Source organism: Agrobacterium tumefaciens (assembly GCF_005221385.1).
GTDB lineage: Bacteria > Pseudomonadota > Alphaproteobacteria > Rhizobiales > Rhizobiaceae > Agrobacterium > Agrobacterium tomkonis.
The window spans coordinates 974,462-1,032,132 of the sequence record NZ_CP039904.1; the positions used below are offsets into that span (position 1 = coordinate 974,462).

Annotated in this window: 49 protein-coding genes and 1 tRNA gene (2 of these 50 running past the window's edge); 15 read left to right on the top strand and 35 right to left on the bottom strand. The window is 58.5% G+C overall.

The window, feature by feature from the left end:
- The 4 genes from CFBP6623_RS19680 to cpdR form a co-directional block, all read right to left on the bottom strand.
- Positions 1–1,056: the 5' portion of a sugar ABC transporter ATP-binding protein gene (locus CFBP6623_RS19680; RefSeq protein WP_046799044.1), read on the bottom strand. It extends 465 nt beyond the left edge of the window; the window shows 1,056 of its 1,521 coding nt (coding positions 1–1,056); the start codon lies at positions 1,054–1,056; the stop codon falls past the left edge of the window.
- 69 nt (positions 1,057–1,125) lie between these two features.
- Positions 1,126–2,139 carry a substrate-binding domain-containing protein gene (locus CFBP6623_RS19685; protein ID WP_046799045.1) on the bottom strand — a complete coding sequence of 338 codons (1,014 nt, stop codon included), beginning with the start codon at positions 2,137–2,139 and terminating at the stop codon, positions 1,126–1,128.
- Between the two features lie 328 nt (positions 2,140–2,467).
- Positions 2,468–2,542 (bottom strand) — tRNA-Val (locus CFBP6623_RS19690).
- Positions 2,543–2,624: 82 nt separating this feature from the next.
- Complete coding sequence (gene cpdR / locus CFBP6623_RS19695; protein ID WP_003497910.1) at positions 2,625–2,987, bottom strand: cell cycle two-component system response regulator CpdR; 363 nt, start codon at positions 2,985–2,987, stop codon at positions 2,625–2,627.
- 182 nt (positions 2,988–3,169) lie between these two features.
- Here cpdR and CFBP6623_RS19700 point away from each other — a divergent pair, with 182 nt between their 5' ends.
- Entirely contained in the window at positions 3,170–4,054 is an 885-nt protein-coding gene (locus CFBP6623_RS19700; RefSeq protein ID WP_046799046.1) for an N-formylglutamate amidohydrolase, read from the top strand.
- A gap of 334 nt (positions 4,055–4,388) precedes the next feature.
- Positions 4,389–5,165: a histidinol-phosphatase gene (gene hisN, locus CFBP6623_RS19705; RefSeq protein ID WP_046799412.1), complete on the top strand. Its 777-nt coding sequence runs from the start codon at positions 4,389–4,391 to the stop codon at positions 5,163–5,165.
- Between the two features lie 23 nt (positions 5,166–5,188).
- On the opposite strand, the gene CFBP6623_RS19710 is transcribed toward hisN, so the two are convergent.
- Positions 5,189–6,130: an alpha/beta fold hydrolase gene (locus tag CFBP6623_RS19710; protein ID WP_046799047.1), complete on the bottom strand. Its 942-nt coding sequence runs from the start codon at positions 6,128–6,130 to the stop codon at positions 5,189–5,191.
- A 368-nt stretch (positions 6,131–6,498) separates the two neighbouring features.
- Between CFBP6623_RS19710 and hspL the strand changes: the two genes are divergently transcribed.
- A complete protein-coding gene (hspL, locus tag CFBP6623_RS19715) occupies positions 6,499–6,981 on the top strand; it encodes a heat shock protein HspL (RefSeq protein ID WP_046799048.1) in 483 nt (160 codons plus the stop codon).
- 66 nt (positions 6,982–7,047) lie between these two features.
- Here hspL and CFBP6623_RS19720 read toward each other — a convergent pair whose 3' ends face one another.
- A complete protein-coding gene (locus tag CFBP6623_RS19720) occupies positions 7,048–8,067 on the bottom strand; it encodes a bile acid:sodium symporter family protein (protein ID WP_046799049.1) in 1,020 nt (339 codons plus the stop codon).
- A gap of 99 nt (positions 8,068–8,166) precedes the next feature.
- Here CFBP6623_RS19720 and CFBP6623_RS19725 point away from each other — a divergent pair, with 99 nt between their 5' ends.
- Positions 8,167–9,027 (top strand): LysR family transcriptional regulator, encoded by an 861-nt coding sequence (locus CFBP6623_RS19725; RefSeq protein ID WP_046799050.1) that lies wholly within the window; start codon positions 8,167–8,169, stop codon positions 9,025–9,027.
- Between the two features lie 55 nt (positions 9,028–9,082).
- Here the strand turns inward: CFBP6623_RS19725 and glpK are convergent, their stop codons facing one another.
- From glpK to CFBP6623_RS19825, 19 genes are all read right to left on the bottom strand, one after another.
- Positions 9,083–10,582 (bottom strand): glycerol kinase GlpK, encoded by a 1,500-nt coding sequence (gene glpK / locus CFBP6623_RS19730; RefSeq protein ID WP_062653027.1) that lies wholly within the window; start codon positions 10,580–10,582, stop codon positions 9,083–9,085.
- A gap of 69 nt (positions 10,583–10,651) precedes the next feature.
- Complete coding sequence (locus tag CFBP6623_RS19735; RefSeq protein WP_003497935.1) at positions 10,652–12,373, bottom strand: extracellular solute-binding protein; 1,722 nt, start codon at positions 12,371–12,373, stop codon at positions 10,652–10,654.
- A 75-nt stretch (positions 12,374–12,448) separates the two neighbouring features.
- Positions 12,449–12,742 (bottom strand): DUF2160 domain-containing protein, encoded by a 294-nt coding sequence (locus tag CFBP6623_RS19740; RefSeq protein WP_046799051.1) that lies wholly within the window; start codon positions 12,740–12,742, stop codon positions 12,449–12,451.
- 2 nt (positions 12,743–12,744) lie between these two features.
- Positions 12,745–13,620 carry a carbohydrate ABC transporter permease gene (locus tag CFBP6623_RS19745; RefSeq protein WP_408606503.1) on the bottom strand — a complete coding sequence of 292 codons (876 nt, stop codon included), beginning with the start codon at positions 13,618–13,620 and terminating at the stop codon, positions 12,745–12,747.
- Positions 13,621–13,659: 39 nt separating this feature from the next.
- Positions 13,660–14,526 (bottom strand): carbohydrate ABC transporter permease, encoded by an 867-nt coding sequence (locus tag CFBP6623_RS19750; RefSeq protein WP_046799053.1) that lies wholly within the window; start codon positions 14,524–14,526, stop codon positions 13,660–13,662.
- Positions 14,527–14,528: 2 nt separating this feature from the next.
- Positions 14,529–15,599 (bottom strand): ABC transporter ATP-binding protein, encoded by a 1,071-nt coding sequence (locus CFBP6623_RS19755; RefSeq protein ID WP_046799054.1) that lies wholly within the window; start codon positions 15,597–15,599, stop codon positions 14,529–14,531.
- A gap of 12 nt (positions 15,600–15,611) precedes the next feature.
- A complete protein-coding gene (locus tag CFBP6623_RS19760; RefSeq protein WP_046799055.1) occupies positions 15,612–16,682 on the bottom strand; it encodes an ABC transporter ATP-binding protein in 1,071 nt (356 codons plus the stop codon).
- Positions 16,683–16,719: 37 nt separating this feature from the next.
- Positions 16,720–18,243, bottom strand: coding sequence for a glycerol-3-phosphate dehydrogenase (gene glpD / locus CFBP6623_RS19765; protein WP_046799056.1), 1,524 nt, complete (start codon positions 18,241–18,243; stop codon positions 16,720–16,722).
- Positions 18,244–18,350: 107 nt separating this feature from the next.
- Positions 18,351–19,124: a DeoR/GlpR family DNA-binding transcription regulator gene (locus CFBP6623_RS19770; RefSeq protein WP_046799057.1), complete on the bottom strand. Its 774-nt coding sequence runs from the start codon at positions 19,122–19,124 to the stop codon at positions 18,351–18,353.
- Between the two features lie 140 nt (positions 19,125–19,264).
- The gene (cysG, locus tag CFBP6623_RS19775) at positions 19,265–20,743 is read right to left on the bottom strand and encodes a siroheme synthase CysG (protein ID WP_062653075.1); all 1,479 of its coding nucleotides are present in this window, start codon (positions 20,741–20,743) and stop codon (positions 19,265–19,267) included.
- Complete coding sequence (locus tag CFBP6623_RS19780) at positions 20,715–23,363, bottom strand: nitrate reductase (RefSeq protein ID WP_046799059.1); 2,649 nt, start codon at positions 23,361–23,363, stop codon at positions 20,715–20,717. Before CFBP6623_RS19780 ends, cysG begins: the two co-directional genes overlap by 29 nt.
- A gap of 214 nt (positions 23,364–23,577) precedes the next feature.
- Positions 23,578–23,913: a nitrite reductase small subunit NirD gene (nirD, locus tag CFBP6623_RS19790; RefSeq protein ID WP_046799060.1), complete on the bottom strand. Its 336-nt coding sequence runs from the start codon at positions 23,911–23,913 to the stop codon at positions 23,578–23,580.
- A 5-nt stretch (positions 23,914–23,918) separates the two neighbouring features.
- Positions 23,919–26,366 (bottom strand): nitrite reductase large subunit NirB, encoded by a 2,448-nt coding sequence (nirB, locus tag CFBP6623_RS19795; protein ID WP_046799061.1) that lies wholly within the window; start codon positions 26,364–26,366, stop codon positions 23,919–23,921.
- A gap of 5 nt (positions 26,367–26,371) precedes the next feature.
- Positions 26,372–27,169, bottom strand: a complete 798-nt coding sequence (locus tag CFBP6623_RS19800) for an ABC transporter ATP-binding protein (RefSeq protein WP_046799062.1) — start codon at positions 27,167–27,169, stop codon at positions 26,372–26,374.
- 70 nt (positions 27,170–27,239) lie between these two features.
- Positions 27,240–28,133: a nitrate ABC transporter permease gene (ntrB, locus tag CFBP6623_RS19805; RefSeq protein ID WP_080842866.1), complete on the bottom strand. Its 894-nt coding sequence runs from the start codon at positions 28,131–28,133 to the stop codon at positions 27,240–27,242.
- 114 nt (positions 28,134–28,247) lie between these two features.
- Positions 28,248–29,540 (bottom strand): CmpA/NrtA family ABC transporter substrate-binding protein, encoded by a 1,293-nt coding sequence (locus tag CFBP6623_RS19810; RefSeq protein WP_046799064.1) that lies wholly within the window; start codon positions 29,538–29,540, stop codon positions 28,248–28,250.
- 378 nt (positions 29,541–29,918) lie between these two features.
- Entirely contained in the window at positions 29,919–31,205 is a 1,287-nt protein-coding gene (locus CFBP6623_RS19815; protein ID WP_046799065.1) for a CmpA/NrtA family ABC transporter substrate-binding protein, read from the bottom strand.
- 33 nt (positions 31,206–31,238) lie between these two features.
- Positions 31,239–31,826: an ANTAR domain-containing response regulator gene (locus tag CFBP6623_RS19820; RefSeq protein WP_052819344.1), complete on the bottom strand. Its 588-nt coding sequence runs from the start codon at positions 31,824–31,826 to the stop codon at positions 31,239–31,241.
- Positions 31,827–31,925: 99 nt separating this feature from the next.
- Positions 31,926–32,591 carry a GntR family transcriptional regulator gene (locus CFBP6623_RS19825; RefSeq protein WP_046799414.1) on the bottom strand — a complete coding sequence of 222 codons (666 nt, stop codon included), beginning with the start codon at positions 32,589–32,591 and terminating at the stop codon, positions 31,926–31,928.
- 264 nt (positions 32,592–32,855) lie between these two features.
- Here CFBP6623_RS19825 and CFBP6623_RS19830 point away from each other — a divergent pair, with 264 nt between their 5' ends.
- The 6 genes from CFBP6623_RS19830 to amyA all read left to right on the top strand — a co-directional run bounded on the left by CFBP6623_RS19830 (position 32,856) and on the right by amyA (position 40,658).
- The gene (locus CFBP6623_RS19830; protein ID WP_046799066.1) at positions 32,856–34,097 is read left to right on the top strand and encodes an NRAMP family divalent metal transporter; all 1,242 of its coding nucleotides are present in this window, start codon (positions 32,856–32,858) and stop codon (positions 34,095–34,097) included.
- A 19-nt stretch (positions 34,098–34,116) separates the two neighbouring features.
- Complete coding sequence (locus CFBP6623_RS19835) at positions 34,117–34,884, top strand: LamB/YcsF family protein (RefSeq protein WP_046799067.1); 768 nt, start codon at positions 34,117–34,119, stop codon at positions 34,882–34,884.
- Between the two features lie 11 nt (positions 34,885–34,895).
- Positions 34,896–35,705 carry a putative hydro-lyase gene (locus CFBP6623_RS19840; protein WP_046799068.1) on the top strand — a complete coding sequence of 270 codons (810 nt, stop codon included), beginning with the start codon at positions 34,896–34,898 and terminating at the stop codon, positions 35,703–35,705.
- Positions 35,706–35,712: 7 nt separating this feature from the next.
- Complete coding sequence (locus tag CFBP6623_RS19845; RefSeq protein WP_046799415.1) at positions 35,713–37,308, top strand: 5-oxoprolinase/urea amidolyase family protein; 1,596 nt, start codon at positions 35,713–35,715, stop codon at positions 37,306–37,308.
- Between the two features lie 17 nt (positions 37,309–37,325).
- Positions 37,326–39,059 carry an acetyl/propionyl/methylcrotonyl-CoA carboxylase subunit alpha gene (locus CFBP6623_RS19850; protein ID WP_046799069.1) on the top strand — a complete coding sequence of 578 codons (1,734 nt, stop codon included), beginning with the start codon at positions 37,326–37,328 and terminating at the stop codon, positions 39,057–39,059.
- A gap of 111 nt (positions 39,060–39,170) precedes the next feature.
- Positions 39,171–40,658, top strand: a complete 1,488-nt coding sequence (amyA, locus tag CFBP6623_RS19855) for an alpha-amylase (protein ID WP_046799070.1) — start codon at positions 39,171–39,173, stop codon at positions 40,656–40,658.
- 24 nt (positions 40,659–40,682) lie between these two features.
- Here amyA and soxR read toward each other — a convergent pair whose 3' ends face one another.
- Together soxR and CFBP6623_RS19865 are read right to left on the bottom strand one after the other, a co-directional pair.
- Positions 40,683–41,138 (bottom strand): redox-sensitive transcriptional activator SoxR, encoded by a 456-nt coding sequence (gene soxR, locus CFBP6623_RS19860; protein WP_046799071.1) that lies wholly within the window; start codon positions 41,136–41,138, stop codon positions 40,683–40,685.
- Positions 41,139–41,299: 161 nt separating this feature from the next.
- Positions 41,300–43,399 (bottom strand): TonB-dependent receptor plug domain-containing protein, encoded by a 2,100-nt coding sequence (locus tag CFBP6623_RS19865; protein ID WP_046799072.1) that lies wholly within the window; start codon positions 43,397–43,399, stop codon positions 41,300–41,302.
- Positions 43,400–43,546: 147 nt separating this feature from the next.
- Here CFBP6623_RS19865 and CFBP6623_RS19870 point away from each other — a divergent pair, with 147 nt between their 5' ends.
- Positions 43,547–45,016 (top strand): glycosyl transferase family protein, encoded by a 1,470-nt coding sequence (locus tag CFBP6623_RS19870; RefSeq protein ID WP_046799073.1) that lies wholly within the window; start codon positions 43,547–43,549, stop codon positions 45,014–45,016.
- A gap of 19 nt (positions 45,017–45,035) precedes the next feature.
- Here CFBP6623_RS19870 and CFBP6623_RS19875 read toward each other — a convergent pair whose 3' ends face one another.
- The 6 genes from CFBP6623_RS19875 to repA form a co-directional block, all read right to left on the bottom strand.
- Positions 45,036–46,235 carry a low temperature requirement protein A gene (locus CFBP6623_RS19875; protein ID WP_046799074.1) on the bottom strand — a complete coding sequence of 400 codons (1,200 nt, stop codon included), beginning with the start codon at positions 46,233–46,235 and terminating at the stop codon, positions 45,036–45,038.
- 45 nt (positions 46,236–46,280) lie between these two features.
- Entirely contained in the window at positions 46,281–46,565 is a 285-nt protein-coding gene (locus tag CFBP6623_RS19880) for a hypothetical protein (protein WP_046799075.1), read from the bottom strand.
- A gap of 66 nt (positions 46,566–46,631) precedes the next feature.
- Positions 46,632–46,844 (bottom strand): hypothetical protein, encoded by a 213-nt coding sequence (locus CFBP6623_RS19885; RefSeq protein ID WP_052821298.1) that lies wholly within the window; start codon positions 46,842–46,844, stop codon positions 46,632–46,634.
- Positions 46,845–47,320: 476 nt separating this feature from the next.
- On the bottom strand, positions 47,321–48,598 hold the full coding sequence (gene repC / locus CFBP6623_RS19890; RefSeq protein ID WP_080842867.1) for a plasmid replication protein RepC: 1,278 nt from the start codon (positions 48,596–48,598) through the stop codon (positions 47,321–47,323).
- 185 nt (positions 48,599–48,783) lie between these two features.
- Entirely contained in the window at positions 48,784–49,797 is a 1,014-nt protein-coding gene (gene repB / locus CFBP6623_RS19895; RefSeq protein ID WP_046799078.1) for a plasmid partitioning protein RepB, read from the bottom strand.
- Entirely contained in the window at positions 49,794–51,008 is a 1,215-nt protein-coding gene (gene repA / locus CFBP6623_RS19900; RefSeq protein WP_080842868.1) for a plasmid partitioning protein RepA, read from the bottom strand. The genes repB and repA overlap by 4 nt, the downstream gene beginning before the upstream one ends.
- Positions 51,009–51,426: 418 nt before the next feature.
- Here repA and CFBP6623_RS19905 point away from each other — a divergent pair, with 418 nt between their 5' ends.
- From CFBP6623_RS19905 to CFBP6623_RS19920, 4 genes are all read left to right on the top strand, one after another.
- Entirely contained in the window at positions 51,427–52,812 is a 1,386-nt protein-coding gene (locus CFBP6623_RS19905) for an FAD/NAD(P)-binding protein (protein WP_046799080.1), read from the top strand.
- Between the two features lie 399 nt (positions 52,813–53,211).
- The gene (locus CFBP6623_RS19910; RefSeq protein WP_046799081.1) at positions 53,212–53,607 is read left to right on the top strand and encodes a RidA family protein; all 396 of its coding nucleotides are present in this window, start codon (positions 53,212–53,214) and stop codon (positions 53,605–53,607) included.
- Between the two features lie 32 nt (positions 53,608–53,639).
- Positions 53,640–54,728, top strand: coding sequence for a D-TA family PLP-dependent enzyme (locus tag CFBP6623_RS19915; protein WP_080843237.1), 1,089 nt, complete (start codon positions 53,640–53,642; stop codon positions 54,726–54,728).
- A 70-nt stretch (positions 54,729–54,798) separates the two neighbouring features.
- Positions 54,799–56,277 (top strand): M81 family metallopeptidase, encoded by a 1,479-nt coding sequence (locus CFBP6623_RS19920; RefSeq protein WP_046799083.1) that lies wholly within the window; start codon positions 54,799–54,801, stop codon positions 56,275–56,277.
- 44 nt (positions 56,278–56,321) lie between these two features.
- Here the strand turns inward: CFBP6623_RS19920 and CFBP6623_RS19925 are convergent, their stop codons facing one another.
- Positions 56,322–56,891 carry a HutD/Ves family protein gene (locus CFBP6623_RS19925; protein ID WP_046799084.1) on the bottom strand — a complete coding sequence of 190 codons (570 nt, stop codon included), beginning with the start codon at positions 56,889–56,891 and terminating at the stop codon, positions 56,322–56,324.
- A 63-nt stretch (positions 56,892–56,954) separates the two neighbouring features.
- Positions 56,955–57,671: the 3' portion of a urocanate hydratase gene (gene hutU, locus CFBP6623_RS19930; protein ID WP_046799085.1), read on the bottom strand. 957 nt of this gene lie beyond the right edge of the window; 717 of the gene's 1,674 nt are visible here — the last part of the coding sequence; its start codon lies off the right edge, out of view; its stop codon occupies positions 56,955–56,957.

Below are 57,671 nucleotides of genomic sequence, written 5' to 3' on the forward strand. Positions count from 1 at the left end.
GGCAATGGACATATTGAGGAACAGCCCGTCGCCCTTGCGATCCTCGGACAGATAGACCAGTCCCTCGCGGATGCTGTCGCGATAATCCTTCAGCTTTAACGGCCGGCCGCGCAGCGCAACTTCGCCTCTGGGCTTCCCTTCCAGCCGGCAGACTGCCCGTGCGATCTCGCTTCGGCCCGCGCCGATCAGACCGGCAAGACCGAGAATTTCACCGCGACGCAGATCGAAATCGACATCGAAAACCCGCTTTCCTTCGTTCAATCCCCGAACAGAAAGAATGACATCGTTCGACTTTTCATCTTCCGAGAGTTTCGGCGGATAAAGCTTGTCGAGAACCCGCCCCACCATGCTGTTGACGACCTCTTCCGGGGAAATCTCCGCGATATTCGCCGTCTTGATGTGGCAGCCATCGCGCATCACCGTGATGCGGTCGCAATGTTCAAAAATCTCCGCCATCCGATGCGAGATATAGATGATCGCAATCCCGCGTTCCGCCAGCCGATGCATGATCCGGAAAAGCGTCTGGGCTTCAGTTTCGGTCAAGGCCGCCGTCGGCTCGTCGAGTATCAGGATACGGCAATTCAGCGTCAGCGCCTTGGCGATTTCGACTATCTGCTGTTGCGAGATCGACAGATCGCCGGCGCGGCTGGCGGGGTCGATATCGCCGATTTCCCGCAGGATGGCTGCGGCCCGCTTGCCGAGATCGCGATAATTCATGAACAAGGAACGGCTTTGGCCGGTCTCTGACATGAACATATTCTCGGCAACCGAAATTTCCGGGCAAAGGGCAATCTCCTGATGGACAAAACCGATGCCGAGCCGGTTCGCCGCATTGGGCGAAGATATCCGCACCGGTTTGCCGTCCAGCAGGATCTCGCCGCCATCCGGCTGCAGAATGCCATCGATAATATGCATGAGCGTCGACTTGCCGGCACCGTTTTCACCCGCCAGCGCGTGGATTTCACCACGCCGCAATTCGAGTGCGGCACTGCGCAACGCCCGCACGGGGCCGAACGCCTTATGAATATTCGTCATGCTGAGGATGACCTCGCCCATAACGTCCTCCCGAAGCTGCTTCCCATTTAACCGGCGAGGCTCAAACCCCGCCGGTTCAAGGGCGACGCGTCAGCGCCCCTTCATATAGTCGTTGAGATCAAAGGAAGCGGCGTTCGCCTTGGTGATCACGGCAAAACCATTGTCCATCGACGGAACCTGCATCGGGTTGAAGCCCGACACCTTATAGTCGTTGAACGGGTCGATCAGATCCGAATGGGCACCCAGAAAGGTGTTCATGAAGCCCATGAAGCCCTGAACGCCCTGATTGGGATTGATGGACATGTAGATATTGCCCTGCTTGATATGCTCGAGCGTCGCAGGCGTGATGTCCGCGTGCAGGATCAGGACCTTCTTCTTTGCCTCCAGAACAGCGGCCGTCGCGCCTTCGGCCGAACCGGCCTCGGGAATCCACAGGGCGCCCAGATTTGGGTTGGCCTGTAACAATGCACCGGTCGCCTGATAGGCGAGGTTCGAATCCTGATTGGTCGCCTGGCGGCCGACCAGTTTCATCTGCGGATAGGTGCGCCCCATATAATCGATGAGGGCGGTGACGCGCAGATCGTGGTTGCTCTGGCCCGGATTTTCCAGAACCGCATATTCGCCTTTTTCGCCGATCTTCTTGACGATTTCGTCAGCCGCAAATTTCGCCTCGGCAACATTGTCCGAGGTAATATAGGCGGTGCGCTTCGACTTCGGAGAATCGGCCGCGAAGGTCGTTACCGACACACCGGAGGCAATGGCCTTGTTGATCGGTTCGATGAAGGGATCGGCCTGCATCGGATGCAGCAAAATGCCTTTCGGCTTTTTCACCAGTTCCTGCTCGAAGGACGCGATCTGCTTGGTGATGTCATATTCGGGCGTGCCGGTGAAAACCGCCTCACAGCCAAGCGCCTTGGCCGCCTGCTTGAACCCTTCAAAGACCGGCACCCAATAGGGGTGACTGGAAACCATGACGTTCATCACATAGGTCTCACCCGGTTCGCAGGCAAATTTGCTCGCGGCGGCGGCCGGTGAAGCTACGCCAGCGGAAATCGCCACGGCAAAAACACCCGCGGCGACGGTCGATTTCAGAAAAGCCAACATATTCCCCTCCCAAGGACAATGAGCTAGTCCGCAATAAATTTTGAACGGTGTAATTTATTGCATGAGCATTGGAATATCCGGAAACCGAGTGGGCGTCAATGCGATTTGAATTTTATTTTGTACTGTGAAATTTATTGCGAACTACATGAATGTCATCGGACGAAGCTGGGGGTAAGGTCCGAACGGGCAATCGGCCGCTTGGGAATTTTAACGCTTTGAGACGTCATGAAAGCCTCTCGCGGATCAGGTGGGGGGAGATTGCCCTGAAGCGGGCCAGAAACAAAAAAAGGGTTTCTGATCACTCAGAAACCCTTTTTATGAATTCGGATGGTGGGCGTGACAGGGATTGAACCTGTGACCCCTACGATGTCAACGTAGTGCTCTCCCGCTGAGCTACACGCCCTCCGTTGGCGGCGGATAGACCACAAAACCTGTTCGTGCGTCAACTGCTTTTTTTCGGTTTTGTGAAGGTTTTTTAAGAGGCCTTACGCCACAAGGAGTTTGTTGACCTCATCCACCAGATCGCGCAAGTGGAATGGCTTGGAAAGCACCTTGGCGTCCTTCGGGGCCTTCGAATCGGCGTTCAGCGCGACCGCGGCAAAGCCGGTGATGAACATGACTTTCAGGTCCGGGTCGAGTTCGGTCGCGCGTCGCGCAAGTTCTATGCCATCCATTTCAGGCATGACGATATCGGTCAGCAGCAGCGAAAAAGGCTCTTCGCGAAGCCGGTCGTAAGCGCTTGCGCCATTGTCGAAGGAAGAAACCTTGTAACCGGCTTTTTCCAGCGCCTTGACGAGGAAGCGGCGCATATCGTTGTCGTCTTCAGCAAGAAGAATTTTTTGATTCATGGTTAAGTGACCGTAACTGCTCAATGTTTGGAATACCCTAGCCCGATTATAGGATTTTCACGGTAAATATCCTGTGAACACGTGAATCGGTATAGCGCTGCTTTGGCGATAGTATGGACTTGCCGCACGGTAACTGGCAACATGAACATCCTGATAGTTTGTGACATGGTAAATGGGTCTGAATGGACTGGGTAACGGGCGAATATGAGTTGTTTGAAGTAACGGAGCCTGCCGTTCAAACCCTGCCATTCGTCTATAATTCACCCCATAGCGGCCGCTGTTATCCCATTTCCTTCCTCGAATCGGCGCGGCTGGATTCGCATGAGATTCGTCGCTCGGAAGATCATTTCGTCGATGAGCTTTTCGCCGCCGCCCCTGAGATCGGCGCGCCGCTTCTGAAAGCGAATTTTCCCCGCGCCTATCTCGACGTCAATCGCGAGCCCTACGAGCTCGATCCACGCATGTTCGAAGGCACCCTGCCGCCTTATGCCAATATCGGCTCCATGCGGGTTGCCGGCGGTCTGGGTACGGTGCCGCGCATCGTCGCCGAAAATATGGATATCTATGCTCACCGCCTGCCGGTCGATGAGGCACTATCGCGGATCGAGACAATCTACAAACCCTATCACGCCTGCCTGCGCCGGCTGCTTTCACGCACCCATGCCAATTTCGGCATGGCGGTGCTGATTGATTGCCATTCCATGCCCGGTAATATCCGCGTCGCCGGCTCAAACCTCCGACCGGATGTGATCATCGGTGATCGCTACGGCACCAGCGCATCCCAGGAAGTCTCCCGCGCCGCCCTGCATTTCCTTGAGGAGCTGGGCTTCATCGCGGTCTGCAACAAGCCGTATGCCGGCGGCTTCATCACCGAACACTACGGGCGGCCCATTCGCTCCCTCCACGCGCTGCAGATCGAGGTCAACCGGTCGCTTTACGTCGATGAAAAGACTCTTTCGAAGAAAGCCGATTTTCCGGCCATTCAGGCATCGCTGGAAATCTTCATGCGCCAGCTCGGCGCTTTCGTTTCAGAATACGCGATCGAAACCTCGCTCGCCGCCGAATAACGCATCAAATCCCTGACATTTCAAATCTTTAGACCAGACCGCCTGGCCGTGTGCCGGGCAAAAAAAACCGCGCTTTTGGCGCGGTCAAGTCTAGGGAGGAAACACCCAAGGAGGGTATTTACAGTCAAAGACTGCAGGGTCACGCTACGCAGTATATGCACAATTGTCAATCATTTTATTTTATGCCTATTTTTTAGACTTTTGCCGAAAATATGGAAACACCGGCTCCCGCACCCATACGAGTGGACGGCGGATGTGATTCCGGTCTATGCATTTCGCCACGCAATTCACGCCAATTCATTCAGGCTCCACCATCCAGGCAATGAGGTTTCGCATGCTGCCCGACCGGGATTTCTTCTTCAAACTTGCCGATGCAGCCAGCGCTGAAACGCTTCCCCGCTTTCGCACGGGCATTGCCGTCACCAACAAGCAGGATGGTGGCTATGATCCGGTGACGGAAGGCGATCAGGCAGCAGAAACTGCCATTCGCGCCCTCATAGAAGCGCGTTTTCCGCAGCACGGCATTCTTGGCGAAGAACATGGCAATGTCGGCCTTGATCGCGACCACATCTGGGTTATCGATCCGATCGACGGCACCCGTGCCTTCATTTCCGGCGTGCCGGTCTGGGGTACGTTGATCGGCTTCCAGTCGACCGGCCGCGCCACGATGGGCATCATGGACCAGCCCTTCACGAAAGAGCGTTATTTCGCTGATGGTGAGAGCGCCTGGTATTTCGGCCCCGATGGCGAACGGAAAATCCGCACGCGTGACTGCGCTTCGCTGTCGGATGCAGTGCTGTTCACGACTACCCCCCATATTTTCACCGCGGAAGAAAAGCCCTTCTATGAAAAAGTGGAGGAGCAGGTCCGCCTATTCCGCTACGGCGTGGATTGTTACGCCTATTGTCTGCTCGCGGCCGGTCACGTCGATCTGGTGATCGAATCCGGTCTGAAGCCCTATGATGTCGGGGCATTGATCCCGGTGGTCGAACAGGCCGGTGGCATCATGACCACCTGGGATGGTGGGCGCCCGGAAAATGGCGGACGCATTCTGGCAGCCGGCTCCAGGGCCGTGCACGAACAGGCGCTCGCCATTCTCTCGAAACTATAGTTTTTTCCGCTTTGGCGGCCACATCACTCCGGCGCGAAAAAAGCGTCGATGGCCGCCAGCGCCTGTTTGCGGAAAACGTCGCGCTCATGCAGCAGTTCATGGCGCGCGCCGGTGACGGGAAGAAGCTGCGCCGCACGGAAATTGCGTGAGAGCTCTTCCTGCGCCTTATAGGGCGTAATCGTATCCAGCATCGGCGCCAGGATGAGGGTCGGAATGGTGATGTTAGTGAGATGGTCCTGGCGGGTCACCCGCGCCATGGCCTTCAAGGCTTCATAGACCCAGCGCGCCGTCGGCGCACCGATGAACAGTTCCGGAAATTGCCGGTGCAGCGACAGATTTCGCGCAAATCGCTTCGCATCCGAGGTCAGCGGATTGCCATCGAAATCCCGCTCACGCTGATCCTTGCCGAGCTGAACTCTTCCCAGGCCGATGAGACTTAAGACCGTCGAAACAAGCCGGATGACGGGCGCGGGAATGGATTGCTGGCTGTCCAGTTCGATGAATGGCGAGCAAAGCGCGAGGCGGTCTATCCGGTTAGACAGGTCGGGTGCCGCCGCAAGCGCTGCAAGCGCGCCGGTGGAATGCGCTATCATGAAGAATGGCAGCCGCGTATCCGGCAACACCACCTGCTCGAGAAACAGGCTGATATCGCGCTGATAGTCGGAAAAGCGCCGAACATGCCCGGCGCCCGGCCTTTTCAACAGCCGTTCAGAACCGCCCTGCCCGCGTGTGTCAAAGGTCGCGACCCAGAAACCCATGGCCGTCAGATCGGCAACCGTTTCGAAATATTTCTCGATACATTCGTTGCGGCCATGCAGCAGAACCACCGTTCCGCGGGCAATATGGCGGCTGGTGCGAAAGATCGCATATCGAAGCTGTTTGCCGCCATGGCCGGCAAAATATCCGACGGTATGGTTGCCGGGAACCGGGTTGTCTTCGCTGGCGCGCAATGTGGCTTCGATCATCGGTCTTTTCCGGCTTTTCAACTCTTTTCGGATAGGTCGGCGGCGACAGAAGGTCAAAGAAAAAATTGCCGGAACCGTCGGTTAAAGCAGTCGCGGTTCCGGCGAGTAAGACAGAAGAAGAAGGGACGTTATTGCTTCTGTCCACGGAGAATGTCTCCGATGACCGAAGTTTTATGGCGCTCAAACTGAATGATGCCGGAACCGGATGTTCAGCCATGGTTCATGTTGTGACCACCCCTTGACGCAGGCTCAAGCCATTCCCATCTCCTTCATGCGGTCGCCAGAACGGGGCCGCGCCCTATGTCCGGTCGTCGCCAGAACGGGACGCCGGATTTAACCGCAAACAGTCGCTTCTTAAGGAGGACACCATGCGTCACGTCGATTTTTCTCCCCTTTATCGCTCCACCGTCGGCTTCGACCGTCTTTTTTCGATGCTTGACGGCCTCGGCCAGCCCGAACAGGCCCAGTCCTATCCGCCCTACAATATCGAACGGACGGGCGAAAACACCTATCGTATCACCATGGCTGTTGCCGGTTTCGATGAGACCGAACTCAGCATTGAATCCCGCGCCAATGCGCTGACGGTGAAGGCTGAGAAGTCCGGGGACGAGAAGTCATCCGAAGGCGAGTTCCTGTATCGCGGCATCGCCACGCGCGCTTTCGAACGCCGCTTCCAGCTTGCCGACCATGTCGAAGTCCAGACCGCTTCCTTAAAGAACGGCCTGCTCCATATCGATCTCGTCCGCAATATTCCGGAAGCCATGAAGCCGCGCCGCATCGCGATCTCGTCCGACAGCGCCGATGCGCCGAAGACGATCGAAGCCCAGATCACGCCGGCTCAGGTCAACTAAACTATCCTGACATGCAACAGGAACGGCCCCTTTACGGGGCCGTTTTTGTTTGCAGAAATTTTCGTGTCAGCGGGTGGGCGCCGCCACGCCTTCTGCGGCAGCCGTTTCTGTAATCGCTGCCTTTTCCTGGGCCTTGCGGGCGTAACGCTGGGCCAGTACGGCGCAGACCATCAGCTGAATCTGATGGAAAAGCATGATTGGCAGAACGATTGCACCAATGCTCTGGCCGGCAAAGATCGCACCCGCCATGGGCACGCCACTGGCAAGGCTCTTCTTGGACCCGCAGAAGGTGATGGTGATTTCATCCGCCTTGTTGAAACCAAGCGCCCGGCTGCCGAACATCGTCACGCAGAGGACAAGCGCCAGAAGCAGAATGTTGATGACGATGACCACCCCGATGTCCCTGAGCGAAAACGTGTGCCATATGCCCTCGATGACCGCATCGGAGAAGGCGAGATAGACAACCATCAGAATGGAGCCGCGATCGACGGGAGACAGCAGTTTCTTGCGCGCCCGGATCCAGTCGCCAATCCACGGCTGCAACACCTGACCGACGATGAAAGGCAACAACAGCTGCAGGAAGATTTGCAGGAACGCGTCCAGCGAAAACCCGTTGCCATGGCCGCCGACCGTAAACAGCAGCCCAACCAGCAATGGCGTCAGGAACATGCCGAAAATATTTGATGCCGAAGCCGAACAGATCGCCGCCGGTACATTTCCGCCCGCCATCGAGGTGAAAGCGATGGAAGACTGCACGGTGGATGGCAGGACACAGAGAAACAACACGCCCATATAAAGCGGTGCCGGCAGAATGCTTTCTGGAATGAAACCGATCGCCACGCCCAGCAACGGGAAAAGGCCGAAAGTGACGAGCAGGATCGCCAAGTGCAGACGCCAGTGCAGGATGCCGGCAATCACCACATCCCGCGACAGCCGCGCACCATGCAGGAAGAACAGAAGCGCAATCGCCAGCTTCGTCGCCAGCCCGAAATATTCCGCCGGCTCACCGCTGATGGGCAGAAAGGAAGCCAAAATCACGGTGGCAACCAGCATCATGGTGAAGCGGTCAGGCAGGAAGCGGGTCATGGGAAAATCTTTCCGGCATCGGTTTTGCTTGAAATGTCAGCCACTATCGCTAATCATGAATTCGAATGCAAAGACTAACAGTTATCGTGATTTGAGATAATGCTGAACCTTCAACATCTTGCCAGCTTCGTCATGCTTCAGCAAACCGGCAGCTTCACGCTGGCCGCCGAGCGACTGGGCGTTGGCCAATCCACCGTCAGCCAGCATATTCAACGGCTGGAGGCCTCACTTGGTCGTCGGCTGATTGCACGCAGCACCCATCAGGTAAAACTGACCGGTGAGGGCGAAGCGCTGCTTGGTTATGCCCGTAATATGCTTGACATCGACAGCAAGGTATCCTCGCTCTTCAGCGAAAGCCGCCTGCGCGGACGGCTCAGACTCGGCGTATCCGAAGATTTCGTCGCCAGTCGGCTGACGGCTATTCTGGAAGAATTCATCCGTCTTTATCCTCTGGTGGATTTGGAACTGACGGTTTCGCTGAGTGGCGTGCTCTACCAGATGCAAGACAATGGCGAACTGGATGTGGTGCTGGCGAAACGCCGTCTTGGCGACAAGCTTGGACACTTCCTCTATCGCGAACCGCTGGTGTGGCTGGCGCGCGACCCGGAGCGGATGCTGAACCAGCCGGACGCCCTGCCGCTGATCGCCTTTCCACCGCCGAGCATTACCAGAAAGGCGGCGCAGGAAGCGTTGGACCGTGCCGGTCTCGCCTGGCGCATCGTCTGCACCTGCGGCAGCCTTAGTGGACTGACTGCTGCTGCAAGAGCGGGCATGGGCATTCTGGTGCAACCGCGCAGCATGGCGCCCGCCGGTCTCAAGGAGATTGCGGCGGATGTGCTGCCGGCGCTCGAAGACGTGGAATTCGTGCTACAGCCGAGCAAGGGCGCGGATGCGAAGCTGGTGCGCGCCCTTTCCGATCTGGTTTCCAGCAAGAGCATCGCACCCGGCAGCTTCGTATAGCTTGCCTGGCGCATTTCCGGATGCAAAACCGCTATGCACTTTTACTGGAAATGCTTTAGTTTTCCCGCCTCGACAGGCAACGGCCGACACTGTCGCGCCAGCCGGCAATGGCATTTTTTCGCTCCGCCTCGTCCATGTTAGGAGCGAAACGACGGTCGCGTTTCCAATGAGCTGCAAAGGCTTCACGATCCGGCCAGATACCGGCACGCGATGCTGCGAGCCATGCCGCACCCAGAATAGTCGTTTCCAGAAAGACCGGCCGGTCCACCGGTGCGGCAAGAACATCGGCCAGCCGCTGCATCGTCCAATCGGATGCGACCATACCGCCATCGACCCTCAGCACCGTCTTGCCATTGTCACCCGCCCAGTCCTTGCGCATGGCGTCCAGCAGATCGAAGGTCTGATAGGCAACGCTTTCCAGCGCCGCGCGCGCGAATTCCGCAGGTCCGGTGCCACGCGTCAGGCCGAAAATCGCGCCCCGCGCCTCCGCATCCCAATAGGGGGCACCGAGGCCGGTGAAAGCCGGCACCAGATAGACCCGCTGCTTGGGATCGGCCTTTTCGGCAAGCGCGCTAACTTCCGAGGCGACCGAAATGAAGCCCAGCTCGTCACGCAGCCATTGCACCGCCGCACCCGCAATGAAGATCGAGCCTTCAAGCGCATAGGTCGTCACACCGTCGAGACGATAGGCAATTGTCGTCAGCAGCCGATTTGTCGAAGTCACCCGGTCGGTGCCGGTGTTAAGAAGCGCAAAACAGCCGGTGCCGTAAGTCGATTTCATCATCCCCGGTTCGAAGCAGGCATTGCCGATCACAGCCGCCTGCTGATCGCCCGCCACACCGAGGATCGGGATTTCCGCACCCAGAAGCGACTTGTCGGTCACGCCGAAATCGGCGGCGCAATCCAGCACCTCCGGCAACATGGCGCGGGGAATATCGAGGATCGACAGCAATTCGTCATCCCAGGCATTGTCTTCAATATTATAGATCAGTGTTCGCGAGGCATTGGTCGCGTCGGTCACATGGCGGCGACCGCCGGTAAGGCGATAGATCAGGAAACTATCGACCGTGCCGAAGCAGATGTCTCCCTTCACGGCTTTTTCGCGAAGGCCGCTCACGCTATCCAGAAGCCATTTCAGCTTCGTGCCGGAAAAGTATGGGTCGAGCAGCAGGCCGGTCTTTTTCGAAAAGAGCGGCTCCAGTCCCCTCCGCTTCAGATCCTCGCAGACCGGCGTGGCGCGGCGATCCTGCCAGACCACGGCCCGGTGCACGGCCTCACCCGTGTTGCGGTCCCAAAGCACGGTCGTTTCCCGCTGGTTGGTGATGCCGATCGCCTCGATATCGGAAGCGGCGATACCGGCATCGGCAAGCGCCAGCCGAATGGTTTCGAGCACGCTTTTCCAGATATCCTCGGCATCATGTTCCACCCAGCCCGAGGCCGGGAAATGTTGCGGAAATTCTCGCTGTCCGACACCGATCACCCGCATGTCGCGATCAAAGACCATCGACCGTGTCGATGTCGTTCCCTGATCGATCGCCAGAATATAACCGCCCATTATGTCACTCCCTTTCAGACGCAATGACGGGGCGGCAAAGCCGCCCCGGTTTAAGATTTCATGCAGAAATTACTTCTGCCAGCTTTTGACCAGTTCGTCGTAATTGACGGTGACCGGCTTTTCCTTTTCGTTGGCAATCTTCAGCTGCGGCGCCAGATTGCCCTTCGAAACGGCGTCCTTGTTCCAGTAGTCGATATCGTGCTCTTCCGCCAGTTTCGGGCCGATATCACCCTGCACACCGGCGCGCTCGATACGGGCCATGACCTTTTCCTGCTCGGCGCAGAGAGAGTCCATTGCCGCCTGAGCGGTCTTAGCACCCGACGACGCATCGCCGATTGCCTGCCACCACAGCTGCGCCAGCTTCGGATAGTCAGGAACATTGGTGCCGGTCGGCGACCATTGCACGCGGGCCGGCGAGCGATAGAACTCGATAAGGCCCCCGAGCTTGGAGGCCCGGTCCGTGAAGCTCTGGTGATGGATCGTGCTGTCACGAATGAAGGTGAGACCCACATGGCTCTTCTTCACATCCACCGTCTTGGAGGTCACGAACTGCGCATAAAGCCAAGCGGCCTTGGCGCGGTCGTCGGGGGTGGATTTCATCAATGTCCACGAACCCACATCCTGATAACCGAGCTTCATGCCGTCCTTCCAGTAGACGCCATGCGGCGAGGGTGCGACGCGCCATTTCGGCGAACCGTCCTCGTTGACGACGGGCAGGCCGGGCTTGGCCATATCGGCGGTGAAGGCCGTGTACCAGAAGATCTGCTGGGCAATGTTGCCCTGCGCCGGCACCGGACCGGATTCGGAGAAGGTCATACCCTGGGCTTCCGGTGGCGCATATTTCTTCAGCCATTCGAGATATTTCTCGATGGAATAGACCGAAGCCGGACCGTTGGTATCACCACCGCGCGCCACGCAGGAACCGACCGGCTGCGACTTGTCGTTGACCTTGATGCCCCATTCATCGACCGGCAGGCCGTTCGGCAGGCCCTTATCGCCGTTGCCGGCCATGGAAAGCCAGGCATCGGTGAAGCGCCAGCCGAGTGACGGGTCCTTCTTGCCGTAGTCCATATGGCCGAAGACCTTCTTGCCGCCGACATCGCGACCGGTGAAGAATTCGGCGATATCCTCATAGGCCGACCAGTTGACCGGAACGCCGAGGTCGTAACCGTATTTGGCCTTGAAATCGGCCTTGTTCTTGTCGTCGTTGAACCAGTCGTAACGGAACCAGTAGAGGTTCGCGAACTGCTGGTCGGGAAGCTGGTAGAGCTTCTTGTCCGGTGCCGTTGTAAAGGCGCTGCCGATAAAGTCCTTGAGATCAAGGCCGGGATTGGTGACGTCCTTGCCCTCATTGGCCATGAAGTCGGTCAGGTTGCGCACCTGCTGGTAGCGCCAATGCGTACCGATAAGGTCGCTGTCATTGACCCAGCCATCATAAAGGTTCTGGCCAGTCTGCATCTGGGTCTGGATTTTTTCGACGACGTCACCTTCCTGGATGATGTCATGCGTGACCTTGATGCCGGTGATGGCGGTAAAGGCCGGTGCCAGAACCTTGGATTCATATTCATGCGTGGTCAGGGATTCGGAAACGACCTTGATGTCCATGCCTGCGAAAGGTTTCGCGGCATCGATAAACCATTGCAGTTCCTTTTCCTGATCGCCACGGGAAAGCGACGACATATCGCCGATTTCCTTGTCCAGAAACTGCTTTGCTTCCTCCATTCCGGCGAAAGCGGAACCCGTCATTGCCAGCAGCATGGCTGCTGTCGTCGTCATCAGATGCCGTCGCATATCAGTCCTCCCAGGGGTTGCGATTGCATGAAGTCCTCCAGTGCGGTTTTCCTCCGCCGCACCGTTCTTTCTGCTCTAGACGAAACGGAAAACGCCGATGGCGTAGACCACGGACAGAGCGAGAGCCCACCACAGGTTCGGGCCGACCAGCCCGAGCCATGCGAGATGAATGAAGGCGCTGCCAAGCAGCGAGATGAACAGCCGGTCGCCGCGCGTCGTCTCAAAGCGCAAGAGGCCGAAGCGGGGATTGCCGCCGGGCGAAAAATATTCCCAGAACCACATGCCGACCAGCAGCACGGCGATGGCGCAGAAAAACGCGGCCGTCGCCCAGGTCCATGCCATCCATGAAAAATCGGGTATCTTCATCATGGTCAAACCCTCCCCAGCGCAAAGCCCTTGGCGATGTAATTGCGCACGAACCAGATCACCAGCGCGCCCGGAATGAGCGTCAGCACACCGGCAGCGGCCAGCAGGCCCCAGTCCATGCCGGCGGCCGAAACAGTGCGCGTCATCGTCGCGGCAATCGGCTTGGCGTCCGTGGTCGTCAGCGTGCGGGCGATCAGAAGTTCAACCCACGAGAACATGAAGCTGAAGAAGCAGGCGACACCGATGCCGGACGCGATGAGCGGCATGAAAATCTTCACGAAGAATTTCGGGAAGGAGTAGCCGTCAATATAGGCGGTTTCGTCGATCTCCTTCGGCACGCCGGACATGAAGCCTTCGAGGATCCACACCGCCAGCGGCACGTTGAACAGGCAATGCGCCAGCGCCACAGCGATATGCGTGTCGATCAGCCCGAATGCCGAATAAAGCTGGAAGAAGGGCAACGCGAAGACGGCGGGCGGCGCCATGCGGTTGGTCAACAGCCAGAAGAACAGGTGCTTGTCGCCCAGAAACCGATACCGCGAGAAGGCATAGGCCGCCGGAAGTGCTGCCGCAACCGAGATCACCATGTTCATGACGACGTAGATGATCGAGTTGATATAACCCGAATACCAGGAGGAATCCGTGAAGATCGTCCGGTAGTTCTGCAGCGTTGGCTGGTGCGGATAAAGCGTCATGGACGACACAATTTCCGCATTCGTCTTGAAGCTCATATTGACGAGCCAATAGATCGGCACGAGCAGAAGAATGATGTAGATGGTCGGAACCAGCCAGGAAAAACGCGATGGCCCATGGCGGCGGCGCGACCGTGCGGCAAGGCCGGACAATCCCGCCGAGGCGGCTTTGAAAGGCGAATTTCCCATCCGTTCCACGCTTGTGGTGACATCAGAGGCGCTCATGTCTCAAGTCTCCGCGTCGTGGCTGGTCATCACGGTGTAGAACACCCAGGACAACAGCAGGATGATGAGGAAGTAGATCAGCGACATGGCGGCCGCGGGTCCGAGGTCGAACTGGCCGAGCGCCATCTTCACGAGATCGATGGACAGGAAGGTGGTGGAGTTACCCGGACCGCCGCCGGTGACGACGAAAGGCTCGGTATAGATCATGAAGCTGTCCATGAAGCGCAGCAGGAAGGCGATCAGCAGCACGCGCTTCATCTTTGGCAGCTGGATGAACCGGAACACGGCGAAACGCGATGCGCCATCGATCCTTGCCGCCTGATAATAGGCGTCCGGAATGGAAACGAGGCTGGCGTAGCACAGCAGCACGACAAGGCTCGTCCAGTGCCAGACATCCATGATAACGACCGTAATCCACGCATCGAGCGGATCATTGACGTAGTTGTAATCAAGTCCGAGCTGATTGGCATAATAACCGAGCAGCCCGATATCGCTGCGCCCGAACACCTGCCAGATCGTGCCGACTACATTCCACGGCACCAGAAGCGGCAGCGCCATCGTCACGAGGCAGACCGGCACGCCGATGCCGGATTTCGGCATTTTGAGCGCAATGAAAATGCCGAGCGGAATTTCAATCGCCAGGATGATGCCGGAGAACAGCAGGTTGCGCCCCAGCGCATCCCAGAACCGGGCCGACGCCAGGATTTCCTCGAACCATTGCGTCCCGGCCCAGAAGAACTGGTTGTTGCCGAACGTATCCTGCACCGAATAATTCACAACGGTCATCAGCGGAATAACGGCGGAAAAGGCGACCAGCACCAGAACCGGCAGCACCATGAACCATGCTTTGTTGTTCCAGCTCTTTTCCATGCTCAGGCCCCCATCTTCACACGCCAGGAATCGGCGAAGACGCCGATGGCGGCCGGGTCGAAGCGAACACCCGCTTCCGCCGGAATTTCCTCGTCTTCTGCAACAACGATCGCCAGCTTCTGGCCGGCAAACCGGGCGCGCACGATCTTTTGCCGGCCGATATCCTCGACCTTGTCGACCGTAATGGGCATGCCGCCCCGTTCCAGCCGGATGAATTCCGGGCGAACGCCGATCTCGATACGCTGGGCTCCATCGACCCTTGGCACTCCGGCAAGTGGCACACCAAGGCCGCCGACCATCGCGGTCGCGCCATCTATCTTGGCGGGCAACACATTCATGCCGGGCGAGCCGATGAAGTAACCGACGAATGTATGTCCCGGCCGCTCGAAAAGCTCGGCTGGCGTGCCGATCTGCACGATCTGCCCATCATACATCACCACCACCTTGTCGGCGAAGGTCAGCGCTTCGGTCTGGTCGTGGGTAACATAGACCATGGTAAAACCGGATTGCCGGTGCAGGCGCTTCAATTGCGACCGCAGCACCCACTTCATATGCGGATCGATCACCGTCAGCGGCTCGTCGAACAGGATCGCATTGACGTCGGAACGCACGAGGCCGCGTGCCAGAGAAATTTTCTGCTTCTGGTCTGCCGTCAGCCCCCGCGCATGGCGCTTGGCCATGCCGGAAAGATCGGTCATCTCAAGGATGTCCCGCACCCGACGATCCACCTCGGCCTCCGGCACATGCCGGTTGCGCAGCGGAAAAGCCAGATTGTCGTAGACCGTCATCGTGTCGTAGACGACCGGAAACTGGAACACCTGGGCGATATTACGGTCTTCGGTGGCAAGATCGGTCACGTCAGTTCCGTCGAAAGCGATACGTCCTTCTGAAGGACGCAACAGGCCGGAAATGATGTTGAGCAGCGTGGTCTTGCCGCAGCCGGAAGGGCCAAGCAGCGCATAAGCCCCGCCATCCTCCCATTCGTGATGCACTTCTTTCAGGGCATAATCGCCGGCGGCCTGCGCCTTGGCATTATAGGCGTGGCGGATATGATCGAGCGTGATGCGTGCCATGATCCATCTCCCTCAAGCCGCTTTGCCGATGGCGCGGCCATTCGCGTCAAAGGCCATCAAATGCCGTGTATCTAGAAACAGCTCGATGTCCCTGTCCGGCTCGATGTCGTGAATGCCATGCGCCAGCATGACCCAGCGCCGGCCCGAAAATTCCACATGCACGAAGCTTTCCGATCCGGCGATTTCCGAAATCAGCGTCCGCGCGCGGATGGACTGCCGCGCTTCTCCCTTCGCGTACGGGAAGAGGTGGTGCGGCTGGAAGGCAATGGTGACGGGGCCATCTGGCATGCTGGCAAGATGTGCGGGGACTGCCACGACGGCATGGTCCGCACGGGTGAAAGCATTACCGGCCTTGATGACCTCAATGGTGTTAAGCGGCGGATCGGCGAAGATTTCCGCGGTCACGATGTCCACCGGATGCCGGTAAACCTCGATCGTACGGCTAAACTGCGTCACCCTTCCCTCATTAAGCGTCGCGGTATTGCCACCCAGAAGCAGCGCCTCGGAAGGTTCGGTCGTCGCATAAACGAAGATCGCGCCGGATTCAGCGAAGATGCGCGGCAGTTCCTCACGCAGTTCCTCGCGCAGCTTGTAATCGAGATTGGCCAGCGGCTCATCAAGCAGCACCAGATTGGCGTTCTTGACGATGGCGCGGGCAAGCGCCGTGCGCTGCTGCTGGCCACCGGAAAGGTTGAGAGGCGTCCGATCGAGATAGGGCGTCAGCTTCAGAAGCTCGGCGGCCTTCCTCACTTCCCTGTCGATGGTGGGCTGGTCCTTGCCGGCAACCCTCATGGGTGAAGCGATGTTTTCGTAAACGCTCAGCGCCGGATAATTGATGAACTGCTGATAAACCATGGCAACGTTGCGCTTCTGCACCGGCCAGCCCGTCACGTCCTCACCATTGAAGAAGATCGCACCGCCGCTCGGCTTGTCCAGCCCGGCCATCAGCCGCATCAACGTCGTCTTGCCCGAAAGTGTCGGTCCAAGCAGGACGTTCAGGCTTCCGCGCTGCAACGTCAGATCGGTCGGGTGAATATGATATTCACCGCCGGCCATCTTCGAGACGTTTCGCAATTCAAGCATGGTGATCCAAAGCCTCCTCCGCTTTTCGATCGGATCGTCAGATTGCCTTCAAGCGTTCCCCTGCAATGTCTCCGATATAGTCCTCGAGCCCGCGCACCTCTTCAGGGGTGAAAAAAAGCCCCTGTTTGGTGCGGCGCCAGAGAATATCCTCCGCCGTCAGCGCCCATTCCCGCGCCATCAGCCAGCGGACCTCAGCCTCATAAAGCGTGCCGCCGAAATGACGGCCCAGTGCCGCCTTCTCTGCCGCTTTGCCGATTATCGCCGCCGCATCCGTCCCGTAACAGCGGACTAGCCGCTTGGCGTGACGCTCATCGAGGAAGGGATAACGTGACCGAAGGGTCGTAACCTCGCCGGCATAGGCCTCAGCCCCGAAATTTCCACCCGGCAAATGCGAGCCTGCCGTCCATGGCGCGCCCTTTTCCCCCAGCGCATCGCCTATTTTTTCAAGAGCATGTTCGGCAAGCCGCCGATAGGTGGTGAGCTTGCCGCCGAAAATATTGAGAAGCGGCGCTTCGCCTTCCGCCCCTTCGGTTTTCAGCACATAGTCGCGCGTCGCCTCCTGCGCTTTCGACGCACCGTCGTCGAACAGCGGCCGCACGCCGGAATAGGTCCAGACGATATCGTCCTGCGTCACCGGCTCGGCAAAATATTCGCTGGCCGCGCTGCAAAGATAGCTGATTTCCTCCGCGGTGATCTTAACAGCGCGGGGGTCGGCGGTATAGTCGCGATCCGTCGTGCCGATCAGCGTAAAATCCTGTTCGTAAGGGATGGCGAAGATGATGCGCCCGTCCGGATTCTGAAAAAAATAGGCGCGCGGATCGGCAAACTTCTTGCGCACGATGATATGGCTGCCCTGCACGAGGCGAACATTGTGGACATTATTTTTGCCGAATGTCGAAGACAGGACCTTGTCCACCCAGGGGCCGGCGGCATTCACCAGCATGCGGGCCCGATAGGTCGCGTTTTCCCCGGCAGCACTTCTCGTTTCAACCCGCCAGAAGGCGCCTTCGCGTCGCGCTGAAACCACCTGCGTACGATTGAGGATCAGAGCACCGCGCTCGGCGGCATCGCGGGCGTTCAGCACCACAAGCCGGGCATCGTCCACCCAGCCGTCGGAATATTCGAAAGCGCGCGCAAAAATCGGCTTCAACGGTTTTCCGGCGGGATCCCGGCGCAGATCGAGTGAACGGGTCGCGGGCAGAAGCTTGCGGCCGCCGAGGTGATCATAAAGAAAAAGTCCGAGACGCACGAGCCAGGCCGGACGCACGCCACCCTTCTGGAACGGCAGAACGAAACGCATGGGCCAGATGATGTGCGGCGCCATGGCCCACAGCACCTCGCGTTCCATCAGCGCTTCGCGCACCAGACGAAACTCGTAATGTTCAAGATAACGCAAACCGCCATGGATGAGCTTGGTCGCGGCGGACGAGGTGCCGGAGGCAAAATCATTCATTTCCGCGAGTGCAACGGAGTAACCCCTGCCAACGGCGTCACGCGCAATGCCGCAGCCATTGATGCCGCCGCCGATCACGAAAATATCGTGGATTGCCTCGTCAGACATGAATTCTCCCGCGCTTTCATCGACGCTCTCCTCATCGATATATTGAAAGCACGATCATCTAATTCGAAGACAAAACGAATGTCAAACGAAATTCCAATGGTGCAGGATTAGGTCTCCCGCGCCTCAGTTTCAATCAGCCGAACGTCGTGATCGGCACAGATGGAACGGATCGAATCGACCGGACAATGATCGGTAATAAAGGTATGCACCTGCGAAAGATGGCCAATACGCACCGGGGCCGTGCGCTCGAATTTGAGCGAATCCGACACCAGAATGACATGGCGGGCATTGGAAATGATCGCCTGCGCGACTTTGACCTCGCGAAAATCGAAATCCAGCAGCGCGCCGTCCTCATCGATGGCCGAAACGCCGATGACGGCGAAATCGACCTTGAACTGGCGGATGAAATCGACGGCCGCCTCACCGACGATACCACCATCGGAACCGCGAACGACGCCGCCCGCAATCACCACTTCAATGCCGGGAAAAACTCGCAACCTGTTGGCAACATTGATATTGTTGGTGATGACCATTAATTCGTGGTGGTCCGCCAGCGCTTCGCCCACCGACTCGGTCGTCGTACCGATATTGATGAAGAGCGACGAATTGTTGGGGATGAGGGCAGCAGCAGCGGCACCGATCGCCTGTTTTTCGACAGAAGCAATCGCCCGTCGCGCCTCGTATTTGACGTTTTCATTGCCGCTTGGAAATAGTGCGCCGCCATGGATGCGCGTCAGCACCCTGGTATCGCAGAGATCGTTCAGGTCCTTGCGGATAGTCTGGGGGGTCACCGAAAAGCGCGCCGCCAGCTCGTCGACCAGCACCCGCCCGTTCGCTTTCGCCAGTGCAACGATTTCATCCTGACGCGGTGTGAGCAGCATTTCACCCTCCCTCCTCTTTCAATTTTTTCGTTTTATTGAAGAGCGAACGAAAAACCAATGTCAAGGGAAGGTTTGTAGCGGTGAGTTCTACCTGTCTGCGAATATGCCTGAAACATGCACCGGCGTCGCACGCAAACTTATTAGCCGGCCTTCTTAGCCATCATCGAGGCACCCCCCTGCATATCGATACCGGCGAATCCAGAAGACGCGGCGCCGAACGCATCGCCGATACCGATCAGGACAGGTTCGTTCACGCCTAGCCTCTCGACCGCCGCAGCCAATTGCGCGAGTGAACCGCACCAGCGCTGTTCATTCGCCCGGCTGACGGAAATCATCACCGCAACGGGCGTCGAGGCGGGCATGCCGTTAGCGAGCAGGGAGGACTGGATATCTGCTGCGGTTCGGCCGCCCATATAAAAAACAGTGGTCACGGCGGGATTGGAGAGCGATGCCCAGTCAATATTCTCCGGTAACTTTCCCTGCCGCGAATGACCGGTGACGAAGCGGACAGACTGGGCATGGTCGCGATGCGTCAGGGAGATGCCGAGGCGCGAGGCCATGGCGCTCGCGGCGGTGATCCCCGGCACAACATCGACCGGGATATTTTCGGCTTCCAGCGCCGCGATCTCCTCGCCGGCGCGCCCGAAAATCATGGGGTCGCCGGATTTCAGCCGCACCACCCGTTTGCCAGCCTTGGCAAGGCGGATCATCATGTCGTTAATGTCTTCCTGCTTGCAGCTTTCCCGGCCGCCGCGCTTGCCGACCAGCATGCGCTTCGCCTCCCGCCGCGCCAGTTCCAGCACCTCCGCTGACACAAGATCGTCGAATAAGATGACATCGGCGGCCTGCAGGGCGCGAACCGCTTTCAAAGTCAGAAGCTCGGCGTCACCCGGCCCGGCACCCACGAGCGTTACAAGTCCGCGCCCTGAGCCCATGCGCGCGGCCTGCGCTCCGATATCCGTCAGCAGCCTTTCTTCGCTGCTCTCATCCAGCCTTTCGGTAAACGCCCGGTCGACGAATTTTTCCCAGAAAGATCGCCGCGACGGGCCGGGCGCGAGTTGCAGATTGACGCGATCGCGGATCGTCTGGGCAAGTGCCCCCCAATCCTTCAGGGCCAGCGGCAGCAACGTCTCGATGCGCCGGCGGATGGCCTGCGCCAGAATGGGTGCGGCGCCATCGGTGGAAATCGACACCACCACCGGCGAGCGATTGACGATGGACCCGAACTGGAACTGGCAGAATTCCGGCTTGTCGATGACGTTGACGGGCACGCCCGCCGTGCGGGCGGTATTGTAAAATTTCTCAGCCTCCTCGTCGGTTTCGCAATCCGCCAGCGCCAGCTCGACGCCTTCGAAAATATCCGGACCCCACGGACGATCATGCCATGTGAGCATCGGGCTTCTTGAGACGAGCGCGGCAAAGCTTTCCGAAAGCTCGTTCTCCTCGCAATAGAGACGAAGTTCCGCCCCGCAAGCCAGCAGCAGCTCCGCCTTCCAGGCGGCCCCTTCCGATCCGCCCACCAGCACCACGCATTTGCCCTCAAGCCCCCAGAAGATTGGCAGCTTGGCTAATCTTTCCATACGGGCCGGTTCATTCCGCTGCGGTTTTAAGGCATCCATCGATGATCCCCCTGATTTCGGCGCGGCAGGAGCCGCAATTGGTTCCGGCGTTCAGCGCCTTGCCGATGGCTTCGACGCTGTGACAACCATCGCGGATGGCGGCCGTGATCTGGTTCACCCCGACGTTAAAGCAGGAGCAGACGGTGGCGCCCGGATCGGCGCGGCCGGCACCGGGGCGACCGGCAACCAGCGCAAAACGCATGCGCAGATCCTCATGGCGCTCGGCAAGCTGCGAGATCGCCCAGTTGCGGGCGACGGCCACCGGTTGATTGGCAATGAACAGCGCTGCCAAGAGGGTCTCACCATCGAAAAAGGCAAGCCGCAGATCACCCGTCTGCCGGTCGCTGTAACCGAGCGGCTCGACCCTGACATCGATGCCGAAAACCTGCCGCGCCCAGAGCGTCCAGTCCTGCGGTTCTTCCTCGAAGGCCAACTCCATGCGATAGCCGCCGTCCGCCTTGGCGATGGCCCAATAGGCACAGTCCGGTGCATTGGGTCGGGTGCGGGAAATGGCGAAGCCATAGGCCTTTGCCTCGAAAAGCCTTGCCTTCACCGCAACATTTTTCGAAGCAGGTTGGCCGGAGTGCGGATCCGTGACCGGCGCAACAACCACATCTATGCGCGCCCGCGAGGCGAATTGGTCGTTCCAGTGCATCGGCGCAAAGACCGATCCACGCGCCTGCCTTTCGCTCACCAGTGCGCGCAGCAGAACCTTGCCGTAGGGGCTTTCCAGTTCCACCAGATCGGCACTTTCTATCCCCAACATCTGCGCATCACGCGGGTGAAGTTCGGCGAAAGGCTCGGCGATATGGGCGGTCAGCCGCGCACTTTTGCCGGTGCGGGTCATGGTGTGCCATTGGTCGCGAATGCGGCCGGTATTGAGCGTCAGCGGATAGTCAGACGAGGTCCTGGAGGTTTCCGGCAAGACGGTGGCGATGAACCGCGCCTTGCCGTCAGCATGGTAAAAACGACCATTCGCAAAAAAGCGGGTAACGACGGCCTCACCGGGCCCGGCTTTGGGCCATTGAAAGGGCGCCATCGCATCGTAGGAATCGTGCTCGATTCCACTGATATCGAAATCCCGGCTACCCGCATTCTCGAAACCGGAAAGGGCCGCATGTTCGGCGAAAATCTCCGGTGGCTGGCCATAAGCAAAAGCAGCGTCGAAACCCATGCGCCGGCCCACTTCCGCCATCTGCCACCAGTCGGCCCTGGCTTCGCCGGGCACAGGGAGAAAACCGCGCTGACGGGAAATGCGCCGTTCGGAATTGGTCACCGTGCCGTTCTTTTCGCCCCAGCCGAGCGAGGGTAGGAGGACATGGGCATGGCGGGCAGTATCGGTATTGGCCGTAACATCGGACACCACGACGAAAGGACAAGCCTTGATCGCCGCTTCGACGGCGCCAGCATCCGGCATCGAGACGACGGGGTTGGTGGCCATGATCCACAGCGCCTTGATGTGGCCATCGGCCACGGCCCGGAACATGTCCACGGCCTTCAGACCCGGTTTTCGCGCAATCGCAGGCGACGCCCAGAAGCGCTGCACGCGGTCGCGATCTTCAGCGTTTTCGATGGCCATATGGGCGGCCAGCATGTTGGCGAGCCCGCCAACTTCGCGCCCACCCATGGCGTTCGGCTGGCCAGTCAGCGAAAACGGCCCCATGCCCGGCCGGCCGATGCGGCCGGTGGCGAGGTGGCAATTGATGATGGCATTGACCTTGTCGGTGCCGCTCTCCGACTGGTTGACGCCCTGGCTGTAGCAGGTGACGGTCTTTTCGGTGCGTTCGAACAATTCGTAAAAGGAAATCAGTTCGGCAATCGTCAGGCCGGTGCCCTCGGCGATCTCCGGCAGGCTGCGCTCATCTGCGGCCTGCACAGCGGCGTCGAAGCCGGCCGTGTGGTTTTGAACGTAAGCATTATCGATGGCGGAACTGCCGGAGAGATGCGCAAGCAGACCGGTAAACAGCGCCACATCCCCATCCGGGCGGATGGCGAGGTGCATGTCGGCAATATCGGCACTCATCGTCCGGCGCGGATCGATGACGACGACCTTCATCTCCGGCCGCGCCGTCTTCGCCGCCGCCAGCCTCTGGTAGAGAACGGGGTGACACCAGGCGAGATTGGAACCGGTGAGGATCACCAGATCGGCAAGTTCCATATCCTCGTAGGTGCCCGGCACCGTATCGGCTCCGAAGGCACGACGATGGCCCGCGACCGAAGACGACATGCAGAGCCTTGAATTCGTATCGATATTGGCCGAACCGATGAAACCCTTCATCAGCTTGTTGGCAAGGTAATAATCCTCCGTCAGCAATTGGCCGGAGACGTAGAAGGCGACCGAATCAGGGCCATGCTCAGCAATAGCCTGAGAGAAACGGGAAGCGACGAGATCGAGCGCTTCGTCCCATGCCGCCCGCCTCCCAGCGATTTCGGGATGGAGCAGGCGTCCTTCGAGATCGATGGTTTCGGCCAGAGCCGAACCTTTGGAGCACAGCCGGCCAAAATTGGCGGGGTGATCCTGATCGCCCCTGACGGAGACCGCGCCATCGTCGTTGACGGTGGCGATGACGCCGCAGCCGACGCCGCAATAGGGACAGGTGGTTTTGGTTTCAACGGGCACAGGTTTGCCCTCTCAGTGCGTGACGCTTACCCCCCTCTGTCCTGCCGGACATCTCCCCCTCAAGGGGGGAGATCGACAAGCGGAAGGCTCCTCGTTCCCTCTCCACCGGCAACAACACCGGTTGTGAATGGAAGTTTGTGCAGCGATCAATCTCCCCCCTTGAGGGGGAGATGCCCGGCAGGGCAGAGGGGGGTATCATCGCCGCCATCGCAATTCACTCCGCCGCAATCATCAGGGTTTCAAGCGCAATTGAGAGCCGTCCATGCATATTGCGGACGGGTATGGTCCTCACCTCGCCCTCATCCGCCCCCAGCGCCTTACCTGTCTCCAGAGAAATGACCCAATTGTGCAACGGACACGTCACCGAAGCGCCATGCACGATGCCCTGGCTCAGAGGGCCGCCCTTGTGCGGGCAATGGTCTTCAATGGCGAAGACCTGATTTTCCGCCGTGCGGAATACAGCGATCTTGCCCATTGGCGTTTTCACACACCGCGCGCCGCGCAGGGGAATATCGGAGATATCGCCAATATCGATCCAGTTGCTGTCCATCGTTCTCACTCCGCTGCCTGATTGAAACCGATTGCCGCCATGGGCCTGAATTCGTGCTTGTCATGGCCGGATACGCGTTCCGACCAGGGGTCGACCTGCGCGAATTTCTGGCTGAAAACGAAGCGGTCGAAATAGGCACGGCGTTTTCCGGCATCGTCCATGATCTGGCGGCGAACCTCGTCGTAGCCGATGCGCTTGGCCCATTTGTAGATGCGCTCGAGATAGCGCGCCTGTTCACGGTACATCTGGGTCAAAGCCACGATATGCTCCAGTGCTTCGTCCTCGGTCTGGACGAGACCCAGGACTTCCGTGCCCTTGATATCCAGACCGGCGGCGCCGGCGAAATGGATCTCGAAACCGGAATCGACGCAGATGACGCCGATATCCTTGCAGGTGGCCTCCGCGCAGTTGCGCGGACAGCCGGAAACGGCAAGCTTCAGCTTGGCGGGCGTCCACGAGCCCCACATGAATTTTTCGATGCGGATGCCAAGGCCGGTGGAATCCTGCGTGCCGAAACGGCACCATTGCTGGCCGACGCAGGTTTTGACCGTGCGCAAACCTTTGGCGTAGGCCTGGCCGGAAATGAACCCGGCCTTGCCGAGATCGGCCCAGACTGCCGGCAAATCCTCCTTCTCGATGCCGAGAAGATCGATGCGCTGGCCGCCCGTCACCTTCACCATCGGGATTTCGAACTTGTCGACCACATCCGCAATTGCGCGGAGTTCGGAGGAGGATGTGACGCCGCCCCACATGCGCGGAACGACGGAATAGGTGCCGTCCTTCTGGATATTGGCGTGGACGCGCTCATTGATATAACGCGACTGATAATCGTCGGCATATTCGTCCGGGAAATCGCAGACGAGATAATAATTGAGCGCCGGTCGGCATTTGGCGCAGCCGCAGGAGGTTTTCCATTCCAGCTCCTGCATGACGGCGGGAATGGTCTTCAGACCCTTGGCCTTGATCAGACGACGCACATCGTCATGGCCAAGATCGGTGCATTTGCACATGGGCTGCACGGCGGCAGGGTTGTAGCTATCGCCCAGTGTCAGCGTCATCAGCTGCTCGACAAGGCCGGTGCAATTGCCGCAGGAGGCGGACGCCTTGGTGTGAGCGCGAACGTCGTCCAGCGAGGTCAGCCCCTTGGAGGTGATGGTCGAGGTAATCTTACCCTTGCAAACGCCGTTGCAGCCGCAGATTTCCGCATCATCCGGCAAGGCTGCAACGGCCGCCATAGGGTCCAGCGGCGACCCTCCCTGATAGGCCTGGCCGAAGATCAGGGTTTCACGCATGGCGGAAATATCGGTCGATTTCTTCATCAGATCGAAGAACCACGACCCATCCGCCGTCTCACCATAGAGAACCGCGCCGATGATGCGGTTTTCCTTGAGGATCAGGCGCTTGTAGACGCCGGCGGTGGCATCGCGCAGCACGATTTCCTCGCGGTCGTCGCCTTCTGCGAAATCACCGGCGGAAAACAGGTTGATACCTGTCACCTTCAGTTTGGTATTGGTGACGGAGCCGTGATATTCCGCCGAACCGCCGCAAAGCCGGTCGGCGAGCACCCGCGCCGATTCATAAAGCGGCGCAACGAGGCCGTAACACATGCCGCGATGTTCGGCGCATTCGCCAAGCGCGTAAATCGAGGCGTCCGACGTCATCATGCCGTCATCCACCACGATGCCGCGATTAACGGCGATGCCGGCTTCCTTCGCAAGGCCGGAGGCGGGACGGATACCGACCGCCATCACCACCATGTCGCCCTTGATGACACGACCGTCTTCGAGTTCAATGCCCTCGACCTTCTCCTCACCGAGGATGCATTTGGTGTTGGCCTTGGTGATGATGTCGATGCCGCGTTCGTTCAGCGCCTTTTCCAGGAGATAGGCCGCTGCCGGATCGAGCTGGCGTTCCATGATTGTCGGCATCAGATGGATGACAGTAACATCCATGCCCTGACGCTTCAGGCCATAGGCGGCTTCGAGCCCGAGAAGACCTGCGCCGATGACGATGGCGCGGCCCTTACCCTCGGCGATCGCAAGCATCTTCGTCACATCGTCGAGATCGCGATAGGCGAGCACGCCGGGCAACTGGTGGCCGGGAACGGGAATGATGAAGGGCAAAGAGCCGGTGGCGATCACCAGCCTGTCATAGGAAACCGTGATGCCGTTTTCGCTGGTCACGGTCTTCCTGTCACGGTCGATGCCTGTGACCTTTGCGCCCTTGTGCAGCGTGACATTGTTAGCCGCATACCATTCGTCATTATGAATGACGATGTCTTCATAGCTCTTTTCGCCTGAGAGCACCGGCGAGAGCATGATGCGGTCGTAATTGACGCGCGGTTCGGCGTTGAAAATGGTGACGTCGTAAAGGCCGGGAGCGGTTTCGAACAGGTTTTCCAGCATGCGCCCCGGCGCCATGCCATTGCCGATGATGACGAGTTTTTGCGTCATGGGCGTTACTCCGCAGCTTCGACGAAGCGGTGACGTTCGTAGAGGAACTTCAGCACGGCTTCGCGGCATTTGAGATAGGTCTTGTCGGATGCGAGCTCGATGCGGTGGCGTGGGCGTGCCAGCGGCACCTCGAGCACTTCGCCGATATGGGCGGCCGGACCGTTGGTCATCATCACGATACGATCCGACAGTAGCACCGCTTCGTCGACATCATGGGTGATCATGACCATGGTGTTGCCCAACCGGGCGTGGATTTCCATCACCGCATCCTGAAGATGCGCGCGTGTCAGCGCGTCGAGCGCACCGAAGGGCTCGTCCAGCAGCAGGATTTTCGGCTCCATGGCGAGCGCCCGGGCAATACCGACACGCTGTTTCATGCCACCGGAAATTTCCGCGGGCTTCTTGTCCCTGGCATGCGCCATCTGCACGAGATCGAGATTGCGCATGACCCAGTCATGCCGCTCGGCCCGGGTTTTTGTCCTGCTGAACACCTTCTCCACAGCGAGATTGACGTTTTCATAGACCGAAAGCCAGGGCAGCAGGCTGTGGTTCTGGAACACGACGGCGCGCTCCGGACCCGGCTCGTTCACCTCGCGGTTTTCGAGCAGAACGGCACCGGCAGACACTTTCGTCAGTCCGGCAATGAGATTGAGCATGGTGGACTTGCCGCAGCCGGAATGACCGATGACGGAGACGAATTCGCCTTTTTCGATGGTGAGGTTGATGCCTTTCAGCACCTCTGCACGCGAACCGCCCTTGTCGAAATATTTGTCGATATGATCGAGCTTCAGATAAGCGTTCATGATTGATTTCTCCTTTGGCGCAATTCCGGACGGAAAACCGGTTCCCACTTTTCCTGGAATTGCTTGCCTCTCAGTTCGCCGCAGCGCCGCGGGTGATGACCTTGCCGAGCGCCGCCACCAGCTTGTCGAGCACGAAGCCGACCACGCCGATGTAGACAAGCGCCACGATGATGTCGGGCAGGCGCGACGAGTTCCACGCATCCCAGATGAAGAAACCGATGCCGACGCCGCCGGTCAGCATTTCCGCAGCAACGATCGCGAGCCAGGAAAGGCCGACACCGATGCGCAGGCCGGTGAAGATGTAGGGTGCTGCCGATGGCAGCATGATCTTGAAGAAAAATTCGAGCTGGTTGAGCCGCAGCACCTGCGCGACGTTACGGTAATCCTGCGGAATATTGCGCACGCCGACCGCCGTATTGATGATGACCGGCCAGATGGAGGTGATGAAGATCACGAAGATGGCCGACGGGTTGCTGTCCTGAAAGGCGGCCAGCGAAAGCGGCAGCCAGGCAAGCGGCGGCACCGTGCGCAGCACCTGAAAGATCGGGTCAAGGCCGCGCATCGCCCAGACCGACTGGCCGATGACAGCGCCGAGGATGATGCCGGCAATGGCAGCAAGGCCGAAACCGTAAGCCACACGCTCCAGCGAGACCAGAACACGCAGCCCGAGGCCGATATCCTGCGAGCCATTCTGGAAAAACGGCGATACGATGAGATCGTAACTCTCCTCGAAGACCTGGCTCGGCGGCGGCAAAGATGAACCAGGGGCGGAACAGAGCAGCTGCCAGACGCCGAGCAGCACAGCGAGGACAAGAAGCGGCGGTATGGTGTTACGGGCCGCTGCAGCACCCCATTTGCGCAAATCGATCCGCGACGGATGTTTGGGCGAAAGTGCCACGACGTTTGCCTTTTGCGCTGCCGGCTGCTGCGGCTCTTCCTTGAATTTTCGGGCCAATGCGGACATGGGCGTTTCCTCTTGATTTCGGTTGCGGTCTGGGTCCCGCCCCTCACCCGGTCTTCAGTCTCAGCCGGTGGACGGCGGCAACTGGCGGATGAAGGGCGACACCCGGTCTCCTCCTCAGGAGGCCGCCTTGATGGACAGGCTTTCGAGATAGGCGGACGGATTTTCCGGGTCGAAGACCTTGCCGTCGAAGAAGGTTTCCTTGCCGCGCGAGGTGGAGGCGGGAAGATCGGCAACGCCGAGATCCTTGGCCGCCGCACGCCAGATATCCTCGCGGTTGACCTTCTCGACCAGCGCCTTCACATCGGTATCGGGCGCAAATTTGCCCCAGCGGATGTTTTCCGCGATGAACCAGCTGTCATGGCTGTGGAAGGGATAGGAGGCGTGGTCCTGCCAGAACTTCATCTGCAGGCCGGTATTTTCCAGCACGCGGCCGTTGCCGTAGTTGATATTGCCCTTGAGACGACCGAGAACATCCTTGGGCGGCACATTGAACCATTGGCGTTTGCCGAGGATGGTGGACATTTCTTCCTTGTTCGCCATGTCATCGCACCATTGCTGCGCTTCCATGACAGCCATCAACAGCGCCTTGGTGGCGTTGGGGTTCTTTTCCACCCAGTCGGCGCGCATGCCGAGCGCCTTTTCCGGATGGCCTTTCCAGAGCTCTCCGGTGGTACAGGCGGTGAAACCGATACCCTGATTGACGAGCTGCTCGTTCCACGGTTCGCCCACACAAAAGACGTCCATATTGCCAACCTTCATGTTGGCAACCATCTGTGGCGGCGGGACAACGATGGTGGAAACGTCCTTGTCCGGATCGATACCGCCGGCGGCGAGCCAGTAGCGGATCCACAGATCATGCGTGCCGCCGGGGAAGGTCATGGCGGCCTTGATTTCCTTGCCTTCCGCCTTCTTTTTCTCGAAAGCTGCCTTCAGCTTGGAGGCGTCCAGCTGAACGCCGGTTTCGGCATATTCCTTGGCGACGGAAATGCCCTGGCTGTCGAGGTTGAGGCGGGCGAGGATGGTCATCGGCACCGGCACATTGTTCTGGGTCACCTTGCCGGTATGCATAAGATAGGGCATGGGCGTCAGGATATGCGCGCCATCGATGCCATTCGAGGCGCCGCCGAGCACGAGATTGTCGCGTGTTGCGCCCCACGAGGCTTGCTTCAGAACCTCGACATCAGGCATGCCGTGTTTGGCGAACAGGCCCTTTTCGGCCGCGATTATCAGCGGCGCGGCATCGGTGAGCGCGATAAAGCCGATTTTTGCGCCTTTCACCTCAGGCTCAGCGGTGGCTGCGAAAGCACCGGATGGAAAGGCCACGCGCACGGCGCTGACAAGGGCTGCGGTGGCTGTCGTCTTCAGTATCGTGCGGCGGCTGACATCGCCGGAGAATATCTTTTTCATTCGCATGTTCCCCTTATTGGGCCACCTCTGCGGGTGACGTTTTCGCTTGCGAAAAAACCTGAAAATAAAAAAACGCCGCTCGGTGTTTGCGCCTGCGGAACGGGAGGTGTTCCGGGCAGCAAAACCTTGCGACGTCTGTGTCTTTGAAAGCGCCTATGCCGCGCCCTGCTTGCCCCGATCGCCGTTGACCGGTGCAAACATGAAGAAGCAAGAGGCGTGCCAGTTTTTAGAAACCAGCCTATCACATTGAAATTAAGAGGTGATTTTTACATTTACAAGATGTGATTAAATTTTAATCAGCGAATTTTCTGTCTTCTGTTTGTGCAAAGCAAAAAAATCCGCGCTTGAAATTTGCGCAGCTGCAAGGCCGCGCGTCAGTCACACTTCTCCGGAGGACGGGGAAAACGGCGCGGATGTGCGCACGGTAAAGCGGTTCACATAGCCTACGATATCAGCGGGATCGAACATGAAACCGTCCACGAAACGGTCATCCTCTTCCTGCCCTTCGATGCGGATGTCGGCATCATCAGGCGCATTCGCATCGCCCAGCGCCGCCCGATAAATATCCGGCCTGTAGGCGGAAAGTGCGGCTTCCACACCCGCTTGCGAAAATTCCGCCTGACCCCAGCGGATCATCTGGCTGTAAATCCACAATGCCTGGCTCTGGCGGGGATAATTGGCATGGCCGCTGTGGAAAAGGAAATATTTGTCGATCACCCGGCGGTTGCCGTGGCTGTCGATGCTGAATTCACCGGCAAGCACCCGGCGGATGATGCCTTCAGGCGCGCCAATGTAGCGAGGGTCAGCAAGGGCCTTGCTCAGATCGTCGTGATTTTCCGCAAGGTCGCACCAGCGTGCGGCTGCATCGAGCGCCGTCAGCAGCCGGCCGACCGTTTCCTGCTGGCTTTCCGCCCATTCAGGCCGCATGCCGATCACCTTTTCCGGCGCCGACGGCCACAAATCCTGCTTGGCGGCGACGATGCGGCCGACACCGCGCTCGGCGGCGACGATGTTCCACGGCGCGCCGACGCAGAACCCGTCGATGGCGCCCGCCGCCAGCGCATCCGACGTCAAGGGTGGCGGCACGACCACCAGCTTGACATCGTGATCGGGGTGAATACCACCGGCAGCGAGCCAATAGCGAAATTCGTAATTATGCGATGAGAACGGATAGGTCATGCCAAGCGTCGGCGGCGCTTCGCCGCGCGTCCGCATATCATCGAGTACCCGCTTCAAAGCCTTGGCGTTTTCGAGCGCTCCCGCCGTTTCAGACAGCCCTGTCAATGCCTTCATCCGCCCAAACAGCCGGGTCGAAAGCGTGATCGCATTGCCGCCACGTCCAAGTGAAAAGGGCGTGATCGTCGGTGAGGGGTTGGAGCCAAGCCCCAGCATGGAGGCGACGGGCATGGGCGACAGCATATGGGCAATGTCGAATTGCCGGAATGCCAGCCGGTCGCGCACATTCGCCCAGGACACATCCTTGACGAGATCGAGCGACAGGCCTTCGCGCTCGGCAAAACCGAATTCAGCCGCCGCAATCAGAACAGAGGCATCGACAAGCGGAATAAAACCGGCGCGCAGGATTTTCTGCCGGTCACTGCCCACAAGTGCTGGTGCGCCAGTCCCTACGCTATGTGATCCGGCTGATTTTCCCGGTGCCGCCATATCATACACTCCACACTGCCCGAGCGGCCTTTGTCACATCAACAGACCGGCCGCGGTGACCACGCTTTGCGCGATCTCGGAAATTTTCTTTTTCTCGTTCATCGCCGTTTGCCGCAAAAGCGCAAAGGCCTCCTCTTCGGAAAGGCCACGCATCTTCATCAGGATGCCCTTGGCGCGCTCGATGACCTTCCGTTCCTCCAGCGCCGATCTGGCGTCGGCAAGTTCCCGTTGCAGACGGCTGAAAGCATTAAAGCGGCTGACCGCCATATCGAGAATGGGTTTGACCCGTTCTTTCTTCAGCCCATCGACCACATAGGCGGAAACCCCCGCCTCGACGGCCGCTTCGATGGAAGCGGTGTCGGAACGATCGACGAACATGGCGATCGGCCGGCCGACCGTGCGGGTGAGCTGGAACAGATGCTCCATCATGTCGCGGTTGGGATTTTCAAGATCGATGAAGATGACATCGGGCTGCAGCGTCTCGATGGTGCGCGCCACCCCGTTCACCTCATGGATGACCGTGACGCGATGATAGCCAGCCTCGCGCAGCCCCTCCTCGATGATGGAAGCGCGGATCGCGTTTTCGTCTAAGACAAGAATGGTGAGGTCGCGAAGCGTCATGCAGCATTGATGGCGCAGCGCAACAAACTTGGCAATCGGCTGCCGATGCAAAAATGGAGGGAGCGACAAGGGGCTTTCTCTCCCCTGCCGCCTGCCTTATCAGGATGCGTGTTCGACGGCGCGTTCGAGCGCCTTCAAAACCGTACGCTCGGAGAGATTGAGATAGATTTCCATCTCGTTGCCGGCGTCGGCCGCTTTGCCCTCTTCCATCAACGATAGAATCTTGCTGTTCATATCCACGAAGGGCGAATGAAGCTGTTCTGGATCTTTCAGCAAGCCGAAGCAAAGCCTGAGTTCAGCGGCGATGCGCTCATAAAAATCGCTGAGACGGACGCTGTCGAGGAGATCGACGACAGCGGCATGGAACTTCATGTTGGCGCTGCCCACACCCAGCCAGTCGGCCTGATCGCGCTTGACCTTGGCATCCTCGACCGCCGCCCGCATGACCCTGATGGCAGGGTGCTTGTGCCAGGCCTGGCGCAGCGCACCGCACTCAACCATGCGCCGCACCCTATAAATATCGATCACGGAAGCCATGGTCGGAACGGCGACAAACACACCGCGATTGGCCTCGTGGCGCAACAGGCCGTCCTTCGTCAGAAGACGGAAGGCTTCGCGCAGCGAATTGCGGGAGACGTCGAAACGTTCGCTAAAGGCTGCCTCTGAAAGGCGCTGTCCCGGCATCAACTCGCCGGAGATCAACAGGGTGCGGATACCCTTCGCCAATCGATCCGCAAGCGGCAGACCCTCTATCGTTTCCGTCATGGCGCTTCTTTCCTTAAGGCAATGCAGCATCGGAATTCCGTGACAGGCATGTTCGGACACGGCATGATTGCCCATAGCACAAAGCATTAGCAAAGCACGAAAAAAACGTGATTAAATCATGGCCATAACGTCCAACAAATAGACAAAATGAAAGAACGATAGTTTTATATTGTTCAACAATATTGACAATTGCGCAGAACACGACAAGATCGACCGCATAAAGCATCCGCGAGGGGCGGATTGCGACAGGAGCGGAGAAAATCCATGGAGCAGAAAAAGCTCACCCCGACTGCCGATCTCAAAATGTCAAAACGCGCATCTCTTCTGGGAGCGATCTTCCTGATGGCGACATCCGCCATCGGTCCGGGATTCATCACCCAGACGGCGACATTCACCACCCAGCTTGGCGCAGCCTTTGCCTTCGGCATTCTCGCCTCCATCCTCATCGACTTCGTCGTGCAGTTGAATATCTGGCGTATCGTGACGTTAACGCGCATGCGCGCTTCCGACATTGCAAATGCTGCCATTCCGGGCGCAGGTTACCTGCTCGCCATTCTCGTCATCATCGGCGGTCTGTTCTTCAATATCGGCAATATCGGCGGCACCGGTCTCGGCCTGAACGCCATTTTCGGGCTGGACCCGAAAATCGGCGGTGCGATCAGCGCGATATTCTCCATCGCCATCTTCGTTTCCAAGCGCGCGGGTCTTGCCGTTGACCGGTTCATCATTTTCGCCGGCATCCTGATGATCGTGCTGACGCTTTATGTGGCATTCGTCTCCGCGCCGCCGGTGGGCGACGCCTTCCGCCAGACCTTCCTGCCGGATACCATCAATTTCGCGACCATCACAACCATCGTCGGCGGCACCGTCGGCGGCTACATCACCTATTCCGGCGCGCACCGCCTGCTGGACCGGGGCATGGTCGGTATTGAAAACCTGCCCGCCGTCAACCGCGCCGCGCTCACCGGCATCGCCGTCACCGGCATCATGCGTTACGTGCTGTTTCTTGCCATTCTCGGCGTCGTCGCCAGCGGCGTCGTCATCGATACGTCGGGCCAGGCCGCCAATCCCGCCGCACAGGCCTTCCGTTCGGCCGCGGGCGATCTCGGCTTCCGGCTCTTCGGCATCATCTTCTGGGCAGCGGCCATCACCAGCGTCATCGGCGCAGCCTATACGTCCGTCTCGTTCCTGCCCGTCTTCAAACAGGATATGAGCGAGCGCGCCCGCAATATGGCGACGGTCGTTTTCATCGCCGTCTCGCTCGTCTGCTACCTGCTGATCACGACGCCGCCCGCGGCCATGCTGGTCTTCGTCGGCGGCCTCAACGGTCTTATCCTGCCCATCGGCCTCAGCATTTTCCTGTTCGCCGCATGGAAACGCGAAGACCTGATGGGTGGCCATCGCTACTCGCGCATTCTGCTCGGGCTTGGCGTTCTGACTTGCGCATTGACATGGTACATGGGCTACAAGTCCGCCGGCACCATCTTCGGCCTGCTCGGCCTGTAAAAACCAAAGGGAGGCGAACATGGCCGCTATCGATCTCAACAGCGATCTTGGCGAAAGTTACGGTGCGTGGAGCATGGGAGACGATGAGGCGATGCTCGCCATCGTTTCCAGCGCCAACATCGCCTGCGGATTTCACGCAGGCGACCCGGCCGGCATCTACCGCACCGTCAAGGCCGCCGCCGAAAAAGGCGTGGTCGTTGGCGCCCATGTCTCCTATCCGGACCGCGTCGGCTTTGGCCGCCGCGATCTGGACGCGACCTCGGAAGAGCTGATCGCCGATGTTATCTACCAGATCGGCGCGCTGAAAGGCGTCGCCGCCGCTGCCGGAACCACGGTGCGTTACGTCAAGCCGCACGGCGCGCTTTACAACCGCATCGCCAATGACGCGAAGCAGGGGCAGGCGGTAATCGACGGCATCAAGGCTATCGACCCTTCGCTGGTGCTGATGGGCCTCGCCAATGCACCTATCCTCGATCTCGCCCGCAAGGCGGGCCTTTCTGTTGTCGCCGAAGCTTTCGCAGATCGTGCATATACACCCCAGGGTCAGCTCGTTTCGCGCCGGGAAGCCGGTGCCGTTTTGCATGACGCGGCAAAGATTGCCGACCGTATGGTGCGGCTTGCCCGCGAAGGCACGCTGGAGGCGATCGATGGCAGCATCATAAAAATCGAGGCACAATCGATCTGCGTGCATGGCGACAGCCCCGGCGCAGTCGCCATCGCCCAGGAAATCCGTCGTCGGTTTGAAGCCGAAGGCATCGACATCCGCTCTTTCGCATCCAATCGCTGAAAGGATAGCCGATGACGATACCGACATCCTATCTCAACTACACGGACGCAGACGCCGCACGCAAGGCCCGCGCCACCTATCGCGATGGCCTTGTCGCCCCAACTTCCGGCATTGCACCCGGCTTCACGCAGGCGAACATGATCGTGCTGCCGCGCGACTGGGCCTTCGATTTCCTTCTTTATGCGCAGCGCAATCCAAAACCTTGCCCCGTGCTTGATGTCTCCGATCCCGGCTCGCCCACCACGCTTCTGGCACCCGACGCTGACCTGAGGACCGACCTGCCGCTCTACCGCATCTGGCGGGATGGCAAGCTTGCCGAGGAAACAGCCGACGCGACCGCCGCCTGGGCGGAGCGCGACGATCTCGTCGCATTTCTGATCGGCTGCAGCTTCACCTTCGAAACGCCGATGGTGGAAGCTGGCATCGAAATTCGCCACATGACCGACAAGAGCAATGTGCCAATGTATCTTACCAACCGGCCCTGCCGACCGGCCGGACGGCTGAAGGGCAATATGGTCGTTTCCATGCGACCAATCCCGGCATCGCGCGTGGCCGATGCGGCCACCATTTCCGGACGTTTTCCGGCGGTGCATGGCGCACCCGTGCATGTCGGCGCGCCGGAAGAGATTGGCATCACTGATTTGGCCAAACCTGATTTCGGCGATGCGGTTCGGATCGAACCGGGCGAAGTTCCGGTATTCTGGGCCTGCGGCGTGACCCCACAGGCCGCTGTGATGGCATCTGGTGTTCCCTTCGCCATCACCCATGCGCCGGGCCACATGTTCATCACCGATATTCCCGACACCGCCTATCACGCGTGAGGATATGATGCGTTTTCTCCCCGTCAGCCTCACCACCATTCTTGTTGAACTCGCCGATCTCGATGAAACACTGGCACTCTTCGCCTCGCTTCAGAACGATCCGGTCGAAGGCATTGAAGAGACGGTGCCGGCTGCCCGCACCCTGATGATCCGTTTCCGCCCTGAGAAGATCGATGCCGAAGCGCTGGCCGCGCGGCTGGCAAGCCGTGATCTCTCGGCAAAAATCGCGCCTTCAGACAATCTCGTGGAAATCCCCGTCCATTATAACGGTGAAGATCTGGCCGATGTTGCCGAGCTGACCGGCATGAGCATCGAAGAGGTCATTCGCCGTCATACCGAGAGTGAATTTACCGTGGCCTTTTGCGGCTTCGCTCCCGGTTTCGGTTATCTGGTCGGCGGCGATCCGGCGCTGCATGTGCCGCGCCGGCAGAGCCCGCGCACCCGAATTCCAGCCGGTTCGGTGGCGCTAGCCGGCGCCTTCAGCGGCGTCTACCCGCAAAACAGCCCCGGCGGCTGGCAGATCATCGGCACCACGCCGGTGAAGATGTGGGACATTGACCGCGACCCCGGCGCGCTTTTCCAGCCGGGTTATCGCGTGCGCTTCGTCGACATGGACAAGGCCGGAAGAACGGTCGATATCCCTGTCTCGGCTCCGCGCGGTCCCAGAAAAGAACCGTCAAAAGAAGGTCCGCATTTCGAGGTGCTTGCCGCACCCATGCCTGCCATCTTTCAGGATCTCGGCCGCTTCGGCCAGACCGGACAGGGTGTTTCGGCCTCCGGCGCGCTGGATCGCGGCGCATTCAATGCCGCAAACCGAATCGTCGGCAACCCTGCCAACACGCCCTGTCTTGAACTGACGCTCGGCGGTTTTTCCTTCAGGAGCACAAATCGCACCGTCATCGGCATAACCGGCGCACCCTGCCCCGTCACAATCACCACGATGGATCGCAGCTTTGCGGCCAACACCCATGTTCCGGTCTCCCTTGAACCCGGTGATGTAGTCAGTTTCGGCCAACCACCGAAGGGCATGCGCTGTTATCTTGCGGTACGCGGCGGTTTTGATGTCGAGCCGGTGCTGGGCAGCTTCGCCACCGACACACTCGCTGTCGTCGGTCCCGAGCCAGTGGGCGCGGGCGCCGTCCTTTCGCTCAAGGATGAGAAGACTGGCCTTTCCAGCGTGTCGATCGATGAGGTTCCGGCCTTCGACCCGCCGGCAACCGGCGAGGTCGTGACGCTGGACGTCGTTCTCGGACCGCGAACGGACTGGTTCACGCAAAAGGGCATCGAGACCCTGACCGGCCAGCTCTGGCAGGTCACACCGCAATCGAACCGCGTCGGCATCCGCCTTGCAGGGGAAGTGCCGGTGGAACGCAAGGACAGCGCCGAATTGCCGAGCGAAGGCACGGCGACCGGGGCGATCCAGATTCCCCATAGCGGCCAGCCGGTGCTGTTCCTTGCCGATCACCCGTTGACCGGCGGTTATCCCGTCATCGGCGCGGTCGCCGAATATCATCTCGATCTTGCCGGGCAAATCCCGGTCAACGCCAAAATCAAGTTCCGCCCGATCGGCCCCTTTGCCGAAATCGCGGCCAAAAACACATAATTCCGAGGAGAAGAGCGATGAAAAAAGTGCTGATTGCCAATCGCGGCGAGATCGCGGTGCGCATCATCCGCGCATGTCGCGATTACGGCCTGCAATCGGTCGCCGTTTATGCCGATCCAGATCAGGATGCGCTTTTCGTCCGGCTGGCGGATGAGGCCTATGCGCTGGAGGGCGTGCGCCCGGCCGAGACCTATCTCGATATCACCAAGCTGATCGCGATTGCCAATCGCGCCGGCGCGGATGCCGTGCATCCCGGTTACGGTTTCTTGTCCGAGCGCGCCGAGTTTGCGCGTGCCGTTCTCGATGCCGGCCTCATCTGGATCGGCCCCGACCCGCACGTCATAGAAGCCCTAGGTGACAAAGTAGAGGCACGGCGCATTGCCACCGGCGTGGGCGCACCGCTGGTCGCCGGCAGTGACGGCCCCGTCGCTTCCGCTGCCGAAGTCACCGCCTTTGCCGAAGAACACGGCCTGCCCGTCGCCATCAAGGCGGCTCATGGCGGCGGCGGACGCGGCCTGAAAGTGGCGTGGAAGATGGAAGAGATCGCCGATCTCTACGAATCCGCCGTGCGCGAGGCAACCGCCGCATTCGGTCGCGGCGAATGTTTTCTGGAACGTTTTCTCGACCGGCCGCGCCACATCGAGGCGCAGGTTATCGCTGACAAGCACGGCAATGTGCTTGTCCTCGGCACCCGCGACTGCTCGCTGCAGCGCCGGAACCAGAAGCTGATCGAAGAGGCTCCAGCCCCCTTCCTATCCGCCGAACAGCGACAGAAGATCCATGCCGCCGCCAAGGCGATCTGCGCTGCTGCTGGCTATTCCGGTGCCGGCACAGTCGAATTCCTGCTCGGCGTCGATGGCACGATTTCCTTCCTCGAGGTCAATACGCGCCTGCAGGTGGAACATCCCGTTACCGAGGAAACCACCGGCATCGATCTCGTCATCGAACAGTTCCGTATTGCCGAAGGCCACAAGCTTCGTGTGCTTGAAACGCCGGAGCCACGTGGCCATTCGATGGAATTCCGCATCAATGCCGAAGATCCCGGCCGAGGCTTCCTACCGACGCCCGGCTCGATTTCGGTTTTCGACGCACCCTCCGGTCCCGGCATTCGCGTGGATAGCGGTGTCGTCAGCGGCTCCAGCGTGCCCGGCGTATTCGACTCGTTGATGGCGAAGCTGATCGTCACGGGTGCCGACCGCGACCAAGTCCTGCGCCGCGCCCGCCGCGCGCTGAAGGAATTCCGCATCGAAGGCATCGCCACCGTTCTGCCGTTCCATCGCGCCGCGATCGAAGCCGAAGATTTCATCGGCACCGATGGCTTCAAGGTTCACACCCGCTGGATCGAGACCGATTTCGCCGCCATGCCGGATGCCATGGAACGCCCGGCACCGGCCGACGACCCTTCCGTCACTCGTACCTTTCTGGAAATTGACGGCAAGCGTGTATCGGTTGGTCTGCCCAGCCTGCTGCTCTCCAGCCTCGGTGCAGTTAGCGGCAGCAGCGCGGCTGTTTCCGGCACCGCCGCCCCCAAGGAAAAGGAAGGCGAAATCACCGCCCCCGTTTCCGGCACCCTGCAATCTTTCAAGGTGAAAGACGGTGAGGTGGTTTCCGAAGGCGATCTGCTGGCCGTCATGGAAGCCATGAAGATGGAGACGCAAATTGTCGCCACCAAGGCCGGCAAAGTCCGCCTGATCGTCAAGGAAGGCGACTATCTGCAGGCGGGCGCAGCCCTCCTCGACATAGCCGGCTAATATACGTCGGACCTGCCGGCCTCACAATTGCAGATCGCGCATCTCCGGCGGCGGAACCCTTTCGCCGCCGGGCCGTTTATGGCGCGACCTGCTAACCATCGTGAGGGAAATATGGCCGGACGCACCTTGCTTCAGTTCTTCCATTGGTATTATCCGGACGGAGGGAAATTATGGAGCGAGGTGGCCGAAAAGGCCGAAAGCCTTGCGAAAATGGGCATCACCGATGTCTGGCTGCCGCCCGCTTATAAGGGTGCTGCCGGTGGCTATTCGGTCGGTTACGATACCTACGACCTCTTCGACCTCGGCGAATTCGATCAGAAGGGCACAGTCGCCACCAAATATGGCGATCGCGCCGCCCTCGAACACGCCGGCCGGACGCTGAAGGAAAACGGCATCCGCGTCATTCATGACGTGGTTCTAAACCACAAGATGGGTGCGGATGAGAAGGAGAACGTGCGGGTTCGCCGCGTCAATCCCGAAGACCGCACCGAGATAGATGACGAAGATTTTCAGGCGCTTGCCTATACACGCTTCACCTTTCCGGGCCGCAATGGCAAACATTCCAAATTCATCTGGGACCTGAAGTGCTTCAGCGGTGTCGACCACATCGAGGAGCCGACTGAAGACGGCATTTTCCGCCTCGTCAATGAGTATGGCGATGGGGAATGGAATGAGGAAGTCGATCAGGAAAACGGCAATTTCGATTATCTGATGGGTGCCGATGTCGAATTCAGAAACCGGGCGGTTTACGAGGAACTCAAATATTGGGGCCGCTGGCTCTCCGAGCAGGTGCAGGTGGATGGCTTCCGGCTGGATGCCGCCAAACATATTCCGGCCTGGTTTTTCCGCGACTGGGTCGGCCATATGCGCGAAACGGTCGATCCCGATCTTTTCGTCGTGGCGGAATATTGGCACCCCGATCTCGAGGCGCTGAAAAGCTATCTCGAACTGGTCGACAAGCAGTTGATGCTTTTCGACGTCGCCCTTCACCATCGCTTTCACGACGCCGCAAAACAGGGTGGCGATTTCGACATGCGCAGCATCTTCGACGGCTCGCTGGTAGCGGCCGTTCCCGACCATGCCGTCACGCTCGTCGATAATCATGACACGCAGCCGCTGCAATCGCTGGAAGCACCGGTTGAACCCTGGTTCAAACCGTTGGCCTATGCCATCATTCTGCTGCGCGAAGAGGGCGTTCCCTGCGTCTTTTATCCTGATCTGTTCAGCACGAGCTACACTGATACCGGTAATGACGGCAACGAGCACAAAATCGACATTCCTGCGATAGAATGCCTGCCGAAGCTCATTGAAGCGCGCAGCCGTTTTGCCAATGGTGCGCAGACGGATATTTTCGATGATCCAAGCTGCATCGCCTTTATCCGCCACGGCACTGCCGATGCCCCGGGCTGCGTGGTGGTGATGTCGAATGGCGAACCGGCGGAAAAGCAGATTGATCTCGGACCAGACCATGCAGGCGCGGTCTGGCGGGACTTTCTGGAGCACCGAAACGAAAAAATCACCCTCGAAGATAGCGGCAGGGGCGTCTTCCCCACCAATGGTGGCAGCGTCAGTGTCTGGGTTTCAGCCGAAGCCGAGTGAGGGCAACCGCCAGGAAATATTCCCTTATTCGCCGGATACGAGACGGCGCGGACCTGCGCCGTCATCGGCCAGAACATCGTTCGGATTGCGTAGCGGACAATCGTCCAAAGAAAGGCAACCGCAACCGATGCAGCCGGTAAGCTGGTCGCGCAGCATCACCAGGCTGTTGATGCGAAGCTGAAGCATCTCTCGCCAGGACTGTGAGAACCGTCGCCAGTCCGCCGCCGTCGCCACCCGATCCTGTGGCAAATCCGCCATTGCATCCCTGATAATGCTGAGCTGAATACCGGCCCGCTGGGCGATGCGGATGATGGCGATACGCCGCAGGACGGCGCGATGATAACGGCGCTGATTACCGGCGGTACGCCAGCCCTCGATCAAGCCCTTTGCTTCGTAAAAATGGATGGTGGAAACAGCGACCCCGCTACGATGGGCAACCTCCCCCACCGTCAGGCTGTGCTTAAACACGGTACTTTCCATTCTGGCTCCTGTTTCCGGAACGATTTCCGCTCGGAAACGCGGAAACTCGTTGAAGAGCAGCCGGTATAATTCCTCAACTATAGTTGAGGTCAATAGGCGAATGGTTAAAAAAAGAGGGGCGCCCGGTGGGCGCCCCCTCAGATCTTGCAAACACGGCCGGATCAGAATTTCGCCGTCATGCTGATCCAGAAACGGCGACCTTCCATGACAGTGTTGAAATCGTCGGTGCCGACATCCTTGTCGAAGACGTTATAGACGGCAGCGTTAAGATCGACATTTTCGGCAACTGCATATTTCGCACCGATATCGAGGGTAGTGTAGGCCTCATATTTGCGCCCGGCCTTACCATTGATCGTCACCGGCGTCCCATTGGTGCCGATGCGCGGTCCGGCATTGATTTCCGATCCGTGATAATTGACCGAAGCCCAAGCTTCGAGACCATCTATCGGTGTCACCCAGTCGCCCCGCAGATTGGCCATATGCTCCGGTGTCCGCGCCAGCGGGAAACCTTCATAATCGCCGGTTTTCTGTTCGGAATGTGTGTAGGTGTAGTTACCACGCAGCGTCAGTTCCGGCGTGGCGTACCAGGTTGCCGTCAGCTCCACACCCTGAATCACCGCATCGTCAATATTGTAATTGTACCAGAGGCGATAATTGCGGTCCTCGCTCCAGCGGGCAGGCGTTCCATCGGGGTTGAGCACCAGCGCGTTGGAAATCTTGTCCTTGAAATCGGTGTAGAAATAGGTAGCGCCAAGCGCGACATCGCCATTGTCCCAGAGTGCGGCCACTTCGTAGCTCGTGCTCTTTTCCGCTTCCAGGCTCGGATCGCCGATAATCACGCCGCAAGTGCCGCTCGGACCATAGGTGCAACCACCGCCACCGGTGGTATAGGCATAACCCGGCGCGACCTGGCGGATTTCAGGCGCGCGGAAACCGGTGGAAATGCCGCCCTTGATGGTCAGCTCCTCCGTCGCACTCCAGACACCATAAAGGCGCGGGCTGAAATGATTGCCGTATTTTTCATGGTTATCGAGACGCAGACCACCGGTCAGCGCGAAATTATCGACAATGCGCCACTCATCCTCGACAAAAAGCGCCCATTGGGTGGCAGAAAAAGTCTCGTCCAGACTGGTGCGGCGTCCCGGATTCTGGTCCTTCAGACGCGCTTCGAAGTATTGGCCGCCCGTCACCAGCGTGTGGTTTCCGAACAATTCGAAGGGCGTGGTGAACTTGCCGTCGAGAACAGTGTTGCGCACTTCAGGCGAGCGCGGATTTTCGGTTACACGTCCCGTGCGGATATTTCGGGTGAAATTGGTGCGCTCGGCCCATTCCTGCTGGAAGGAGAATTCAGATGTGGTCGGCCCCCACCGGCCGGTATGAGACAGGGACCAATGATCGCGCGTATTGGTGTTGTAAGTGCCGTTGGCGTCAGCCGCCGCCAGCGTATCACCGGGCTCGGCGCTGCGGCGAAGCCGTGTTTTGCCGCCCTCGAGATAAATGTCGTGGTCTTCATTCGGCGTAAACGTCAGACGGCCGTTGAAATCGTATTCCTTGGCGCCCGTGGTGCCGTTCAGGACGCTATCTTCGCCGCGTGTGAAGCCCCTGCCCCAGACCTGCAGGCCCAACTGGTCCTTCAGGATCGGCCCATTGGCATACCAGGAGACCTGACCACTATTGCCGAATTTGGAATGCTGCTGAACCGTGCCCTCGGTGGTGACGGAGCCTGACCAGACATCACCAACCTTGCGTGTGATGATGTTGATGACGCCGCCCATCGCATCGGAACCATAAAGCGAGGACATCGGCCCACGCACGACCTCGATGCGCTCAATCGCCGAAACCGGCGGAACGAAGCTCTGTTCGAAACCGGAGTTGCCGTTAGTGCGGGCATCGCGGGTGCTCTGCCGCTTGCCGTCAACGAGGACCAGCGTGTAAGCGCCGGGCAATCCGCGAATGAAAATATCCTTTTCATTGGCGATGCCGGTGACAGATACACCCTGCACTTCACGCAGAGCATCTGTCAGATCGCGATAGGACCCCTTTTCCAGATCCTCGCGCGTGACAACCGTGATGCTGGCAGGCGCGTCCTTCACATTCTGCTCGAAGCCGGATGCGGTGACGACGATCTGCTGGAGAACCGTGGTTCCTTCCTGCGCCTGCTGCGAAAAAGCGGGCAGAGCAAAGCCCAGCGCCGTTCCTGCCGAAAGACCGGCCTTTATTATTGTCGCAGCGTTGTTCCGGCCGCGGTACTTCAATTCCATGTTACGCCCCCGCATTTAACTTGAGAATTTAACCCCACTTATTTAGGAGGGAGTGCGGGCGCAATGCGTTTGTTTTCGAACCATTCTAAATTCCAGAAATTGCAAAAAGGGCTCCTCCACTCAGCGGCGGAGTAAAAAAATCGCACAATGACAACCGGCAAGAGAAAAGAGCAATCAGCTTCCCCGACAAAGCCAGACAGGCTTGGACAGCTGAAATTACTTGTCGCTTTCGATGCGTTGTTGCGGGAAGGCAGTGTCAGCCGAGCTGCGGCCGGTATGGGACTGCCTATTTCCTCGATGAGCCGCATATTGCAGCAGCTGCGGGAGAAATACGGAGACCAGCTGTTTTTGCGCACCGGCCAGGGCCTGCGCCCGACACCCTTTGCCGAGAACATGCGGCTGCGGATCCGCTCGCTGGCGGCAGAAGCGGATAACCTGATCGATTATTCACGGGAGAAACCGGAACTGCCTGCCGCCGCCAATAAAAGCGGCTGGGAACGGCCAGTGCTGATGAAGGCACCACCGCTTTCGCTTCGCCCAAGCGTTGTTCTGGAAGGCCAGCCGACACCGGAAAACATCGCCGACCGTCTCGCCCGTATCGGCCACAATGCCGATCCGCAGCAGCGGCTTGCCAAATACATAGCAACCTCGGCAATGGGCATCGGCAATAGCCGCCCACTCAGCCAGGAGGAGGCGATGGATGCGCTAGCGATCATTCTCGACGGCGATGCCGACCCGATTCAAATCGGGGCGCTGCTTGCAACCATGCACTATCGCGGTGGGACCGCAGCGGAGCTTGCCGGTTTCATTGAAGCCATGTGGCGGCATATAGAAAGAGACCGGCAGCGGCCTGCCGCCGTTGATCTCGACTGGCCGGCCTATATGTCGCCCAAACATCGCGACGCACCGTGGTTCCTGCATTCCGCCCGCCTCGTTTCCATGGCGGGATACAGCGTTTTGTTGCATGGCCATGTGGGTCAGGGAGAAAATGGCGGCAAGCTCGAACTTGCAGCTGAAGCCTGTGGAATTCCCCTATGCCATTCTCTTTCGCAGGCGGCTGAGGCCACAGCCTCAGAACGGATCGCCTATTTGCCGATTGGCGGCCTGTCTCTGCAGTTCCAGAGCCTTCTTGGCCTGCACGGCATTCTGGAAATGCGCCTGCCGCTCAACACGGTCGTGCATCTTCTCAACCCGCTTCGCGCCAGAAGTGCCATCATCGGTGTCGCCCGCCCCTCCTATCAGGAGCTTCACCGCGACACTGCTCGGCTGCTTTCGGTGGAAAACCTCGCCATTCTCGGCAATACGCGGGATTTTGCGCAATTCACACCGTTTCGTAGCACCCGGATTTTTGGCCTCTCCAAAGGCAAAGATGTTGAATTCGTCATTCCAGCCCGCGAAACGCCCCCGGCCGAGATGCCAACCATGTTCACCACCTTCGAATATTGGCGGGCAGTGTGGACGGGGGCGGCCAGGGATGAAAGGGCCGAAACCACCATCATCTCCACGGCTGCAATCGCGCTGATGCTGGTCAACGACATGGCCATGCCATTTGAAGAGGCTTATGCCCGCAGCCTGCGGCTGTGGCACGACAGGGCGCGTAATTTCGCCAATGTCTGAAAGCTTGGGGCCTGAAAGCTCAGGCGTTGGCGACTGATTTTTTCAGTGCCAGATACTCCCACACGGCAACGAGCAGCAGGATGCCCGTGCTTGCCAGTTGCAGGATGAAAAGCGGTATGCCCGGCACCGGCAAAAGCAGGAGGAGCGCCACCACACCGGCAAAATGCGAAACGGGCCGCTGGTAAGTGGCGGCAATCTTGACGCCGATATTGCCCGCAAGGAACAGGATGGGGCCGCCGAGAATAGCGATGGCCTCCCTTAACGTCACGCCCTCCCGGGCATGGGACAGGCTGAAATCTTCTCCCACCGCCGTCAGGATAATGCCCGCCACGATAGGCAGGTGGCCATAGTTGAAGAGATTATGGGCGATCTTCGCTTTCTCTTCTGCATTCTCAGCCTTTCTGGACGCTTCCTCCTGCCCGTGATGGAAATAGATCCACCACATCGCCACGGTGCTGACGAAGGCAGAACAGAAAACGATGAATGTCAGGGTGGAATTCATATATTCAGTGGCCGTGCGGCCGGTGGTGAGAATGGTTTCGCCGAGGCAGATGATCACGAACAGCGCGCAGCGCTCCGCCAGGTGTTCGCCGGAAAGATGCAGCCTGTCCTCGTCGCTGGATGCCACACCCGGCACCACATAACGGCAGGCCGGTCCCGCATATTCGATCGCCAGCGCCACACCCCACAGGAGAATACGGTCCGTCAGATCGACCAGCCCGCCGGCCAGCCAGAACAGGCTTGATATGACGAGCCAGATCGTTACGCGCACGAAAACCAGAAAAGACTGCCGATCTTCCCCCTTGAAGGCATAAAGCGCAAAAAGGCTCCGCCCCACCTGCATGGTGCTGTAGATGAGGGCGAAAACGAACCCCTGTTCCGCAAAAGCTTCCGGCAGAGCGATGGCCAGCAGCACCCCACCGAACATCAACACAAAGAGCAGAATCCGGACCGGCTCCTTTTCCGTATTGAGCAGATTGGTGATCCAGGTCGTGTGTATCCACAGCCACCATAACGACAATATCAGGATACCTGCTTCAAGCGCAGCCGTTGGCCCGAAATCCTTTGCCAATGCATGCGAGAGCTGGATGAGCGCGAAGACAAAAACCAGATCGAAAAACAACTCGGGGAAAGTCGCCTTTTCAGCGTCCTGTCCTTCTCGCCTGATCCAGCTTTCCGCAGCCGGCGTGCACTCGGAAATCTCTGTTTCAGTTCCCATTCTGCTTTTGCGCCCATTCGTGAAATATCAAGTTGCTGTACCCTCTCACCGTTGTGAGAGATCAGCCTCCACGCCAAGGGTATCGAGGCTCGAAGTTCGTCCTGGAAATTTGAGCGCGCGCGCACTGTCTGGATAAAAACGCGGCCCCACCAATCGTACCTTCCTGCCCAGGACGTCTGTAATATAATCGGGTGCGGCAGATGCTTCAGAGAATGTGACGCTCCGGGCCTTATCCCGCTCCAGCGTGCTGACCTCAATGGGCTGGGCAAGTACCGGCAGCACCGTCATGCAGGTGAAGGCGGTGGCAAGAAAAATGGACTTGGGCAACATCGGTCTATCCCTGACGTAATTATTTGCGCCATAAACAGCCTGCACCCGTTTTTGTTCCGACGCTGTTCAGGCCTCTCCGTCGAGATAGGTGCGATATTGCACATAATCCGCACTTGTTTGCCCATCAACGATTTCAGGCGGCCGGCCCGTACCTCCCGTTAGATAACCCGCACTTTCGAGCTCCGCTTTCAAAAGCTTTTCAATCGCAACGTGCCGGGGCAAGGCGTTGTCCGCCATATAGAGAGCGACGGCCAGCTCCATATCGTCTGGAAAAATCATCGGCGCGGCATCCATTTTCAACAATCAGGTGGAAACGCGCAATGACGACGAAGGTTCAATACCGTTGGTTTGTGCCCGCATTCCCGACCATCAAGCGTCTACAAAATGATTGCTTCTGGCCGCGGCCAAAACATCGTCACCAACAGTTCCCGACGGCTGTTCGAAGGGCTGCCACTCCCCTTTTTGGTGCGGACTGATGCACGAAATAACGTCTACATGACCCAATCGTCGCAATTAAGCGTTCAAAATATCCCGGACTCAAGCGATTGAAACCAATCAGCGAAAATCTAAAACGAAAGCTAATAGCGATTTAACTTTCATTACCTTGCATTAACCATAGGAGTTCTCATTGGCTGAATTCTGGTGTGTTCAACAGCAGCCTTACCGCGAATCTCTCTGCAGTTCTGGAAACAGTGAAAATGTACCTGCGGACCAGCTTTTTCGCAAGCTATCGCCATTTCCCGGCGGTTCAAGTTTTACGCTCGCATGCTCGTCTCCAGCTTGTCCGTGCGACCGCGCAGCTGCGCCAGCAGCATGGCTTGAAGATCAAAACCACCCTCCTGTGACTTCCGGGTCAGATTGCGTAGATACCCACCCAGCGAACTGATCTGCTCCGCCTTCTGCAATAGGCAGGCAAGGATAGCCGCCGTTCCCTGTCGACCGAAGGCGGTGAGCGCCTCCTGATAAGCCGACTGGCTGATGTTGAACATGGTTCTGATGACGGAGGTTGCCACCTCCAGATCGCGCCAGCCTGTCACCGCTCCGCCTGGGGCATAGAGCGAGATATCCGGGCAAGCCTTCAAAACCAAAACAATATCAGGAACAAAAAATTGCTTATGAACAACAGGCCTGAGCGGTGGTGGCGAAGGTTTTGTACTGACAGGTGCGGCACATGCTGGCTGAGCCGCAGTGTTTACGACCGGTGGAACGGTTGCCGGTTCACGCAAATCTAGCGGTTTAGATATGGATTCGGATTCTGAATTCTTTATGAGACGCTCATTTTGGCAGTCATTGCCGCTCAAATCTTCGGATTTTTCAATATTTTCCAGATAGTTGGTCACTTCTGCGCGTAGCGAGGCCAGAAAACCGGCGATTTCCTTAAGCTCAGCGGGTTTTGAATTGCGGCCAAGCGATCCGGCGACGGCATTGTAGCGGGCCTGAAACCCTTCGAATGTTTCAGTCTGGCCGCTGGCGGCGATCATTTCACAGAGTTTCTGGATATCACGACGGCAAAGGCTGATGCTTTCGCGAAGCCGTTGAAGATCGAGCCGCTCGCGGATGATGCGTTCAGCCAGGTCTTCAATTTCTGTCTTGCGGGCAAGAAGCGGCGCCAGCGAGAAACCATAGGCTTCGCTGATCTCCCCTCCCCTGTGCTTGCGGGCGTAGCGTTTTCCGTTTGGGCTATCTTTACGGATAATGAGACCGGCTTCGACGAGAGCCGAGAGATGCCGGCGCAACGTCTGTTCGGCCATGCCATGTGCTCTCAGCGACAATTGCGTATTGGACGGGAAGACGACCAGGCCGGCTTCGCTGGAGAGTTCGTTCTTTGGATAAAAACTCAAAAGCGCGTTCAAGACCGCAAGCGAGCGATCGGTCACACCGAGCAATGGTCTTGCTTCACAGACCGAACGATAGAGTTTCCACTTATCGACCGCTTCAGTTTTCTTGTTTTTCTGTGCGGCAAACTGAGTTGCGAGAACGCCAAACGACATCGCTCGCCGCCCAAAGGGCGTCGTTACATGTGTGCTGTCCATGTCTTTCACCTTTCACAAGGCAAAAGAAAATCGCTCACCGAAAAATTCGATGCCAAGACTCTTGACTATGATTCGCGGAAATGAGATTCTTTGGGTGCTTAGATCAAAGAAAGGCTTCCGTGCGGCAACGTTCGGGGGCTTTTTTCTTTTGTGATGCGTCTCCTGTTAGTCGTTCGAGTTAAAAATTACTGCTTGGATCGGTATTCGGCAAACAGCGCCTGAAGATGTTCCAGAACGAATTCGGCAAATTCCGGGGCTTCGTTCTTGTCGATCGATATATCCAGCTTGCGGTCGCTCTCGACCACCTTGGCCAATCGACCACCGGTTTCAGACGACCAGACACCGGCTTTTTTCGCCTGCGCCTTGGGCTTCAGGAAATCCAGAAGTGATTTGAACCTGTCTTCGGAGACAAGCGCTGCAACGGAAGGCTCCCGGACATAGGCGCGGGCAGCCTCCTTGACCTGCGACGAGGAAAGCTGATCGGCGAGATCCATCCAGTTACGGCGACCGACGCTAGGCGCGGGACCGATGAGATCAACCAGATCCTCCGGAATGCGGCCGACGACCGACAGCATGTTGGAAAGATCGCCTTTGTGCAGCGACATTGCCGCCATGATCGTATCGCGGGGAAACCGCATCTGCAGTTTCTGGGCGAAGCGCGCCTTTTCAATATAGGTGAGATCGCGGCGCTCGTTGTTTTCCTGCCCCTGCGCCACGACCAGTTGTTCATCACTAAGATCGCGAACGACGGCCTTGACCGGAATACCAAGGCTTGAGACGGCGCGCAGACGGCGATGACCGAAGGCAACCTGATAACGGCCCGGAAACTCGGGATGCGGGCGTACCAGAATGGGAACCTGCTGTCCCTGCTCGCGAATGGCTTCCACCAGACCGGCATCTGCCTCTTCGGAAGCCGGCATACGATCTGGTATGAACGAAGGATCAATATCGGCAGGGTTGAGGGAAACGATCGTCAGACCCTCGGCGAGCCGCTTTTCGATCTCTTCAGCACGCTTTGTACGTTCCGAAACCTCGTTCAGCGACTGGCCAATCATACCAACTGGCGAGTTCACAACATCCGTCACCAGATCGGGAGAACCAAGGATGGGCCTGACGCGTGGCCGCGTCCGCTCACTGGCAGCGTCATTGTTGTCGGTGGCCGGTGTACCGAGGTTTGCGAAAATCTGCTTTCTGCTCATGCTGCCCTACCCCACGCTTTTTTGATCAGTCCTTCGACTTCAGCGTTTACATTGTTCATGGCTTCCAGCGCGCGATCATAGGTCGAGCGGGTGAACTGGGTTCTTTCCACTTCAAAAAGCGTCTGGTTGGTCAATCCGGCATCGGAGACGGCGGTGCTCTTCAGCATCGGATGATTGAGGACGTTTTCACCGAAGATCGAACGCAGGAAAGCAACCATCTGGTTTTGCGGGCCGTCACTCGGTTCAAACCGGGTAATGAGGTAACGCATCCAGTTATAATCGGATCGCGCGCCGGCCCGGCCGATTTCAGCGAGAAGATCACCGGTCATGGCAAGGAACTGGTTCATGGACATGACGTCCAGCATCTGCGGGTGGACGGTGACAAGAACCGAGGTGGCCGCCGTCAATGCCGAAAGTGTCAGGTAACCGAGTTGCGGCGGGCAATCGATCACGACGACATCATAGAAATTCTGCGCCTGGGCGATTGCCTGGCCGATGCGGGCAAAAAACAACGTGTCACCCGGAGCGCGACGCATCAGCGCGCGGGGCGTGTCGTGCTCGAACTCCATGAGCTCCAGATTGCCCGGAACGATGTGAAGGCCGGGAATATAGGTGCCGCGAACGATCTCGGCGATCGGACGGCGTTCCTCGTCGTAGCGGATCGCGCCATAGAGCGTTTCATTCGGGCCGACATCAATTTCTGGCTGATGACCGAAGAGAGCAGACAAACTGGCCTGCGGATCAAGATCGATTGCGAGAACCCTATAACCGCGCAGCGCCAGATATTGCGCCAGATGCGCTGACGTCGTGGTTTTTCCGGAGCCGCCCTTGAAATTCATGACGGCGATGACCTGTAGTTCTTCGCCGTCACGGCGGTGGGGCAGATAGCGGCGTGTGCCACGTGCGCCCTGATCGAGAAGCTTTCTGATCTCGTGCATGTCTTCAACGGAATAGGAGCGGCGGCCTGGTGCCTGTGCCGCGTCAAGTTCCGGACGCTCAGCCGCGATCTGGCGAAGATAAGCCTCGCCAATCCCGATCAGCCGCGCGGTTTCCGCGGGCGAGAAATTTCGCATGCTCTTTTCGGTGTGGGGTGAAAATGTATTTGCATTATGCGCCTGCAATTGGGCTGACAGTGCAGCCGAATGCTGTTGTATAAGGCCCGTCAGGTCGGGTGCCCCTGCAGCACGTCTTGAGTCGGCACTCTGTGTCATTTGTCTTCTTTCGCTCGATATCGCAGTGGCGGTTTTTTTCGAAAAAGGCGGTTTTTTCCGCAACTGAGATATAAGCGCCGATTCTCTTTTTGGCGCAATAGGCTTTTTTCCCGGTTGCGAAACTGCCGCTAAAGCATTGTGGAAGAATCACATTTGGTTTTTGTGACAGTTTGACGGTTAGCCGCGGCTAACTTTGCCGATGTTGGTCAGTCGGCTGTTGTTTAGACAGCGTTTCAGGACCCATGAAGTTAGCCGCGGCTAACTCGGGGGAGCGAATATTGAGATCCCTGCTGTTCGGCTCAGTGAAAAGTGAAGGGTGGACATTCGCAGGCGTTTAATCTCTACTCATTGACTAGAGTATCGTTGAGCCGCGCGCTCCCCGTGTGGCTATTCATACTGTCGCAGGTTGGAGGAATGAATGTCCTATGATGTCGCTCTCGTCGGGTCCGGCTTCGCTGCCATCTGTACCGCCGCCCATCTTCTCTCTTCTCTGCCAGCGAAGGCCTCAATTGCCATTGTTGGCGATGAGTCTGATTTTGGGCGTGGAACGGCCTACCGTACGGAACTACCCTACCACCGGCTAAATGTGCCGGCTGGACGTATGAGTGTCTTTCCTGATCGCCCGGAAGATTTTATCGAATGGCTGAAGGAGAACGGGATAGCGGACGACCCTCTACTGTTTGCGTCGCGCGGAGATTATGGTCTTTATCTAAGAGACAGATTGGCCACTCTGTTGAGAAGCCGTGAACAGAGGGCGAGGGTGGATTTCATTCGGGCCAAGGCTTCCACCTGCCGCCCCAACGATGCGGGGGGATTTACCTTCGTTCTCGAAAACGGTGAGATGATGCGCGCGCAAAACGTTGTTCTGTGTGTAGGTGTCGGTGCGGCGAGTTTGCCGGTGCAAACTGTTGCGAACGACGAGGGCAGGCCGCAGCGGATCATCGGTCACTGCTGGCAGCCCGGGTGGCTATCGAAGGTGAAGATGGGCGACCGCATCTGTATTCTCGGTTCCGGGTTGACGATGATTGACCAAGTGCTGACCCTGCGGGGAAAAGGGCATACGGGGCCGATTCATGTCCTGTCTCGTCGCGGACTTGTGCCGCATCCGCACATCAGTCCACCTTTGCACCCGGTCGATCCAATCTTGCCGGAGAAAACCACGGAGATTAGCCGCCTGTTGCAGTCCTTGCGCAAACAGGTGAGGGAGGGCGCACCCTGGCGTACGGTCATGGATGGGCTGCGTCCGAGAACGCAGTCGCTTTGGCAAGCTCTCACGGCTGCTCAACGAAACAGGTTCCTTCGGCATGCTTTGCCGTGGTGGAATATTCACCGGCACCGCATCGCGCCGGAGGTTCATGCGGCTTTTGAGAAACTGCTTACGGATGATATTCTGGAAATCCACGCGGGTTACCTCAGCTCTGTTGTAGAGCAGGACGAGGGCATTACCCTGTGCTACCGCCGCCGGCATACGCAGATATTGAAAGAGCTGCAGGTGGACTGGGTTGTCAATTGCACGGGTATGGAGCGAGCGGGTATTGGCCATTCGCGCCTTTTGGAAAACATGCGAAACGACGGTGTGCTTCTGCTGGATCCTCTGGGTCTCGGTGTTGAAGTGGACGGCCAGTCTCGCCTGTTGCGGGCGGATGGACAAAGCTGGTCCGGCCTCTTCGCGGCCGGTGCCCTGACGGCGGGCCACTTATGGGAAATAACAGCCGTGCCGGATATTCGGGTACAGGCACAAAAAATTGCGCAACACGCCGCAGACAGAGTGTCATCGAATGATAGGGTTTCAGCCCAGCGGTAAATTGCTGGCTGAGATATCGCAAGCAAGACCGTATTCAAGGCATATTTGTTCGGCACCTGTCTTTCCCATCTTTGGTGTTAGCCGCGGCAAACTTTTCCGAGTTGGTGAATACCCAATGAATGAACCATTGGGGACCTCCAAAGCTGGAGGAGTGCGTCGAAGCAACTTCCCTCACAGACGGAACACAATGATATGCTCTTGCAGCAACAGGTGGTTCCTCGAAAATATCGCTCGTCCCTGTTATCATCCCGGATTAGCGATTTCGTACCGATAAGGGCGGAGACAGGAACGTTTTCTCTGTTTTGCTAAATAATTTACATCGGTTATGGAATGTCGCCGCAAAACCGGCTATAAATCCCGAAAAATGCAATAATCATGAAAATTATTTGCGAGGTTTTGATGGAAAAGCAGAAACTGGTGAGGTTCGCGACGGCTGATAATCAGGCCGGTGGCCAACGTCGGCCATTTGCGAAGGCCGTTCGGGCCGGCGATTTTGTCTATGTTTCCGGGCAGGTGCCGACCATTGACGGGGAAGTGGTGACCGGCGGCATCGTGGCACAGACCGAGCAGGTTGTGGCCAACATCAAGGACGTTCTGGCGCTTGCCGATTGCACGCTTGCCGATGTGGTAAAGGTTAACGTCTGGCTGGATGATGCCCGAGATTTTTCGAGCTTCAATGCCGTTTTCCAGAAATATTTCATCGATCATCCGCCGGCGCGCTCGACCGTGCAGTCGCCGCTGATGGTCGATGCAAAGGTGGAAATGGATGTTATCGCTTATAAGCCGGTGGCTTAACTATCTGATTTTTATGGTTTTGAGAGCATATGATGACCTATCCATGGCCTGAAGCGGGCACACCACTCGATGCGATTTCAACGCCGATGCCGGTGATCGACGAGGATCGGCTTGCGGCGAATATTCTCAAGGCGCAGTCCTATCTCGATGAGCATGGCAAGGCCTTCCGGCCACATATCAAGACGCACAAGATACCGGCCATCGCCAGGCAGCAGTTTCAGGCCGGCGCCATCGGCATCAATTGCCAGAAGGTCAGCGAAGCCGAGATTTTTGCAGATGCCGGATTCGACGATATTCTGATCACCTATAATATTCTCGGCGCGGCGAAATTGTCGCGACTAAAGGCGCTGAATGCGCGTATCGGCCGGTTGAGCGTCGTCGCTGACAGCGTCGCGACAATTGCCGGCCTTGCTGGCACATTCGATACGGAAAAGCCACTTGCCGTGCTTGTCGAATGCGATACCGGCGGAAAGCGCTGTGGTGTGCAGACGCCGGAAGCCGCCCTGTCGCTTGCGGAAAAGATCGACGCGGCACCGGGCCTCGTCTTCAAAGGCATTTTAACCTATCCGGCACCGGGCGGGGCTGAAAAGGTCGAGAGCTTCATTTGCGAGACAATGGCGCTGCTTGCGGCGAGAGGCATCGAATGCCCTGTCCGTTCCAGCGGCGGTTCACCGGATTTTTACGCCGCACACCTCGTGCCTTCGGCAACCGAACACCGGGCGGGCACCTATGTTTATAATGACCGCGCCATGCTGCGCGCTGGTCATTGTACGGCCGGCGATCTGGCAATGCATGTTCTTGCCACTGTGGTATCGCGGCCCACAACCGATAGGGCCGTGCTCGATTGCGGCTCCAAGGCTTTGACCTCCGATCTTCTTGGTTTCAGCGATTACGGGCTGATCGAAGGTTATGAAGGTGCGAAAATCGTCTCGCTCTCGGAAGAGCATGCAGTTGTCGATCTATCCGGCTGCACGTCCGGCAGGCCGGAAATCGGTGACGTGGTCAAGGTTGTGCCGAACCATACCTGCGTTGTCAGCAACCTTTTCGACAGGATGGTGTTTCATCGAAACGGCCTCGTGACCCGGGTGGAAGACGTGGCCGCACGTGGTACCGTCTGGTAATATTACCCGGCTAATCAAATTAAGAGACAGAAAACTGCCTAAAGCAGTCCCGGTAACGAGAAATACAAAAATGCGCATATTCACGGCGTCGCTCGCCACCGAAACCAACACGTTTTCGCCCGTTCCGACGGATATGGATGCTTTCCGCGCGGCTTTTTATGCCGGGCCGGGCGAACATCCGGAAACGCCGACGCTTTGCTCCTCGCCGGTGCCAATCCTGCGCCGTCGCGGCAAGGCGGAAGGGTTCACGGTGATCGAGGGCACATCCTGCTGGGCGGAGCCGGCAGGTCTCATCCAGCGCCAGACCTATGAAACGTTGCGCGATACTATCCTTGCGGAACTCCGGCAAGCGCTGCCGGTTGATGCGGTCGTTCTCGGTCTGCACGGCGCAATGGTGGCGCAGGGTTATGATGATCCGGAAGGCGATTTTCTGTCGCGCGTGCGCGCAATGGTCGGGCCGGAGGTATTGATCGCGGCGGAATTCGATCCTCATAGCCATCTGACGGCGCTGAGAGTTGAAAATCTCGATTTCATGGCGACGTTCCTGGAGTTTCCCCACACCGATTTCGAGGAACGCGGCGAGCATGTCGTTGAACTGGCGCTGCGCGCCCTGCGCGGTGAAATCAAACCGGTGATTTCCACATTCGATTGCCGCATGATTACCATTTATCCGACCAGTCGTGAGCCAATGCGCTCTTATGTGGACCGTTTGAAGGCGATGGAAGGCAAGGACGGCATCCTGTCGATTTCGGTCATCCACGGTTTCATGGCAGGCGATGTACCTGACATGGGCACGCGGATTGTCGTCATCACCGATGGCGACAGGGAAAAGGGCGATGCGCTGGCCGAAAAACTCGGCCATGAACTTTATGCCATGCGCAAACTGACCGCCATGCCCATGCTGGATACGGAATCGGGCCTCGACAAGGTTCTTGCCATTTGCAGCGGCAATCCGGACAAGCCGGTGGTGGTATCGGACATATGGGACAATCCGGGTGGTGGCGTTGCGGGTGATGCCACCCATATCCTGCGGCGCATGGTGGAGCGCGGCATGGATAATATCGGTGTCGCAACGATCTGGGATCCGATTGCAGTATCTTTCTGTCATGCGGCGGGCGAGGGGGCAGAGATCGATCTGCGCATCGGCGGCAAATCCAGCCCCGAGGGCGGCGAGCCGCTCGACTTTCGTATAAAAGTGATACGCACCGTTGAGGCCGGCTGGCAGAGTTTCCGCAACAGCCGCGTCACGCTCGGTCGCGCCGCCGTCGTGCGGCCGGTTGGGACAGAGATCGATATCATCCTCATTACCAGCCGCACCCAAACTTATGAGCCGGATATCTTTTCCAACCTCGGGATCGATTTCGCAAAAAAAGACGTGCTGCTGGTCAAATCAACCAATCATTTCCATGCGGGTTTTGCGCCTGTCTCCTCTGAGATCGTCTATATTGCAGCACCGACCTCTTATCCAACCGATCCGGCTACAACCGCCTATCGCAAAGCGAGCCTCAAGCTCTGGCCACGCGTGGCCGATCCGCTGGGTCTAGACTAGGGCTTCTCCAATAAAAACGGAATCGCTCTAAGCGTGCAGCCGCTTTAGATGGGCTGAAGTGTGATGAGGAAAAACGCACCCGTATTTTGATCGGGTTCGACAGTGAAAGGCCGACTGTCTTCGATCAACAGGCTGTCCAGCCGCTCGAGATTGGTTTTTCCATCGCCGCTGGAAACCGCCAGCGGGTCGAGCGCGAGAACGAGTGTCGTGACGCCCTCTGCTGTTGCAGAAAACGTGCCGGATTGCCTTCGCACGGCATGACGGAAAGCTGAGCGGCGGGTCATGACGTTGAGATCGACGATCGGGCCGCCGGGCAATGTCGCGTTGGCAGAAACATCGGCCGGAAAGGGCAGGGGGGCGCTCTCCATCGTCAGCAGCAGTGGATCGTTAGCTGCAACCGCAAGCGCCATGCCATTGCCCTGAAGAATGGACAGTGTGCGGTCTATGCCGGGAAAAATCGAAAACGGCCCGTCGCTTGCAACCGTTGCCATGCTGATCCGCCAATCAAAATCATTCACGGAGGCCGCTCGCGGGAAGATGGCGATTTCCACGGTTTCGCCACCGCCATTTTTCCAGGGCATGCGTTTGTAATCGCTTGCGCGCAACAGGGTCATGATTCTCTAACTCCGCACGGTGCTGGCCGAAAACGCCTATCCGCGTTTCCGGCCAAGCAGGAATCAATTGCCGAGAATGCCGGGCAGGCGCAGACCCTGCTCCTTGGCGCAGTCCACAGCGATTTCATAACCGGCATCGGCATGACGCATGACGCCAGTTGCCGGGTCGTTCCAGAGCACGCGCTCCAGCCGGCGAGCGGCATCGTCGGTGCCATCGGCGCAGATGACCATGCCGGAATGCTGCGAGAAGCCCATGCCGACACCGCCACCGTGGTGCAGCGACACCCAGGTTGCGCCGGAAGCGGTGTTCAGCAGCGCATTCAGGAGCGGCCAGTCGGAAACGGCATCCGAACCGTCCTTCATGGCTTCGGTTTCGCGGTTGGGTGAGGCGACGGAGCCGCTGTCGAGATGGTCACGGCCGATGACAACAGGCGCTTTCAGCTCGCCATTCTTCACCATTTCGTTGAAGGCAAGCCCCAGACGATGGCGGTCGCCGAGCCCGACCCAGCAGATTCGCGCCGGCAGGCCCTGAAACGCGATGCGTTCGCGTGCCATGTCCAGCCAGTTATGCAGGTGCTTGTTATCAGGCAGCAGTTCCTTCACCTTGGCGTCGGTCTTGTAGATATCTTCCGGATCGCCCGAAAGTGCCGCCCAGCGGAACGGGCCGATGCCGCGGCAGAATAGCGGGCGGATATAGGCCGGAACGAAGCCGGGGAAGGCGAAGGCGTCTTCCAGCCCTTCATCCTTGGCGACCTGGCGGATGTTATTGCCGTAATCCAG

Coding starts and splice junctions, on each gene's coding strand:
- CFBP6623_RS19685 (WP_046799045.1), bottom strand. CDS start 2,139: ATGTTGGCTTTTCTGAAATCGACCGTCGCCGCGGGTGTTTTTGCCGTG.
- cpdR (WP_003497910.1), bottom strand. CDS start 2,987: ATGAATCAAAAAATTCTTCTTGCTGAAGACGACAACGATATGCGCCGC.
- CFBP6623_RS19700 (WP_046799046.1), top strand. CDS start 3,170: ATGGACTGGGTAACGGGCGAATATGAGTTGTTTGAAGTAACGGAGCCT.
- hisN (WP_046799412.1), top strand. CDS start 4,389: ATGCTGCCCGACCGGGATTTCTTCTTCAAACTTGCCGATGCAGCCAGC.
- CFBP6623_RS19710 (WP_046799047.1), bottom strand. CDS start 6,130: ATGATCGAAGCCACATTGCGCGCCAGCGAAGACAACCCGGTTCCCGGC.
- hspL (WP_046799048.1), top strand. CDS start 6,499: ATGCGTCACGTCGATTTTTCTCCCCTTTATCGCTCCACCGTCGGCTTC.
- CFBP6623_RS19720 (WP_046799049.1), bottom strand. CDS start 8,067: ATGACCCGCTTCCTGCCTGACCGCTTCACCATGATGCTGGTTGCCACC.
- CFBP6623_RS19725 (WP_046799050.1), top strand. CDS start 8,167: ATGCTGAACCTTCAACATCTTGCCAGCTTCGTCATGCTTCAGCAAACC.
- glpK (WP_062653027.1), bottom strand. CDS start 10,582: ATGGGCGGTTATATTCTGGCGATCGATCAGGGAACGACATCGACACGG.
- CFBP6623_RS19735 (WP_003497935.1), bottom strand. CDS start 12,373: ATGCGACGGCATCTGATGACGACGACAGCAGCCATGCTGCTGGCAATG.
- CFBP6623_RS19740 (WP_046799051.1), bottom strand. CDS start 12,742: ATGATGAAGATACCCGATTTTTCATGGATGGCATGGACCTGGGCGACG.
- CFBP6623_RS19745 (WP_408606503.1), bottom strand. CDS start 13,620: ATGGGAAATTCGCCTTTCAAAGCCGCCTCGGCGGGATTGTCCGGCCTT.
- CFBP6623_RS19750 (WP_046799053.1), bottom strand. CDS start 14,526: ATGGAAAAGAGCTGGAACAACAAAGCATGGTTCATGGTGCTGCCGGTT.
- CFBP6623_RS19755 (WP_046799054.1), bottom strand. CDS start 15,599: ATGGCACGCATCACGCTCGATCATATCCGCCACGCCTATAATGCCAAG.
- CFBP6623_RS19760 (WP_046799055.1), bottom strand. CDS start 16,682: ATGCTTGAATTGCGAAACGTCTCGAAGATGGCCGGCGGTGAATATCAT.
- glpD (WP_046799056.1), bottom strand. CDS start 18,243: ATGTCTGACGAGGCAATCCACGATATTTTCGTGATCGGCGGCGGCATC.
- CFBP6623_RS19770 (WP_046799057.1), bottom strand. CDS start 19,124: ATGCTGCTCACACCGCGTCAGGATGAAATCGTTGCACTGGCGAAAGCG.
- cysG (WP_062653075.1), bottom strand. CDS start 20,743: ATGGATGCCTTAAAACCGCAGCGGAATGAACCGGCCCGTATGGAAAGA.
- nirD (WP_046799060.1), bottom strand. CDS start 23,913: ATGGACAGCAACTGGATCGATATTGGCGATATCTCCGATATTCCCCTG.
- nirB (WP_046799061.1), bottom strand. CDS start 26,366: ATGACGCAAAAACTCGTCATCATCGGCAATGGCATGGCGCCGGGGCGC.
- CFBP6623_RS19800 (WP_046799062.1), bottom strand. CDS start 27,169: ATGAACGCTTATCTGAAGCTCGATCATATCGACAAATATTTCGACAAG.
- ntrB (WP_080842866.1), bottom strand. CDS start 28,133: ATGTCCGCATTGGCCCGAAAATTCAAGGAAGAGCCGCAGCAGCCGGCA.
- CFBP6623_RS19810 (WP_046799064.1), bottom strand. CDS start 29,540: ATGAAAAAGATATTCTCCGGCGATGTCAGCCGCCGCACGATACTGAAG.
- CFBP6623_RS19815 (WP_046799065.1), bottom strand. CDS start 31,205: ATGGCGGCACCGGGAAAATCAGCCGGATCACATAGCGTAGGGACTGGC.
- CFBP6623_RS19820 (WP_052819344.1), bottom strand. CDS start 31,826: ATGACGCTTCGCGACCTCACCATTCTTGTCTTAGACGAAAACGCGATC.
- CFBP6623_RS19825 (WP_046799414.1), bottom strand. CDS start 32,591: ATGACGGAAACGATAGAGGGTCTGCCGCTTGCGGATCGATTGGCGAAG.
- CFBP6623_RS19830 (WP_046799066.1), top strand. CDS start 32,856: ATGGAGCAGAAAAAGCTCACCCCGACTGCCGATCTCAAAATGTCAAAA.
- CFBP6623_RS19835 (WP_046799067.1), top strand. CDS start 34,117: ATGGCCGCTATCGATCTCAACAGCGATCTTGGCGAAAGTTACGGTGCG.
- CFBP6623_RS19840 (WP_046799068.1), top strand. CDS start 34,896: ATGACGATACCGACATCCTATCTCAACTACACGGACGCAGACGCCGCA.
- CFBP6623_RS19845 (WP_046799415.1), top strand. CDS start 35,713: ATGCGTTTTCTCCCCGTCAGCCTCACCACCATTCTTGTTGAACTCGCC.
- CFBP6623_RS19850 (WP_046799069.1), top strand. CDS start 37,326: ATGAAAAAAGTGCTGATTGCCAATCGCGGCGAGATCGCGGTGCGCATC.
- amyA (WP_046799070.1), top strand. CDS start 39,171: ATGGCCGGACGCACCTTGCTTCAGTTCTTCCATTGGTATTATCCGGAC.
- soxR (WP_046799071.1), bottom strand. CDS start 41,138: ATGGAAAGTACCGTGTTTAAGCACAGCCTGACGGTGGGGGAGGTTGCC.
- CFBP6623_RS19865 (WP_046799072.1), bottom strand. CDS start 43,399: ATGGAATTGAAGTACCGCGGCCGGAACAACGCTGCGACAATAATAAAG.
- CFBP6623_RS19870 (WP_046799073.1), top strand. CDS start 43,547: ATGACAACCGGCAAGAGAAAAGAGCAATCAGCTTCCCCGACAAAGCCA.
- CFBP6623_RS19875 (WP_046799074.1), bottom strand. CDS start 46,235: ATGGGAACTGAAACAGAGATTTCCGAGTGCACGCCGGCTGCGGAAAGC.
- CFBP6623_RS19880 (WP_046799075.1), bottom strand. CDS start 46,565: ATGTTGCCCAAGTCCATTTTTCTTGCCACCGCCTTCACCTGCATGACG.
- CFBP6623_RS19885 (WP_052821298.1), bottom strand. CDS start 46,844: ATGATTTTTCCAGACGATATGGAGCTGGCCGTCGCTCTCTATATGGCG.
- repC (WP_080842867.1), bottom strand. CDS start 48,598: ATGGACAGCACACATGTAACGACGCCCTTTGGGCGGCGAGCGATGTCG.
- repB (WP_046799078.1), bottom strand. CDS start 49,797: ATGAGCAGAAAGCAGATTTTCGCAAACCTCGGTACACCGGCCACCGAC.
- repA (WP_080842868.1), bottom strand. CDS start 51,008: ATGACACAGAGTGCCGACTCAAGACGTGCTGCAGGGGCACCCGACCTG.
- CFBP6623_RS19905 (WP_046799080.1), top strand. CDS start 51,427: ATGTCCTATGATGTCGCTCTCGTCGGGTCCGGCTTCGCTGCCATCTGT.
- CFBP6623_RS19910 (WP_046799081.1), top strand. CDS start 53,212: ATGGAAAAGCAGAAACTGGTGAGGTTCGCGACGGCTGATAATCAGGCC.
- CFBP6623_RS19915 (WP_080843237.1), top strand. CDS start 53,640: ATGACCTATCCATGGCCTGAAGCGGGCACACCACTCGATGCGATTTCA.
- CFBP6623_RS19920 (WP_046799083.1), top strand. CDS start 54,799: ATGCGCATATTCACGGCGTCGCTCGCCACCGAAACCAACACGTTTTCG.
- CFBP6623_RS19925 (WP_046799084.1), bottom strand. CDS start 56,891: ATGACCCTGTTGCGCGCAAGCGATTACAAACGCATGCCCTGGAAAAAT.